The sequence below is a fragment of the Halanaerobium congolense genome (assembly GCF_004366375.1).
GTDB lineage: Bacteria > Bacillota > Halanaerobiia > Halanaerobiales > Halanaerobiaceae > Halanaerobium > Halanaerobium congolense.
Genome location: NZ_SOEF01000016.1, coordinates 1 through 57,671 on the forward strand (window position 1 = coordinate 1; position 57,671 = coordinate 57,671).

Below are 57,671 nucleotides of genomic sequence, written 5' to 3' on the forward strand. Positions count from 1 at the left end.
TTTTTGGATGATTTTTTGATTTATTTTTGCTCATAATATTTTTATCTTTCTACAAAGTTATCCACATTCCTGCAAAAGCATAGTTTCCTATATAACAAAAAAACCTCGGCCGGCTTCAAAAAAATTTAATTCCAAAGCTAGCCGAGGATATAATCAATAAATATTTAATTTTTGATTATCTTCGTCTGAAAACAACTAATAAATTTATCATAATATTTAAATCAAATTTAAAACTTTAACATTTTGGCATTGATTGCTACAATCACTGTACTCATCGACATCAGTACTGCACCTACTGCTGGAGAAATCATAATTCCAACACCTGCCAGCACACCGGCTGCCAGTGGGATTGCAAAAGCATTATAACCTGTAGCCCAGAATAAATTCTGAATCATCTTCTTAAATGTTAAACTGCCAAATTCGATCAACTTGAGTACATCAAGCGGATCACTTTCTACCAGAATAATATCTGCAGTTTCTGCAGCTACATCAGTACCGGAACCGATGGCAATCCCGATATCAGCTTTTGCCAGAGCTGGAGCATCATTTACTCCATCACCGGTCATCGCTACAAAATCACCTGCAGCCTGAAGTTCTTCAACTTTTTTCTGCTTCTCATCGGGTAGTACTTCGGCAAAATAATCAGTTAAACCAAGTTCATTACTTACATATTCTGCAGTTTTCTGATTATCTCCGGTCAACATAGTAACTTTTATTCCTCTATCTTTTAGTTTTTGTACTGCCTCATAAGAACTTTCTCTAATCTGATCTCCCAGTCTGATCATACCGATTAAGTTTCCAGCTTCTAAAATAAAGATTTCAGTAAATGGTCCTTCTTTTAAAGCACTATCTGGTATTTCAATCTCCATTTCTTTCAGGTAACCTGGAGAAACTGCTTTGAAATCTCTGCCGTCAATTTTTCCGATAACACCCTTACCTTTAATTATTTCAAAATCATCGACTTTAATTAGTTCTACTTCGTCTTCTTCTGCTCTTTTTACAATTCCAGCTGCAATTGGATGTTCTGATTCCTGTTCTAAAGAAGCTGCTTTTTGCAGAATATCCTGCTCATTATAATCATCTACAAATGTTTCTACTGTTTCAACTCCAAATTCTCCTTCAGTCAGAGTACCTGTTTTATCAAATAAAACAGTATCAATCTTGCGGGCATTCTCAAAAGCTGTACGGTTGCGGATTAAAAGCCCGTTTTTGGCAGATAAAGTGGTAGAAACCGCAACTACCAGTGGAATCGCCAGTCCAAGAGCATGAGGACAGGTGATAACCATCACTGTAGCCATTCTTTCAATTGCAAAAGCCAGATCTCCGGTGATATAAAACCAACTGCCGAAAGTCACTGTACCTGCTGTAATTGCAATAATAGTCAGCCAGAAGGCTGCTCGATCAGCAAAATTTTGAGTTTTTGATTTTGCTGCCTGAGATTCTTTTACCATTTCAATAACCTGAGACAGGTAACTGTCCTCCCCAGCTTTTTCAATTTTTATCTTGATCGAACTATCTCCATTAACCGAACCACCGATTACTTCTTCATCTTTTCCTCTTTCTACTGGTTCTGACTCACCTGTCAGCATTGATTCATCTATATAAGAATCTCCTTCATAAATTACACCATCAGCAGGAACTTTTTCTCCCGGTTTTACCAGAACTTGATCACCTTTTTTAAGCTCTTTTATTTTAATTTCTTTAACTTCTCCATCAACAATTTTATGGGCCTCATCTGGCATCAATTTTGCCAGTTCTTCTAAAGCATTAGATGCACCCATAACTGATCTCATCTCAATCCAGTGGCCTAAGAGCATAATTACAATTAGGGTTGCCAGTTCCCAGAAGAAAAATCTCCCTTCCAGACCAAAAACAACTGCTGAACTGTAAAAGTAGGCGACAGAAATTGCAAGAGCAATTAAAGTCATCATACCCGGATTTTTATCAGCTAACTCATTTTTAAGGCCTGATAAAAATGGCCAGCCACCATAGAAAAATATTATAGTGGAAAGTAAAAACAGCAGATATTTACTGCCTGCAAACTCAAGTGTATAACCAAAAAAGCTCTGAATCATAGGTGAGAGCACTAAAATTGGAACAGTAATCACTAAAGAAATCTTAAACCGTTTTTTAAAGTCTTCTAACATTTTCTGATGATCCATTTTAATACCTCCTCAATTTACTATACCCCTGTAATGTATCTTAAGAATAGTATAGCACTCAAGATTATTTAAGTCAAATTAAATATAATACATATACCCTTTTCCCTACTCCTTTCTCACTTCTTCTGTCCTCATTTTTAGGTCAGCCAGACTTATTTCCTCAAATGGCTGATTTAATAAAGCTCTAACTCCATATCTTCCCTGAGTTGAAATTTCCATTTTTATCAACACCTCATTATTATTTATTATATAAAGAGAGAATCAGACTTTTATGTAAACTTTTTTACTACTAAAATTTTACTACAGCAGAAAATCAAAAGCAAATTTGACTTGACAAAATAATATGAGCTGTAATAATTCAAGCAGTATATATGTTAATTGCTATAGACTTACCGGTCAGGTAATGCTCAAAAATAAAATAATTAAAAATGTTCAGCCTGTTTTAATTAAAGCTGCTAAAATTATGGAAGTTAACAAGATTTAACTTTTCTGGAAGGTGATTTTACCGGCAGCTGTCCCTCATTTAATAACTGGAATGCGTCTCTCCTAGGCTTTTTACTGAAGGGCTCTAATAACCGGAGAACTTATTGGAAGTGGTGATGGTCTAGGACAGATTTTAATGTGAGGTAGGGATATGAGTAATATAAGTCTGGTAATTACAGTTATTTTACTTATTGGATCAATCGGGTATCTGACAGACAATTTTTTATTTAAAAAGGCAGAAACAGTAGTTCTCAATCGCTGGCAACTAAATAGTAAATAAATCCTGATTAATATTTATTTAGCCGGTATTATATAATTAAATCGAGTAGGAAAGAATAATTAGTTTATTCTCCTCCTACTCGATTTGTATTATTTCTATATTTTATTTTACTGCAACAAGTGAAATTTCAACAGCAACACCTTTTGGTAAACTGCCTACTTCAACACATGCTCTTGCAGGTGGTTCTTCTTGAAAATATTCTGCATAAATATCATTTACTGCGGAAAAATCATTGATATTATCAAGGAAAATCTCCGATTTAACTACATCTTTAAATGTGCAGTCTGCTGCTGCTAAAACTGCTTTAAGATTTTCTAAGACTCTTTTAGCCTGCTTTTCAACTCCACCCTCTATGATTTCTTGAGTTTCTGGATCAATAGCAATCTGTCCAGATAAGTAAACTGTATTTCCTGTTTTAACCGCTTGTGAATAAGCACCTACTGCTGCTGGTGCCTGATCTGTATGAATTATTTCTTTTGCCACTTTATATTCTCCTCCTATTATTTATAGTTTATTTTTTTGAATTATTGAATACGTTTTATCAGATAATTATTTCTTTTTAATGTTTCCGTAATCTCTTTAACATGTTTTTCATTTTTAGTTTCTAAAGCAACCTGAACCTGAGCATGTTTTAAGGCAATATTTGGAGCTAATCTATCATGTGCAACCGAAATCACATTTGCTCCTGTTTTACTAATTACATCGAGTAAATCTCTTAAAGCACCAGGTTTATCAAAGAGCGAGGTTTCAAAACTAATCCTTCTTCCGGCTTTAATCATACCTCGATCAATAATTGTTGAAATCATATCTAAATCAATATTCCCACCACTTAAAACAATAGCAATTTTTTTACCTTGAATATTAATTTTATCATTCAAGACTGCTGCTAAAGTTGTAGCTCCTGCTCCCTCAACAATTAGCTTAGCTCTTTCCATAAGTAATGATATTGCATGTGCAATTTCTTCTTCTTCAACTGTTACAATATGATCAACATATTCAGAAATTATCTTATATGTTATCTCACCAGGACATTTTACTGCAATTCCATCAGCAATTGTATCAACCTTATCTAAATTAGCAAGGCATCCCTGCTTCATAGATTCAGCCATGCAGGCTGCATTTGCAGCTTCAACACCTATAACCTCTATATTAGGGTTAGATTCTTTTAGAGCAATTGCTACTCCAGAAAGTAATCCTCCTCCACCCACAGGGGTTATAACAACATCCACATCTGGTAAATCTTCTAATATTTCAAGACCGATGGTACCCTGACCGGCAATTACATCCAGATCATTAAATGCAGGCACAATTGTAGCTCCATGTTCTTCAGCAAATCTTTCTTCTTCTGCATGGGCTTCATCATAGCTCTCTCCACTTAAAATTACGTCTGCACCATAACCTTGAGTTGCATTTATTTTGCCAATCGGTGCGCCTTCAGGCATGACAATGGTAGATTTTATACCCATCTGGGTTGCCGCTAAAGCAACACCCTGAGCATGGTTTCCTGCTGAAGCAGCAACTACACCATTTTTCCTTTCATCTTCAGTTAAATTACTTATTTTATTATATGCACCACGAATTTTAAAGGAGCCAGTCCTTTGTAAATTTTCCAGTTTTAAATAAACTTCATTACCACTCATTTTGCTAAATGTTCTTGACCAGTCTAAATCGGTTTTTATAGCAGTGTTTTCAATCTTTTTACGAGCTTTTTTTATATCATCCAAAGTAACTACAGCCATAATTTTCCTCCTTATTAATTATCATAAATTGTTGATAAACTTATGATTGAAGCTTTTAATAAACGGGTTTCTCATCCTACTATTTATTTTTTTCTACCTCTTTTAAATAGTTGTAAATAGTATAACGAGAAACGTTTAATTTTTCAGCTGCATGATCTACAGCACCTTTAATCATAAATGCTCCTTTTTGATCTAAATATTTAATGACTTCTATTTTGTCATCTTTCTCCATATAAGGAATTGGCTTCTCTACTTCTCGAATTGCATTGTTTAGCATTGTTTCCATTACATCATGTATGTCATCAGCAAAAATTTCAGTTTGAGTTTCTGAGCTTTCAGAACTGGACTTTTTATTATCTAAAGAACAGAAGTTTTTGATAGTATTTTCTACCATATATAGATCAGTAATATTGTAATTTACGCAGAGACACCCTAATACCTGACCTTCATCATCTGTTACAAACATGGTAGAAGATTTCAAAATTCTTCCATCTTTTAACTCATTTTTATAATTCAAGACGTCATTAGGATTATTTTTATTTCTTAATCTTTTTAAAGCCACATCTGTAATAGGGCCTCCAATTTCTCTTTCAGTTAATTCACCAGCAATAAAAATAATTGAGCTTTCCGGCTGACTTAAATCATGAAGTACTACCTCGGCCTCTTTACCCAGAAACCTAAATATACCTTCTGCAACTGATTTCATATTTTCTAGATATGGATGTAATTTTCGCTTTTCATCTACTAAAATTCTCATTGATTAGCCTCCACTGTTATGCAGCTTCTTCTTTAATAGCTCCACTTTGCTTTCCAATTGCATCAACTATGATAGCAATTGCTCCATCACCTGTTACATTAGTATCAGTACCAAAACTATCCTGGGCAAGATATAGTCCAATCATTAAAGCAGTTGCACCTTCGCCAAATCCTAAGATAGATGTTAATAAACCTAAAGCTGCCATAACTGCTCCACCTGGAACTCCTGGTGCTGCAATCATTGTTACACCAAGCATTAAAATGAAATGTAGAAAAAGACCAAACTCAGGTGTTCCACCCTGGATTAATACTACGGCAATAGCACAAGTTGTTAAAGTAATTGTACTACCAGCAAGGTGAACAGTCGCACATAAAGGAATTACGAAGTCAAGAATTTTTTCTGTAATATTATTTTTTCTAGCACTTTTTAGTGTTACAGGAATTGTTGCCGCACTTGACATGGTACCAATAGCAGTAGTATAAGCAGGAATCATATTTTTAAGACTTTTAAATGGATTTTTACCGGACACACTACCAGCAATAGTATAAAGGATTACTAAATATCCAAGATGCATAGCAATAATTAAAGCAAATACTCTTCCAAATACATTTAATGTTTCAAATGCTGTTCCGGAAAAAGCCATATTTGCAAAAACACCAGCAATATGGAGTGGTAAGAATGGAATAATAACATTTTCAATAACAAGTACAATAATATCTCTAAATTCTGTCATAAATCCATACAGATTCTGTTGATCACCATTATGTCTAATATGGTTAATACCCATACCAATTACAAATGCTGTAACAAGTGCTGTCATAACTCCAAGTAGTGGTGGAATTTCAAGAGTTAAGAACGGTTCTAATCCACCTTCTTCTGGATTTGCTACATTAGCTGCCTTTACAATAGCAGGTACAATTCTACTTGCAATTAAATAAGCAGCTGTTCCAGCTGTAATTGTAGAAACATAAGCAATTAAAACAGTAGATCCTAAAAGTCTACCGGCTTTATTACCAAGTTCTGCAATACCAGGAATAATAAAAGCAAGAATTACAAATGGGACTATGTAATTTAAAAACTCGCCAAAAATATGTGTAAATGTATAAAGTAATCTTGAAACTGTTTCAGGAAGAAACATTCCAATTAAAATACCAGAAATAATACCCAATAATAGCCGTGGAACTAATCCTATTTTTTTTAACATTTAATAACACTCCCTAGATTTTTGTTTTTTAATTTTTGTAAATCTTTATTAAGTAATAGATTTAATAATTTCCCTGTTCTGCTGATTTTATCATTTTTTTAATAATAAACTTATGTACTTATGATTTTAATTTTCACACCCCCTAATTTTTTTGATTAATCAGCTTTTCCCGACCTTATATAGCTTATATTTTTGCAATAAAAATTATCACAAAAATTTATTATACAATATTAATATTAAGATTTGATTAAATAATCCACATTTATATTTTAAAACTATTTCAACATTTTGTCAAGCTATTATTAAAAATTTTTAATAAATACATAAAATAATATTCAAACATTATAAAGATGTCTGGTTATCTAAAAATGATATGGAAAAGCCGATGAGTTTATTTGACATTCACAAAAAGTTAGCTTTAAGCTTTCAAGAATCATCGTTCGTGAGTTTGCGAACGAGCGGGGAGTATGTAAATATATGAACTTTATTAATCAGAATAATTTACAGAGCACACAACCCAAAAGAGAGCAGCTGAAAATAGCTGCTCTTAATAATTTGAATCTTGGTTATTAAGCTAATTTATTTTATAATTATTTTTTTAATTTAATGCCTTTAGATGTTATATCAATAATTTGCTCCTTATATAAACCACCAATAGCCTTTTTAAAACTTCCCTTACTAATTTCTAAGCTTTTTTTAATTTTTTCTGGTGAACTATCATCATTTAATGGTAGAGAACCATTCTTTTCTTTAAGTTTAGCCAGAATTTTTTCTTTTGCATCTTCTATTCTCCCATAACCAATTTTACGTAAACTTACATCAATTTTATTATCTTCTCTAATTTTTTTGATATAACCATCTAATTGATCTCCAATAGTTATATCTTTATAAATATCATTTTCATAAACTAAACCAAAATATTTATCATTGATAATTACTGTTGCCCCCAAATTGGTAAACTTATAAACTAAAATATTAACTTTGTCACCTTCTCTAAACTCTACTTTTTCCGGTGCTTCTTCAATTCCTGTTGTATCAATATCACTACTTCTCATTATCTCACCAATACCTTTCTTAAATTAAAATCAATACTCAATCTCAGAGTAATCTAATCATAAAAACATTGTACCATAATTTAACTTTATTTAAAATGCTAGTCTATCTTTTAAATTTCACCATTTCTTATTTTTTTAATTAAGTTTTTAACTTTTTCATCAATAATTTCTCTTGTTTCTCTAAAGACTGCCATAGGCTGACCAGCAGGATCATCTAAACCCCAATCTTCTCTAAATTTACAGGGAATATATGGACACTCAACTCCACAACCCATAGTAATTAAAACATCTAATTCTGAAGGTATTTCCTCTAATAATTTCGGGTACTGATCACTAATATCAATTTCCTTTTCCTTCATTGCTTTTACAGCATTAGGTTTAACTTCTGGAGAAGGATCAGTCCCAGCACTATAGACATCAAGCATATCTCCTGCATATTTTCGTGCAAAACCTTCTGCCATTTGACTGCGGCAGGAATTACCAACACAAACAAAAGCTACTTTATATTTCATTAATTATCTCTCCCTTTTTAATAAATTTATTTCTTTTAATTGTTAATTCCCAAAATCTAAAATTAATTTCTTTATAATTTTATTATTTTTAAGTCAAAAAATACAACTAATTTTAACAATAATTTTACATTAAAATCCAAAATTAAATTATAACAGAAATTTTTTTATCTGAAATTTCAAAACTGGCGTCACAGAATCCAACAGATTCACCGTCTAATTCTAACTTTACTTCCTCTGTTGTGATAATTTTAATTTCTTTAGCCTGGTGTGATTCGACTAAAGTATGTGAAAGATGATTTCCTTGATAACCCTTAATCATGTTTAATATTATCCCTAATTTAGAAAAGTCTTTAAGCAATACTAAATTTAAACTGCTGCCATATAAATCTGCTTCTGGTGCAACTTTAATTCCTCCCCCAAAATAATTACCATGGGCTATGACTGCAGTATTTGTTTTCCCCTGATAAATCAACTTGTTATCAGCTTCGATTTTCATCTCTTTATTTTGATAATTAAATAAAACTGAAAAAATTTTTATAAGATAATTTAAACTTCCCGAAATCATCTTATTATCTTCATTTAATTTTTTAGCAACTTCAGCTCCCATACCACAGTCAGCCACATTAAAAAAATATCTATTTTCTTTTTCCTGTTCTGAATTTGAAAATTCTGCTTCAATCACTTTGATCTTTCTGCTTTTTCCTCTTTTTATTAATTCTATAAATTTGCTAATTTCTTTAGGAAGATTTAAAGTCCTACTTAAATCTGATCCAGTTCCCTGGGCATAAATAATTAACTTTGCTTTAAGATTTTTAGTTTTTGCTAAAAGCATACCATTAACTATCTCATTAACAGTCCCATCTCCCCCCACTGCTAGCAAATAATCATAATCTTTTTCTACAGCTTCTTTTGCAATTTTAACAGCATCACCAGGTTTTGTGGTAAATTTTTCGGTAAAATTTGCAAATTCATCTTTAAAATATTTGTTAATTTTTGGCCATCTTTTAGCAGTTTTACCTCCAGATGAAACTGGATTGATTACTGCCATTATTTTTTTCCCCATAGTTTTCTCCTTAAATTATAAGATTAAGATTTTAGTAAGTTCTTTTGATAAAGCTAAGTATTTTTGTTATGATTATTTTAATTATAATTGTTGTAGTTAACAAATTCAAGTTTTAAATAACTAAGAGGCAAAATGAAAAAAGAAAATTCGAATTCAATAATTGAAAATAAAAAGAGAAGCCTTATTAAATTTGAATTAAGGCTCCTCGTCTATTTTTATCTATTTTATTCCAGATCTAGAGTAATTGTTACCGGACAGTGATCAGATCCCATTACATCAGTTAAAATATCTGCATTTTGCAGTTTATCTTCAAGTCCTTCCGAAATAAAGTGATAATCTATTCTCCAGCCTGCATCTCTCTCACGAGCTCGGGTTCTATAACTCCACCAAGAATAAGTTTCTTTATCTGGATGAAAATATCGATAGGTATCAATATAACCATGCTCTTCTAACTTATCAAGCCATTCTCTTTCAATCGGCATAAAACCAGATGTTTTAGTATTGGAATCCGGATCATGTAGATCAATTGGATGATGAGCAGTATTATAGTCACCACAGACAACAATTTCTTTTCCATTTTTTCTTAAATCTTCACAGTACTCTAAAGCAGCATCATAAAAATCTAATTTATAGTTCAATCTTTCTTTACTTCGCTTCCCATTAGGAAAATATATGTTTAGAAGATAAAAATCTTCATATTCTGCTGCTATAACTCTACCTTCCCGATCAAATCTTTTAATACCAAGACCATGCCAAACATCAAGTGGCTTTTTCTTAGTATATAATGCTACACCACTATATCCCTTTTTTTCACCAAAGGTAAAATAGGAATGATAGCCTTTAATCTCTCTCAACTTATCTTTTAACTGATGATCCTGAATTCTAATTTCCTGAAGCCCCAAAACATCTGGCTGCTCTTCTTCAATCCAATCTAAAAAACCTTTTCTTTTCACAGCTCTAATTCCATTAACATTCCATGAATAAATTCTCATCAACATCCATCCTTTCTCCAATTATCAATCACAATTCTTTCTATCTTAAATAAATTCTTTAATAAGTATTTTAAGATACTAACTACTAGATGTCTCTTTCATAAATTCTTTGAACTTCATCAAATTCAGCTAGTACCTCTTTATTTTTTTGAGTATATATTTTATTACCAATCATAATTACAATTACATTAACCAAAAATCCTGGCACTATCTCATATAAAGTACTGCCTAAACCACTTTCTTTCCAATAAATTAAAGTGATAGTTCCTAAAAGCATTCCCGTTAAAACAGATCGCCAGGATGTTTTTCTTGAAAATAAAGCAAATAAAACAACCGGACCAAAAGCAGCACCTAAACCTGCCCAAGCGTAAGATACAAGACCTAAAACACTATTATTAGGGTTTAAGGCGAGTATAAAGGCAATTACTGCAATTATAATCACAAAAGCTCTACCCGCCCACATTTTTTCGGATTCACTGGCTTCTCTGGATACAATTTTATTATAAAAATCTTCAGTTAAAGTTGAAGAAGAAACTAAAAGCTGTGAATCGATAGTGGACATAATTGCAGATAAAATAGCAGCTAATAAAATTCCGCCTATCCAGGGATTAAATATTTCTGCTATCATTTCTATAAAAACTTTTTCACTATCTGCTATATTGGGAAACATAGGTACTGCAATAATACCAACAAAAACTGCAGCAGTTAAAGAAATAGCTACCCAAATAACGGCAATTTTGCGAGCAGAGGCTACCTTTTTGATAGTATCAATCCCCATAAAACGAGCTAAAATATGAGGCTGACCAAAATAACCAAGCCCCCAGGCTGCTGCAGAAATAACAGCTGCAAATGTAAAACCTTCCGGCATTAATGATAAAGAAACACCGTTTTCTGCTGTCATTTCAATTATAGAACCCATTCCTCCGATCTCACCATAAGCGATTGTAGGAACTATAGTAATTGCAAAAAACATTAAAATCCCCTGGAAAAAATCTGTCCAGGATACAGCCATGAACCCTCCTAAAAAAGTATATGAAACAATTGCCAGGCCGCCAAATATAACAGCTAATTTATATTCTATATTAAATAATGATTCAAATAACTTACCTGAAGCCACCAGGCCTGAAGCAGAATAAATAGTAAAAAATAATAAAATTATTGCTGCAGAAATAATTCTCAGCAGACCTGTTGAATCTCCAAATCTTTTTTCAAAAAATGATGGCAAAGTCATTGAGTTAGTTTTTTCTGTATATACTCTTAAACGGGCAGCTACATATTTCCAGTTCAAAACTGTCCCGATAAAAAGACCAATAGCAATCCAAGCCTGACTTATTCCTCCCAGGTAAACAGCTCCTGGTAATCCCATCAAAAGCCATCCGCTCATATCACTGGCCTGCGCAGAGAGTGCAGTAACCCAGCTTCCCATTGCTCTACCACCAATTAGATAATCTTCTAAACTGGCAGTTTTCTTATAAAAATAAACTCCTATTCCCATCAAAAAAACTAAATAAACTGAAAAAGACGTTATTGTTGCTGACATTAATACTTCACTCCTATTTTCTTTTGAACAAAATGTCCTTCGGACAATCTGTAATATAGTAAGGTTAAATTTTGTTGATAGCGAAAATTATGAAACTATAAATATTATCCACAACAAACCATCAGGTATAATTTCCTGGCTAATAAAAAAATCAGCCTCAAAGCGGCTAATTAAATAATTATTATCTCCAGCTGTCTTTCCCAATTAGCGGTACAAATCTAACATACTCAAGTTCTTTTGCTTTGATTTTTCCATTAAATTTCTTAGTTATAACTTTCAAACGTTGAACCTTATTTCTTTCACCAACAGGGATAACTATTTTTCCACCAACTGACAGCTGGTCAATTAACTTTTGAGGAACATAGGGAGCAGCAGCTGAAACTAAAATTGAATCATATGGAGCAAATTCTTCCCAGCCTAAACTGCCATCTCCTAATTTAACTTTTATATTTTGATATCCTAATTTTTTTAATAACTCTTCAGCCTGTACAGCTAATTCTTCGATTCTTTCAATAGTGTATACCTCAGCTGCTATTTCTGCCAGTAAAGCTGCAGCATAACCTGAGCCTGTACCAATTTCTAAAACACTATCAGTTTTTTCTATCTCTAATGCTTCAAGCATTACCGCCACAATATAAGGCTGACTAATTGTTTGACCAGCAGCAATCAGCTGTGCACCATCTGCATAAGCATATTTTTTATTGTTTTCGGGAAGAAATTTTTCCCTTTTTACTTTTTTAAAAGCTTCTAAAACTAGCTCATCATCTATGCCTCTTTTAACTAACTGTTCTTCAACCATCTGCTTGCGAAGTTGTTCAAAATCAATTCCCATAAACTTTCACCTCCGCTTTTGACTTCCCACTTGTTAATCTGAAAGATCACTTAAGGATTTTTTGTCAATTTTACCGGTAGCATTTTTAGGCAGTTCATCTAAAAAATCTACCAATTTAGGCACTTTATAATTTGCAAAATACTTCATGCAGTATTTTTGAATTTCTCTTTCGGTAGCACTTTCACCATCTCTTAATACAATCACAGCCTTTGGTATTTCACCCCGAAGTTCATCCTTAGTTGCTACAACTGCAGCTTCTCTAATTTTCGGATGTTTGTAAAGTTGTTCTTCAATTTCCCGAGGATAAACATTCATTCCCCCAACATTTATCATATCTTTTTTACGATCAACTATATAGACATAACCATCTTCATCCATTTTACCTAAATCACCAGTATGCAGCCAGCCGCCGCGTAATGCTTTTTTTGTAGCTTCAGGCATTTTGTAATAACCTTTCATTACATTTTCTCCCTTTACTGTAATCTCACCAATTTCACCAATTGGTACTTCATTATCATTTTCATCAACAATTTTAACCTCTGTTTTTGGTATTGGAAGTCCTACTGATCCAGACTTTCTTGCTCCATCCACAGGATTTACATAAGCTACAGGTGAAGTTTCTGTAGGACCATTTCCTTCCAAAATTTTAACATTAAAAGTTTTTTCGAAATCTTCCATTGTCTGCTTCGGCATTGCTGCTCCACCAGATATACATAAATTAAGATGTGATAAATCGTAATTATCTTTATTTTTTACATTTAAAAGAGCAGAATACATAGTTGGAACTCCAGCAAAAAATGTCACATTTTGCTCCTGGATTATTTTTAATACAGTTTCAGGTAAAAACTTATCGATAATAACAATTTCCGCACCTAAAAATAACGGCATTAAAATACAGACAGTTTCAGCAAAAGCATGAAACATCGGCAGTACACAAATATATCGGTCACTGTCATCTACTTTTAAATATTCAATTGTTTTTTGAGTATCAAAAATTAAATTGTGATGGGTCAACATTGCTCCTTTTGGTTGGCCTGTAGTGCCTGAAGTATATAAACAGGCTGCTGTATATTCCTGATCTATATTTTTTAGTTTAGGTAGACTTGTTTTTTTGTTTTTAAATTCTGACAGGAGTAAATAATTGTCTGATTTTTCTCCATCAACTAGAATTATATTTTCTAAATGATCTAAATCGCATTTTTGAATTAAAGGCAAAAACTTTTTGGAAGTAATTACAGCTTTAGCTTCAGAATTATTTAAAATATATTCTACTGCTGGTGTTTTAAAACTTATATTCAGAGGAACCATAGTAGCTCCCGATTTAATAACACCTACATAAGAAATTAAAAATTCAATGCTGTTTGACAGCATAATACTTACCATATCTGATGTCTTTATACCTAAGTCAATTAAACCATGTGCTAGCTGATTACTTTCCTTCTCAAGCTGAATGTAAGTAATTTTTTGATCATCTAATACGGCTGCCAGCTTTTCTTGTTTTTCATTTGCAGTTTTAGAAATTATATCGCCTAATAACAATTAAATTACCTCCTAATATTTTAAGTCTTTGCTTGATTCTATTTTTAATTAATAAATAATTAAATTACCAGGTAACATGAAACCCTCTGCTGTCAATGTGTAAAAAAGGACCTCTTACACCATTGCCCTTATAGCTGCTTAGTCCACCCTGCAGCTGAGAAAACTTTTCATTTTGATCAAATTTAACAGCTAATTCAAAAAGTATATTTGAGTCATAAATATTTGATTTTCCATCTTCGTTTAAGTCATCCATCCACTGATTCCCAGTGTTATCAATATAAATATCTGCCGCATCTCCAAATAAATGGCGGCTGAAATTAGTGTTATTACCTAATTTTTTATTAAAATATGGACTGCGGTAAACACTTACAATACCAAAGGTATCTGCCTTATAACCGGCTTTATTTACTTCCTCTAAAAAGTACTCTAGTTTTAAAAGCAGAGATTCCTGCAGTACTATGTATTGAGGAAATTTAGTACTCTGTCTAGTTACAAATTGCTCCATTGTAAAATGTGGTGTTAGATTAAGATTTAAAAGTGATTCTTCGATTTTTAAAAATCCAACTGGTTTTGAATAATATTTCTGTTTATCAGCTGTAATTTTTGGATAATAGCCAATTTTAAAACCATCTAAATATTGACCATTCTTTTTTTCAGCTGGATGAAGAACAAAAACATTTAAATTGATTTCTGATCCAGATCCTCTGCTTCCTTTTTTCTTTATTTTTACTGGATAATGACCGCTTTTAGCGGGAGCCTGCCATTTAAATGATTTTGTATTTTCAAATTTTTTACCACTTAGTTCAATTATATATTTTTGACCTCTATCTTTTTCAGCTATATAAATTTCAATTCCTTCCCGTGGCATAACAAAAATGCTAAATGTTTTTAAAGGAATTTCGAAATCATCATAGACTATTGAAAAATCTGCATGTTCTTTAGTAAAAGCAGCTGCATTAAGTGAAAAACTACTAATTAAAATTAAAACTACAAGTGTTGCTAAAGCTAATTTTTTTTCCATTATTTATAATTTTACTCCTTAAAATTAGTATTTAAACTATTAATATATATTTTATTCTATCAAAGATTCAAATTTAAAATCAAAGCACAAATCTACTTAAAAATATTCTTCAATTATTTTTTGATCTCTTTTATAAATATCTTCTCTGAAATTTAACCTTCCAAAAGAATCTATCCAGGCAGTATTGTACTGGAGATAAATTTTAATCGGGTTTTTCAGATAAACAGTTTTTTCCTTGTCATTTTCCATTTCTTCTTCTATATTTTCTCGGTTCCACTTTTCCTGATCATTTAATAAATATTCAGCTAAATCTATTGGCTTTTCTATTCTAATACAGCCAGAACTAAAGCCTCTTTCGTTTTCAGAAAATAAATAACGACCTGGAGTGTCATGTAAATAAATACTAAATTTATTCGGAAACATAAATTTTATTCTTCCTAAAGCATTATTATCACCTGGGTTTTGCCGCAGTAGATAATTAAAATTATCTTCATCAATTTTTGGCCAGTTAACTTCTGCCGGATCAATTTCTTCTAATTTGTTATTACCTGTATACTGAAATAAAGAATAATTGTTTTCTTTAAGATAACTATAATCTTCTTTAATTAAAGGCAGTTTATCTTCTACAGCAATCGATTTAGGTACATACCAGTAGGGATTTATTACAAGATATTTTATAGTATCACTAAAAACAGGTGTGCTTCGCTGTTCTTTACCAACAATTGTTTTCATCTGCATAATAACCTGATTATCTTCATACAATTTCAAATTGTAATCTGCAATATTTACATAAATATAGCGGCTTCCTAAATTCTCAGGCAGCCAGCGCCAGCGCTCCATATTAATAATTAATTGCTTTATTCTATACTCTAATGGTATATTTAGTGCTGTAAAAGTTTTCTTACCAACAACCCCATCACTTTTCAAACCATTATCAAGTTGAAATTGCTGCACTGCCCATTTTACATTCTGATTAAATTGGTCTTTATATTTTAACCCTTCTATATTTAAATAGTTCCTTGCATCTAAATTTTTAATTAACTGTGAAACTCTAATCCCTGCTGCACCAATTCCCAGAGATTCTCCTAGTTCAATTTTGGGCCAAGCTTCTATTTTACCAGAATCTCTATAATAAGCTAATTTCTCTTTTAATTGCTCATAATTATCTGTTTTTGGTAGTTGATTATTTATAGCTTTAGATATTTCAATTTTTTCGTTTGTTAAATAGCTAAGAAGTTTTTGAGCCTCCAAACTTTCAGCCTGATAATTGTAATCATCAATTATAATTTCAGCATCAATTTTTCCATTTAAATAATCGGAGGCAAGACTTAAATAAGCATTAGTTAATAAAATATCCATCAATGCCCTTTTATCAAGGTGTTCCTCAGAAAATAAAGAATCTTCATTAATACAGCTTTCAATTATAGCTAAATGATAATCAGAAGGATTTAAGCCTTCAAAATAGCTATTTTTTATCTCTTTAATTAAAGATTTGGGATCATTTTTTAATTTTTCTTCTCCAAACCAAATTGATCGGTGATGTCTTTGATCATAAAATTCAATTAGCTCCTGATAAAAGCCGACATTTTCACCTTCAGGAAAATGACCTTCATATTCCTCAATTACAAGCAAATGATTTCTAATTGACATAGCTAGCTCACTTTGAGCTGCTGCATTTAAATTAAAAATTAAAACCATAAATAAAAAAACTAATAATATTTTTTTCAAATTTTTCCACCTGCTCCTTTATTTAATAAATCTCTTCTATTTTATTTAATAGATTTTCTAAAAGAGAAGCTAATTCGACTGCTGAATCCTCCATCCCAGCCAGAGCCTGCTTCATAAAATCCTGTCTCTGTTTTAATAAATCTTTCATTATTTTGTTACCGTCATCAGTAATTTCCAACAAAACAACTCTTCTGTCATTAGCATCTCGTCTTCTTTTAACAAGACCAGCCTCATAAAGATAATCAACAATTACTGTGACAGTACTATTTGCCATATGTAATTCTTCATGGATATCTCCCATGCTTACTGGCTCAGATTCTAAAATTACTCTTAAAACATGAAACCTACCTAATGTTAAATTGTAACATTTTAAATGATCTTTAGTATATTCATTTAAATATTTAGCTATATTCCTTATTTTTGCTTCTATTTTATTATTTATTTCATTTCCCATATCAATAACCTCACCTATTATCTAGTTTTGAAAAATCAATCCAATAGTTACTGATATTATATAATAATTTAGCTCTAAAAACAAGAATTTCAGTTAACCCCAAAACTTATTTTACACTAACAGTGAACCTCACCATCCAAATAAAACATTTGGATGCAGTTTTCTTGCCACCTTACATAAAAAAGAGCTTCCATTAGGAAGCCCTTAGTCTCATGTTTTATTTATTTTTCAATTCATCAATTTGTTTTTTTGCTATTTCCAATTCATTAGCAAGAATATTAGCTAAATTTTCTAATCTAGTTATTTCGCGCTCTTTACTTTCTTCACTATTAAATTCCTCTGTATCATCTGCAGCAGCAGGCACATATGCACCCCCTCTACCGCGAGCTGCGAAAAAAGATCTCCTCCCATAACTCATTCCTCTGCCTCTACCATAACCCCGACCGAATCCTAGACCACGACCATTACCATTTCTAAAACCTCTACCAGCACCCTGAGGGGCTGCATCAGCTGTAAAACCGGGCTGATCATTACCTGCACAATAACCTAGTGCTCTTCCAGTCATTGGACCTGCACCTTCTGGACCTCTTTTATCTCCTCTTGGCATAATCACTCACTCCTTATTATTATTGTTAATGAACATATGCTCTTTATCTTGTGTCTTTATTATAACTCTATTTTGAACATATGTCAAGAATTAGACAAAAAAATTTCTTTTTTTACCAGGCACTTAATTAAGTGCCTGGTATTAAATTGTTTTTTTATCTATAAAGATAGCTTAATGTTTGTGACTGCCATGATCGTGATTGTGATGATGATCATGATTTTGATCGCCGTGAGAACAAGCATTTGCTGATATATTTAAATCACCATTAAGATAATCAAGCACAGCAGATTTTGCTTCACCTGAGGCACCACAAACTACCTCGATATTATTTTTTTCAAAAATTGCTATTGCTTTCTGTCCCATACCTGATGCAATAACCAGATTGGCTCCAGCTTCATTTAAAAGCTTTGGTAAAAGACCAGGCTGATGGCCCGGATTTTCCAGACTATTTTCTTCCACAATATTATTGTTTTCAACACTGAAAATCTTAAAATAAGGTGCATGTCCGAAATGTGCAGATACATTTTCTCCCTGAACTGGTACAGCTATTTTTTTCATATTATTATACCTCCAACTTTTTTATCAATTTTGATTTAACGCTAATCATTCTTTTTCTTAAATCTTGATTATTATCAACAAAAATTTCTCCTCTTTTTAAAGATTCAACAATTACTCTGCTGTAAGGAAGCTTAGTAAAAAGTTCAATGTTTTCCTGTTTACAATAAGTTTCGATTTGATCACTAATTTCTTCATTTAAGTCATATTTATTAATTACAAGACCAGCAGGAATATTAAAATGATGAACTACTTCAATAACTCTTTTTAGGTCAGAAAAACCTGATTTTGTTGGTTCAGTAACCAAAATTGCCATATCTGAGCCAGTTAAAGAGGCAATGACAGGACAACCAATACCTGGTGATCCATCAATTAATATCCAATCTTTATTTTTTTTCTTAGCAACTTCAGATGCTTTTTTCTTAACCTCACTGACTAATTTGCCAGAATTATCAGCTCCAGGAATTAAACGGGCATGAATCATGTCTCCAAACTTGCTCTCAGCTTCATATAAACTGCCTGTTTCAATGGCTTCCATTCTTAAAGCTTTAGTTGGACAAACTTCTACACAAACACCACAGCCTTCACATTTTAAATTTTTAATTTGAAAATCATCAGCTGTAATAGCATTAAACCTACAGTTATCATAACATAAACCACAGTCAATACATCTAGCTTGATTTTTTACCGCTAACTTAGCGCCTTTATGAATAATCTCATTTTTATTGACAGGATTTAATAAAAGATGCAGATTTGGTGCATCAACATCACAATCACCAACCACCAAATCTTCTAATAAAGAGGCCAGATTAGCTGTAAAGGTTGTTTTTCCCGTTCCACCTTTACCGCTAATTACTGTTATTTCTTTCATATTTACCGGCCTCCTCAAGAATTTTTTGATATAATCCTTTGAATTTTGATTCCCATCCCTCAATTTGATTAACAAAAGGAATTCCATTAGAATATAATTCTGCAATTTTTCGAGAAAAAGGTATTTTAAGCAAAACTTTTATTTCTTTTTGCTGACAGTATTTTTCAATTAAATAATCTGAATCAGCTTCGGCTCTATTAATAATCACTGCAAAAGGCTGATCAATCTGCTTAAGCATCTCAACAACCATCTTTAAATCGTGCAAACCAAAAGCAGATGGCTCAGTTACAACTACGGTGAAATTCGTATCTGTAATTGCTTCAATTGTAGGGCAGGTTGTACCTGGTGGTGAATCAATTATAGTCTTTTTACTGTGATCAATTTTTGATTTCAATTTCTCAATTACTGGTACAGCTTTTTCTTCCCCTGTATTTAATTCACCCTGCCAGAAATCAAGATTATCAAGCTGATGATGTCGTATTTTACCCAGTTCCTTTTCTTTCTCAGTAATAGCATTTTCAGGACAAACTATTTTACAGCCTCCACAGCTGTGACAAACTTCCTCAAAAACTAAAACATTATCCAGCATCATTGCAAGTGCATTATATTCACAAAAGTCAACACATTTTCGGCAGGCAGTACATAAATCATCATTAACTTCTGGAATTAAACGCATAACTGATTCTACTTCTCTTTTTTCTATTTCTGGTGAAATAAAAATATAGTCATTAGGTTCTTCGACATCTGCATCAAGCAGCTGAACATTCTCCAGAGCAAGTGCTAGATTAACAGCAAGAGTTGTTTTACCAGTTCCTCCCTTTCCACTAAGGATTGAAAGTGAAATTTCCTTATTCACTTTAATGATGTCCTCCAGGGCCAGCTTCAGCCTCAGCTAATTTACCTGCCTGATAATCATTATATGCTTCTTGAATTAATTTTTGATCAGTTAAATCTAAAATTTTTATTCCAGCTGCTGTTAGAGCTTTATATGCTTTGGGTCCAAAGTGATAAGCAGCAACAATATCTGCTTCGTTATCAGCACATAACTGTGCTGCGCCAACTCCAGCTCCACTGCTTTGATCAGCAGCACTATTATCAATAAATTCAATTTCATCATTTGCAGTGTCTACTAAAGCAAAATAATTAGCTCTACCAAAATTTTCGTGAATTTCTGTCTCAAAACTACCAATCTCAACTGCAGGAATAACTATTTTCATTTTAATAACCCCCAATTTTTTATTAGTACTTCCATTGGTACCTTCCATTGGTACCTGGTACAAATAAGATTATTTGTACCAGGTACCAATGATGTTTTAATCATGTTTTCACTACTTATTAACGTCCATATTTAACTTTAGTGGTTCAATTTCTTCGTCAAAACCGGCTTCTCTTTCAGCAATAATTTTAGCAATTTTAATAAACTCCTGTGAAATTTCAGAATCTGGTTTATCAAAAACAATTGGATTACCTGAATCACTGCGGCGTCGAACTTCAGAAATTAAAGGTAACTGACCTAATAATTCAGTTCCCATAAAGTCTGCTAAATCTTTTCCACCATCTTTACCAAAAATATAATCCTTATGACCGCATTCTTCACATCTATAATAGGCCATATTCTCTACAACACCCAAAATTTCATGGTCCATTTTTTCAGCCATAGCACCAATTCTACCAGCTACCTTAGTTGCAGTTACCTGTGGGGTTGTAACAACTAAAGTTTCAGCATGAGGAACTTTCTGCATAATATTTAAAGGCATGTCTCCTGTTCCGGGAGGTAAATCAATTAACATATAGTCTAATTTTCCCCAGCGGATGTCTTTAAAAAACTGCTCTAAAGCTCCAGTTAATAATGGTGCTCTCCAAATAACCGGTTCATTTTCACCAACAAAAGAACCCATCGAAATAGCTTTAATTCCTCTGACTTCTGGTGGAATGATTTCTTTTTCACTCACTGCTTTCGGTTTATCAACAACACCTAAAATCCTAGGTACACTAAAACCTCTTACATCAGCATCAATAATCCCAACTTTATATCCTAATTTGGCTAATGCCGTAGCTAGATTTACAGTAACAGTAGATTTACCTACCCCACCCTTACCGCTAGCAACTGCAATTATTCCTTTATTGATTGAACCATGTTCTAAGATAACCTTCTTATCTTTAACTTCATACATTAAATAATCACCTCATTATATATTATGGTCATTTGTTCATTTAACTGTTTTAACTATAACACTTTTTTATTTTCAATTCAAGTACTCAAATCACTAAACAAAAAATTATTTTAGCTATATATTTTCATTTTACTCTCATTTAAGATAAAATATTAAATAAGCTATAAATTCATAATTTTTACTATTAAAATTATGATTTAATTTTATAAATATTAAATAAACTGATTAAGAATATTTTATTTAAAGGGTGTAATTAAATGAGAAGAGAAAGATTCATAAGTTATAAAGAAAGTTTGGATTTAAAAAACAGCATTTATATTGATGCAAGAACAAAAGAAGAATATTTAGAGGCAACTATTCCTGGTGCCGTTAATATAGAGTTGTTAAACTACAATGAAAGAAAAATCATTGGGACAATTTATAAACAGGAAAGTCCCAAAAAGGCAAAATTAAAAGGTGTTGAGTTAGTGTCGCCAAAAATTCCTGATTTGATTGCAGAAGTTAATCAGCTTAACCAAAAATATGATAATTTAATTATTTTTTGCTCGCGAGGCGGATTAAGGAGTAAAAGTCTGGCTGAGTTTTCAGATTTAGCAGGGATTGAAGTTTATAGATTGGAAAGTGGTTATAAAGGCTACAGACATTATATTATAGATAAATTGGAAAACTACAAATTTAAGGGTAAAATTTCAGTTCTACACGGCAATACTGGAGTTGGTAAAACTTATATTTTAAAAGAGATGGAAAAACTAGGTGCAAATATTATTGATTTAGAGCAGATAGCAAATCACAGAGGATCAGCTTTCGGAAGCATTGGTCTTGCCAAACCATATAATCAAAAATATTTTGAGTCACTGCTCTGGCAGGAATTAGAATCTAAAGATAAGAAAAATGAAATAATATTTGTTGAAGCTGAAAGCAGAAGAGTGGGGCATTCGGTCATTCCAGATTTTTTTAATCAAGCAATGAAAGCTGGCGACAATTTATTAATAACTGCTTCAATGGAAAAAAGGATAGAAAATATTTATCTAGAATATATAAAAGATATAAAAAACAATCAAGAAAATTTTATTGAAAGAGTTATAGAATCATTAACAGCAATCAAAAAATATATTATAAAAAAAGCGGGGAAAGATTCTTATTTTAAACTTTTAGAATTAGCAAAAAAAGCAGAATTCAAAGAACTAACCAAAATATTATTAGAAGAATATTATGACCCCATGTATGAACATTCCCAGAATAAAATTAATACCTATAGGGCTGAAATTAACGCAGAAAATATCAAGAATGCTGCCCAAAAGATTATAAATCTTTATTAACTTTAAACCTGATATTCTATTTCAGACTAATTTTTCCTGCTTGAATTAAATTATAGTTTCCATTTTTTAATAAATTAAACAGCTCAGTCATTGTCAATGGTAATTTTTCTAAAACTATGCCACCTAAGACCAGTTTTTCATATTTATTAAAATACGAGTCAGAAAACACCTCTGATTTTTACCATTTATCATAATGAACTATCTCATTACTTAAACGATCTGTTTCCCTTTTTTCCTCAGCTGGATAACCAATAGAGATTAAAGATACAGTTTTTATGTTTTCAGGAACGCCTAAAGTTTCACTCACTACTTTTTCACGTTTTTCGTTGGGATAAGCACCAATCCAGACCGCTCCCAAATCTAAAGCAACAGCCTCCAATAAAATATTCTGGGTAGCCGCTGCACAATCCTGCACCCAGAATCCTTCATGTCTTTGCTTATTTAAGTCTCCACAAACTGCTACTGCCAAAGGAGCATCTTTCAACATTTTTGCATAAGGATGTACCTCAGCTAAATGATTTAGTATGTTTCGGTCTCTAATCACTACAAAATGCCAGGGTTGTTCATTACCTGCTGAAGGTGCTGCGACAGCTGCCTTCAGCAATTTTTCTATTTTTTCTTTTTCAACTTTTTTATCTTTATATTTTCTAATACTTCTGCGTTTAAATATCTCTTTCATTACCTATCATCTCCTTCCAGTAACATTATATAATCTTTTATTAAAAGAAGTCAAAAAACCTCTGGTAATATTACCAGAGGTTTTTAAATCAATTTATTAAATTAAGTCAAACTATATTCTCTTTTGACTTTTTCTTGCAATTGTAACTGCAAATACAACCAATAATGCTACAACTACCCAACCAAAAACAATAAGTTCACTTACTGGATAACCACCATAAGCAGCAGACAATTCAGAGAATGTATTTTGAACAAATCCGATACCAATAAAGATTGGTGCAACAAATTTAATTAATACTTTCCAACCATTACCCATATGCAGATCAGAACTTTCATTCATATTATCTTTTATTGTATCTAAGTCAAATGCATAGCTTAATACAAGCATTTCTACTAAACCTACAAGTAACAAACCAAAGATATTTACAAAGTGATCAACAATATCTAAAATAGCTAAACCACCCTGAGTAACCATTGGAACACCAAGTGCAAAACCAGCAATTGACACTAAAGTAACAGCCTTTTTACGGCTTAAACTAAAGTTATCAATTAGTGATGAAACCACTGACTCAATTAATGAAATACTTGATGATAGTCCAGCAATAGTTAATGATAAGAAAAAGGCAAAACCAAATAGTTGTGGTGCTCCTGGAAGTAGGTTAATGGCCTTTGGAAAAGCAATAAAAGCAAGTCCAATACCAGATGTTGCAACATCAGCTATTCCTACACCCTGCTGCTGTGCCATATATCCCAATACTCCAAATACACCAAAACCAACAACTATACTAAATACACTGTTTGCTACCCCAGCAATGATACCATTTTTTACTACATCCGATTTCTTCGGCAGATAACTAGAATATGCTATCATAATCCCAAAACCTAAACTTAGGGTAAAGAATATCTGTCCATAAGCTCCAACCCAGATATTAAAATCTAATATCTTAGAAAAATCTGGTGTGATAAAAGCTTTAACACCTTGCATTGCACCTGGAAGTGTTACACCTCTAATTACAATCACTAAGACCATTAATGCTAAAAGCGGCATAAAAATTTTACTGGCTTTCTCAATTCCCTTTTCTACTCCACCAGCAATAATGAAATAGTTTATCAGCCAAACAGCTAATAAAGAAAAGAAAATTTGCCACTGAATTCCCCCAAGAGTAAATGCACTACCACTAAATCCTAAGAACTCTCCAAAGAAAAAGCCTTCAGGATCTGCAGTCCAACCCAAAGAAAATGATTCAAAAACAAATAATAAACTCCAAGCAATAATTACAATATAATAGACAGTTACTACAAAAGCTACTAATACTGACCACCAGCCAATCCACTCAAACTTTTCTTTGACTTTTCTAAAAGAACTAGGAGCAGAATTTCTGGTAAAAAATCCAAATCCCATTTCAAGCAATAACAGAGGTAAACCAGCAGTTAAAAGAGCAAATATATATGGGAATAAAAATGCTCCACCACCATTTTCATATGCCTGATAGGAAAAACGCCAAATATTACCTAATCCTACAGCTGAACCAATTGTTGCTAAAATGAATCCAAGCCTACTTCCCCATTGATCACGATTCTCTTCCATTTTACTTTCCTCCTTATCTTCTTTCTACTCATTTTATTTTAACCTGATCTATCTGGCTCAGCTCAGCTAAAAATTAAAATACTTAAAATACCAAAATCTAAACTAATTATCACAATCTTAAATTTACTGCTTGATATTTTTTTACTGCTTACAATATAAGATTGTATCCTTATCTCAACTATTCTAATCAGGTTGAATGTATTATAACAAATAAATTCAACAATTTCCAGCTTTTAATACAAAAATCAAATAAATGTATTTGAATTTACTAATATATTCAGGTTAAACACTGAAATTTAGCAATTGATGCCTGGAGCTGAATATGATAAAATTAAAAAGTAAATATAAAATTAAAAGAAACAAGCAAATTTATATTTAAATTAGTGATAAAATTCAATATCACTAACTATATTATACGGGGGGATTAATTATGGAAAGAGAAAATTGGACTTCCAGATTAGGTTTTATTCTTGCCGCTTCTGGGTCCGCAATTGGTTTAGGTAATATTTGGCGTTTTCCTTTTGTAACTGGTACAAATGGAGGCGCAATTTTTATTTTAATTTATTTAGCTGCAATTTTATTTATTGGTTATCCTATTTTAGTATCTGAAATGTCTTTAGGGAGAAAAACTGCTAAAAATCCTATTGGAGCTTTTAAAAGTCTGGCTCCTAACACATCTTGGTATCTTGTTGGAGCTTTAGGAGTTTTATCTGGCTTTGTTATTTTAAGCTATTATTCTGTTGTAGCAGGTTGGGGGATGTCTTATATTTTCAAATCTTTAACATTTAATGTTGACAGCAACTTTCCTCAAATTTTTAGTTCCCATATTAGTAGTTTAACCGAACCGATTTTATGGCACGGAGTTTTTATGTTCCTGACTATTGCCGTAATTGGTGCTGGTATAGTTAATGGAATTCAAAAAATAGTTAAAATTTTAATGCCAATTTTATTTGGGATTATATTCTTACTGATCATCCGCTCTGTAACACTTGAGGGTTCTGCTGCTGGACTAATTTTTTATTTAAAACCAGATTTTTCAGCAATTAGTTTCCAGACTTTTACTGATGCTATTTCACAGGCATTTTTCACCTTAAGTTTAGGAATGGGAGCAATTATCACTTATGGTAGTTATTTGAGTGATAAGGAAAGTATTAATGAAAGTGCTGCCTATGTTTTGGTTTTTGATACAGCCGTTGCATTGCTGGCAGGATTTGCTATTTTCCCTGCAGTTTTTGCCTTTGGACTTGATCCAGCTTCTGGACCTGGACTAACCTTCATTACCTTACCAGCTGTTTTTACTCAAATGCCATTTGGGACATTTTTTTCTTTGATATTTTTTCTGCTGCTGACAATTGCTGCTCTAACGTCTTCAATTTCTATGTTGGAAGTTGTGGTTGCATTTTTAGTTGATGAACATAATTGGAATAGAAAAAAAGCCTCTTATTTAATAGGTTTTCTCATCTTTTTAGTTGGTATTCCTCCATTATTGGGATATAGTTCTTTTTCTAATTTTAGCTTTTTAGGAATGAATGTACTTGATACCTATGATTGGTTTTCCAATTCGATTTTCTTACCAACAGGTGGCATTTTAACATCTATTTTTGTCGGCCACATTTGGGGAAGCAGTAATGCCATTAAAGAAGCCAATAAAAATAGCCGCTTTCATATTGGCAGTATTTATTCTTTATTATTAAAATATATAGTTCCAGCAGCTGTATTATTTATTATGCTTTTTACAATTTATCAAACAATCTAATTAATTTTTATGAAAGTAAAATCTATAGGAGGTTCAATTTTGCAGATGACTGAAGAAATATGTGTTCATTATGATCGTTGCGGGGGTTGTTCAACTCAAAAAATCCTTTATCCGAAACAGCTAAAAGACAAAAAAGAAATGTTAATAGAAGTTTTTAATGAAAAAAAAGTAAAGACTGATGATTTTGAAGGTATTTTAGCAAGTCCAGAAATTTATGAATATCGAAATAATATGGAGTTCAGTTTTGGCGATTTAAAAAAAGATGGAAAACTGCAGTTAGGAATGCATCCTCGCGGCAGAAGATTTGACGTGATAACTGTAGATCAATGCCAACTTGTTGACCAGGATTTTAGAAAAATTTTGAGTACTATTTTGAAATATTGTCGGAAAAATCAATTCAAGAAATATCATATTAAATTAAGAGAAGGTTTTTTACGAAACCTAGTTATTCGCAAAGGAATTAATACCGGGGAAGTTATTGCTAATCTAATTACAACAAGCCAGGTTGACCATGACTTTACTCCTTTAGCTAATCAATTAAAAAACTTGAGCCTAAAAGGAGAACTAGTAGGATTTATCCAAACAATTAATGATGATTTTTCAGATCAGGTAAGCTGTGATGAAATGAAAATTTATCACGGCAGAAATTATTTTTATGATCAGCTTTTAGATTATAAATTTAAAATAGATTCTCTCTCATTTTTCCAAACTAACACTAAGGGAGCGGAATTGTTGTATTCTGAAGCTAAAAAATATATAGGTAGTGCCAAAAACAAGATAGTTTATGATCTCTATTGTGGTGCAGGTACTATTTCACAAAGTATTGCTAATAATGCTGATCAAATATATGGAATTGAAATTGATAAAGAAGCTGCTGAAAGAGCAGCTGAAAATGCTGAGCTAAATAATGTAAAAAACACAAAATATATAGCTGGAGACGTGTTAGAGGAAATCCAAAATATTGACGAAAAAGCTAATTTAATAATTATAGATCCACCTCGTCCAGGAATTAACCCTAAAGCTCTAGCAAAAATAGCTTCTGTCAACGCAAATGAGATTCTATATATTTCCTGTAATCCTAAAAGTTTAGCCAGAGATTTAAAAGAACTCAAAATCCACAATTATCAATTAGAAAAATTCAAGGCTATTGACATGTTTCCTCATACTAAACATTTAGAGGTTATAACATTATTAAAAAAAGTTTGATATTCAAATCAAAATTGCTCAAAATATAGTTAGTATATAAAATAATCTTTAAACAACTTACTAAGAGTTAAAAGCTAGCCCTGTATTTATTTAAAAACAACTGCAGGGCTAGTTCATTAATTTTTTATTATTTAATCTCACATAAAAATAGTATTAACACCCAAAATTAGTAAAATTGCTCCACCTATATAATTAGAATACTTTTCTACTAAAGCAATATGTTTAATATAATTAATAATGATAAAAGCAAATACAGTCATAAGAGAGGCTACTAAACCAATTATTATAGAATCTTGAAAAATTAATAATAATTTTAAATTAAAAAGCAGTGAAAAACCAGCTCCCAGTGCATCAATACTCACACTAACACCTAAAACAATAACACCCCATAAATTTAAATTTGTATAGATACACTCCTCTTCATTTTTATATCCCTCACGAATCAGAAAAATTCCCAGAATAAAAATTACAGCACCACTAAAATAATTAGAAATAGTAAAAAAATATTGATCAATAAAATTACCACCTAAGCCTCCAATTAAAGCAAATAAGAATTGAAAAAATCCAAAAGAAAAAATAACTTTAGATTTTTCTATTAAATTTGTTGGTTTACCGCACCCAACTGCCATTGTTACTCCTGCAGCATCTAAGCCCAGAGCAAAAGCAACTAATAAAATATTTATTTTAAACCCCTCCAGTATTACAATATTTATTTTTAATAATTAAGTATCTTTTTTTAGTTTTTTATTTAAAACTGCCAAGAATATCCCACTCAAGTTATGCATTGGATGGTAAGGTTCACTAGATTTATTAATATTATAAAATATATAGCTTTGATATGCAATGATATGCAGTCAAATATAAATGCTTTAAATAGTCAAAACTTTTATAACCAACTTAATGCATTAAGTTGGTTATAAAACTATTTAGTTATTTCACTTTACTAAAAATCTCTGCTATAATTAAAATATAAATTCCAGAGGAGGAATAATTATGGAACATAACAGTCTTGAAACTGCTAAAGCAGCTATTAAAATGTCTATTTCTAGCAGAAGTGAAGAAAAGGTATTAAAGAAAGAATTTGCAGCTAATGAAATAAATACTGCTGCTGTTGATTTTGGTGGTGAATTTAATAAATCAGTTCCTGAAATTATAGAAAGAGCAGTAATTGCAGCAAAACGCGAAAATATAATCGACAATTCTCATGTGGCCCAAGGAGCAGTTGCTGGAGCAGCACATGATGCCTTAGCTCAAATAATGCCCAGAACTATGGGGTTAAACGTTGGTGGAAAAATTGGAGTTGCTAGAAGTGGTGAACACATAGTTGTCGCTGTCTTTTTTGGTGTTGGTATGTTCAATTTAAATGAGGTAACTGTTGGCTTAAGCCATCGATCTTTATTGGATAATCAAAAAAGCTAACTTAATTTATAATCTTCAACTTCACTATTTTTACCTTATCCAAATAAAGTTGACAAAGGGATAATTATAATAGTATAATAAAGAAAATCGAATAACTGGTAGCATGGTAATACGGTAGGAGAAATTTGTAGGAAAGCTTAAGCTTTTGTTTAAACAAGGGATTTTTATATCTAATTTTAAACAAAAAAGCTTTAAGCATTTTAACACTCCAGCTGGAGTGTTTTTTTATTAGCTAGGAAATTATACCTGATGGTTTGTTGTGGATAATATTTATAGTTTCATAATTTCCGCTATCAACAAAATTTAACCTTACTATATTACAGATTGTCCGAAGGACATTTTGTTCTTATTCCCACTACCAGTTAGAAAGGGGAATAAAATAATGAAAAATAACTTTTTAGTTTTATTTATTTTAACGTTGGTGTTTATTTTGACTGCTGGTTTGACTGTTGGAGCTCAAGAATATAAAATAGGTATTTCACAATTTGTTGAGCATCCCGCTTTAGATTCAGCTAGAGAAGGTTTTATTCAGGGCTTAGTAGAAGCTGGTTTTAATGAAGAAAAAATTGAGTTTATTGAACAAAACGCACAGGCTGATTTTGCTACTGCTCAATCAATTGCTCAACAGTTTAGAAGTAATGATCTTGATCTGATCTTAGCGATTGCAACACCAAATGCTCAGGCAGCTGCAAATGTTATTACAGAAACTCCTGTCTTATTTACAGCTGTTACCGATCCAGTTGAAGCTGGAATTGTTGACAGCATGGAAAAACCAGGCGGTAATTTAACTGGAACCACAGATATGAATCCTGTGGCTCAGCAGATTGAATTGATTAAAGAATTCATTCCAGAAATCAAAGACTTAGGTGTTCTTTATAATCCAGGAGAGGTTAATTCTGTTGTTCAGGTAGATATCGTTAAAGAAACAGCTAAAGCAATGGGAATTAAATTACACGAAGCAACTGTAAGCAACAGCAGTGAAGTAAGTCTTGCAGCTTCTTCTTTAGTTGGAGATATAGATGCAGTTTATGTACCTACAGATAATATTATAGTTTCAGCTTTGCCCTCTGTCCTACAAATTACTAATCAAAATAAAATACCTGTATTCGCTTCAGAAAACGGTCAGGTTAGACAGGGAGCAGTTGCTACTTTAGGAATAGATTATAAGCTGCTTGGTATTCAAACTGGTAAAATGGCAGCAAGAGTCTTAAATGGGGCTGACCCTTCAGAAATGCCTGTGGAATCTTCAAAAGAATTAAAACTGTATCTTAATACAAAAGCTGCGGATAATTTAGATTTAGAAATTCCAGCAGCTGTTTTAGATAGAGCAAATGTTATTTATGAAGAAATAACCCAAGAGTAGATTTTTTAACAATTTAATAAAATATTTAGTTTAGAAATGGTGTGAGGTGTGTTATGAATCTAAGTTTTGCAATTACGTCGTTAGAACAGGGCCTTGCCTTTGGTATTATGGCATTAGGTGTCTTTATATCTTTTAGAATCCTCGATTTTGCTGATCTGACAGTCGACGGCAGTTTACCTTTAGGTGCTGCTGTTTCAGCAAGATTGTTAGTAGCAGGGGTTAATCCTTTTGTCACATTAGCTGCAGCGGTTGCAGCTGGAGGAATGGCAGGAGCAATTACCGGTTTTTTAAATACTAAATTAAAAATTGCTCCTCTTTTATCAGGAATATTGACAATGACTTCACTTTACTCAATTAATTTAAGAGTTATGGGTAGACCCAATATTCCACTTATCGGGAAGGGAACAATTTTCTCTTTTATTAGAGATTTAGGAGTTCCATATCCCTGGAATAATTTACTTTTATTAATTTTAGTAATAGTTGCTGTCAAATTAATCTTAGATGCTTTTTTAAACACTCAAATTGGATTTGCTCTAAGAGCTACTGGAGATAATCCACAAATGATAAGAAGTATGGGAATCAGCACAAATTCAATGAAAATGTTAGGATTAATTCTTTCTAATGCATTAGTCTCACTGTCAGGTGCACTTGTTGGACAATATCAAGGATTTGCAGATGTTAATATGGGGGTTGGTACAATTGTAGCTGGATTAGCTTCAGTAATTATTGGTGAAGTTGTCATCGGAGATAGTTCAATTATAATTGCCACTCTTGGTGTAATTATAGGTTCTATTCTTTACAGATTTAGTATTTCAATAGCATTAAATTTAGGGCTTGCTGCTTCAGATTTAAAATTACTGACAGCTATATTAGTTATAATTTTCTTATCAACTCCAAGAATAAAAAAAGCATTGAGGTGATAAATAAATGCTGAAAGTCAAAAATTTAGAAAAAATTTTTTATAAAGGTACTCCAAACGAGAATGTAGCCATTGATAAAATTGATTTAACAGTTAACGAAGGTGATTTCATCACAATAGTAGGTAGTAATGGAGCAGGTAAATCCACTCTTTTAAATTCTATCGCTGGAGTTTTTCCAGTTGAAAACGGAAGTGTTATTTTAGATAATGAAAATATTACAAAAAAATCTGAATATAAATGTGCTCAAAAAATAGGAAGAGTTTTTCAGAATCCTTTAGCGGGAACTTCGCCTGAAATGACTATTGAAGAAAATCTTTCGCTAGCAATTTCTAAATCTAGAAATCTCTCTTTAAGATGGGGACTAAGTAAACATAAAAGAGAAATAATGCGTAAACATCTTGAAAAAATTGATTTAGGCTTAGAAAAAAGATTAACTACCAAAGTTAAGCTTCTATCTGGAGGTCAGAGACAAGCTTTAACACTTTTAATGGCAACGGTTGCTAATCCTCGACTGCTGCTTTTAGATGAGCATACAGCAGCTTTAGACCCTGCCACAGCTATTAAAATTAAGAATCTTACAGTAGAATTAGTTAATGAGAATAATATAACAACTCTAATGATTACTCATAATATGGAAGATGCAATCAAAATGGGTAACCGTTTAATAATGATGGATGGTGGTCAAATCATTTATGATATAAAAGCAGAAGAAAAGAAAGATCTTACTATTGAAAAACTGCTTAAAATGTTTGAAATTAAGCATGGTGGCCAATTTAATAATGACCGCATGTTGTTATCTGTTTAATAAGCTACTAAAGCTCCCTATTTTTATAGGGAGCTTTTTCTATGCTTAATAATTATTATGAAATTCTATTCACAGCCAATTATTTATAATTTTATTTTTACTTCTGCAGCAGCATCCAAAAAATATTCTTTTTCAAAAACACTAAATTTTAGTGCTTCACTATTATCTGCAGCTGTTTTTAACTGAAACTCATTTTGATTTAATCTAATTTCAAATTTTTTATTCTGATAGTTCAGCTTGAATTGAATTTCTTCCCATTCCTGACAGAGAACTGGCTTAAATGAAAGACCTGCTTTATCAATTTTCATACCAGCAAAACCATTAATTATCAACTGCCAAATTCCTCCGGCAGCAGCTGTATGAATACCACCAATAAAAGTTCCTCCGCTAACTGCTTTATTGGTACTCATTAAATCAATAAAGGCTGATTTTTTAAAATAATCATAAGCTTCTTCTGCTCTTCCCAGTCTGGCAGCGACAACTGCATATTGGGAAGGACTTAAAGAAGAACCATGCTGGGTTCTAGGCTCATAATAATCATAATTGGCTGTAAGTACTTCCTCAGAAAAAATATCATGTAAAGTAAATAACTGAATTACATCAGCCTGTTTAATTACCTGAGTGAAAACAGCGACTCCATTCGGCCAGCCCCAATATTCAGCTTTATCAATTAATCTATCATTCAGTACTTTTGCTGTGGTATCTTCAAGCTCAAAATAACCATCAAACTGTTCAATTAAATTACTCCGATCTGGCTGTGGTAAATAAATTTTTTCTGATATCTCCTGCCAAGCTGTAATTTCAGATTCATTTAAGTTAATTTTATCTTTAATTTCCTCCAGCTTTTCGGGATATTCATTTTCCATTTTAAAATAAAAATAAAGTGCCTTTTTTAGAGCAAACTGTGTCTGATAATTAGTAAAGGCATTATTATCTACATTTTCATGATATTCATCCGGACCTAATAGTCGAATGATCTCATACTGATCTTTGAATTGATTATAGTGTACTCTGGAGTTTAGAAATCGTGCAACCTCAAATAAAATTTCTGAGCCATAGTTAACAACAAAATCTATATCTTCTGTTGCTAAATAATATTTCCAAATAGCATAGCTTATATCAGGAGAAACATGAATCTGCCAATCATTAAAATGATTTCTAATTTTACGACCACTAATTACATCTTTAAAGAAAAATGATGGACATAATTCCTTTCCACTTTTTCCAGATATCCAGGCATAAAATGCACCAGCATATCCTAAATCTTCAGCCTTTTGACGAGCTCCATCTAAAGTATGATATCTATATTTTAAAATATTTTTCGCTGTTTCTGTTTCTGTAAATAAAAACATAGGTAAATTAAATATTTCTTGATCCCAAAAAGCTGATCCTTGATATGCTTGACATGACAAACCACGCGCACCAATTGGTAGACGTTCACTATGAGCTGGGGTTGCAATAATATTATGATAAAGATTAAATCTGACTGCAAGCTGATCTAAAAGATTTCCTTTAATTTGGATATCCATCAGTTTCCATTTTTTATCCCAAACTGCTTGATGTTTTTCTTTTAGCTCATCATAACCTATTTTTAATGCTGACTCAGCATCATTTAAGGCAGCTTTTAGTGGACCATTTAGATCATTACTAGAATAGACAATCATGTTTCTTTCCATTTCTATTTTTTCTGATTCAGCTTCAGCCTTAATCAATAAATAAATCGACTTTTCTTCATTTTCAACTTTCAAATTTTTAATTTTACCTTTTTTAAATTCAAAGGATAAAGCTGTAACTAAGGTAATTTTACTCTCTACTGTATTTGCTTTTAAATATACAATATTTTTATTAGAATCATACTCCCCAGTAAAGTTTTCAAGATGACATCCATTTAAATCCCAGATGTCGCCATTGATTCCAATTTTTAGTTTTATTTCTTTTTTGTCTAAATTATTTATTTGATATTTATTTGCTATTAAATGTAGATTATCATAAGAAGCAAATCTTTCTGAAACTATTTCAAAATCACTTTCTAATTTAGACTGTGATATTCTTTTGAAAATTCCATATTTATAATTAAAATCCAATTCTGTAGTTATTCTATCTTCTTTAGGATAATCTCCAAAATCTTTCCCATTAACCGTAACTTTTGTTGTCAGTGCATTTGGTGAATTAGACAATTCTCTCCATTTACCATCTGCCATATCATAAGTATCAGTTATAACACAGGCCTGGTACTGTTCCTTACCCCATTCTTCTAAGGTTCCACGATAACCAAGATATCCGTTACCACATAATAAATTACTACCGTAATGAACTAACTGATCTTCTTTTAATTCTTTTATTTGTAAATTCCACCCATCTTTAATTTCAAAAAAATTATTATAATTCAAATTTATACCTCCCTCAAGTTAATCTAAAATTTACATAAAGAAATTAGGCCACCCAATTATAGTTTCACTATAATCCTGATGGCCTGATTTTCTCTATTATCTAATCAGTTTATTATTTTATATAGTTATATTTAATTTCAATTAGACTAATTAAACCTTAAATCTAAACTTATCCTTTTACAGCTCCAGCAGTCAATCCAGCTACAATACGTTTCTGGAATATTAAAACTAAAACTACAATTGGAATTGTAACCATAACTGCAGCTGCCATAATTTCTCCAAATGGTTCCTGACGGGCAAATTCCCCTGAGAAAAATTGAATAGCTACCGGTACAGTCCTAGAACTTGGATCAATTGATGTAAATGTTAAAGCAAAAAGGTATTCATTCCAGGCCTGAATAAATGAAAGTAGACCTGTTGTAACTAAAGCAGGTGCAGTAAGCGGCAGCAGTATCATATGGAAAGTCTGAAATGGAGTTGCACCATCCACCTGAGCTGACTGCATAATCTCATCTGGTAAATCTCTAAAGAAAGAGGTCAGGACCCAGGTTGTAAATGGCAGAGTAAATAATAGATATGTAAAAATCATACTTACCCTGGCACTTAAATTTAAAGCATTGATTACTGCATATAATCCGGATAAAACTGTGACCTGAGGAAACATTGTCATTGCTAAAATTGTGTATAATGCGGGCGTTTTACCTTTAAATCGCAGTTTTCCTAAGGCAAAAGCTGCAAATGATCCTGTTAAAAGAGCTAAGATTGTAGTTGAAGTTGCTACTATAGTACTGTTAATTAAACCTCTAACAAAACCACCATTAGAAAATATAGCTCTATAATTTCTAGTAAAAAATGAAATTTCACCTGTATCAGGGTCTCTAGGAATTAAAGTTGCTGGAGTCATGCTTAACTGTGCTTCTGACTTTAAAGAAGAAGAAATTGCCCAGTAAAATGGAAATAACAAGTATATAACAATTACTGCCAGCACAAGATAGAATAAGATCTTTTTAAATATTTTTTTCTGATCTCTTGTCATTCTGTATCAACTCCTAAGGATTTCATATAAAGGACAGCAAAACCAAAGATTATAATGAAAATTATAACTCCAATTGCTGATGCCATTCCCATCTGCCTGGCCTGAATTAATTGAAAATAGTTAAAACTGGCCATTGAATATCTTTTCTGTGACAGCATCACCTGGAACACATCAAATACTCTTAAAGCATCTAATGTTCTAAAAATCAAAGCAACTGCCAGTGATGGTTTCAATAATGGTAAAGTAATATTAAAAAACTGTCTAAATTTACTAGCTCCATCCATTTCTGCTGCTTCATATAATTCATTTGGAATCAGCTGTAACCCAGCAAGAATTAAAAGAGCCATGAATGGTGTAGTTTTCCAAACATCAACCGCTATAATTGCTGGAAGCTGTAAAGAATTATTACTTAAAAATGAATAACTGGTTTCAATTAAACCAAACCTGTCTCCTAACATATTAAATAAACCTGCCCTTGTTGGCTCAAACATCCATTCCCACATTCTGGCAGAAACAACTGTGATTACGGCCCAGGGAACTAACATTACAGCCCTCATAGCACCTCTACCTTTAAACTCACTATTAACAACCAATGCAACTATTAAACCAAGGACTGTCTCAAAAAACACCGAAAATAGTGTGAAGATTAACGTATTCCAGACAGATCTAATAAAATCTGGAGTCCGGGCACCCACCACATATCGATTACCAAAAAAACTGAACTCAAATGATGGTCGATATAAATAAGGGTCTCTTGGTAAAACTCTTATCGGTCTTTGAAATTGCTTTTCTCCGGTTCTCTCATCAACTACCTGCTCACCAGTTTCTTCATCAATTATAGGTTCTAATTCTTTAACAGAAACTGATAAAAGTGCTTTATAGTTATCTAAACCAACAAAACTAGTCTCTTTGCTTGAAGCAAATTCTTTATCAGTAAAACTGGTATAAAATACTTGACCCAGAGGATATAAAGCAATTATGATTAAAATTAAGAATGCTGGTATTAATAATTTAAAAGCCAATTTTTGTTCTTCTTTTGCCAGATTTGATGAATTACTATTTGACATTAAGTTTCCCCCCTTTTTTTCAGAGAATCTGGAGAGGTACAATCCTCTCCAGATTATTACTAATTTAAAAAAACTTTACTTATGGTTGTAATGGCTCACCAGTTTCAAATCCTGTAGTATCCATTAAGTTTAATTCTAAATACTCAACCGCTGTTTGAGCATCGCTTCCACCAGTTAGTACTGAATGAACTGCCTGGAAGAATAACTCTGATACCTTGTTATATTGGGGAGCAGTTACAGTAGAAGGACGAGCTACAGCATTTGTAAATACATCATAAAGGCTGCCAAAGAAAGGAACTGCCTCTAGTACATCTTCATCTTGATATAATGATTTAATTGTAGGATTGAAGGCTCCTTCAACAGCACGCATTTTTTGTACTTCTTCTCCAGCTAAGAACATAGCTAATTTAGCTGCTTCTTCAGGGTGATTACTATACTTACTAACTCCTAAGTTCCAGCCGCCTAAAGTTGCTGCTGATTTACCACTATCTCCAGCAGGCAAAGGTGAAACGTCAAAGTTTCCAGCAGTAGGCTTACCTTCTTGATTTCCTAAAGCATAAGCATAAGGCCAGTTACGCATAAATAATGCATTACCAGCTTCCCACATTGAACGAGCATCTTCTTCGCCCATACCTGTTACACCAGTTGGAGAAATAGTTCCGACCCAACCTGCAGCTTGCCTAATAATTTCAATTGCTTTATCATTATTAATTGTAATTTTTTGATCAGGACTAACTATCTGTCCACCACCATTAGAATAAGTCCATTCTAGAGCGTCACAGGTTAAACCTTCATAAGCATCTCCCTGCCAGACATAACCATAAAAATCTTGATTACCGGCTTCTCTTTCTTTTTCCATAATATATCTTGCTGTTTCCTCTAATTCATCCCAGGTTTCTGGTACTTCACGATCATATTTTTCCAAGAGATCTGTTCTGTAATATAAAAGACCTGCATCTGTAAACCAAGGCATAGCTACTAAACGACCATCAGTTGTTGTGTTGTTCTCAATGATTGCCTGGAAATGCTTATCAGCAACTTTTTCAGCACCATAGTCATAAAAATCAATAAAGTGCTCTGCTAAATCACCTGGCCAGATTACATCAATTTGATAAACATCTACTTCAGGGCTCTCAGCTTCTAAAAACTGTAAATAAAGACCTAATCTATCATTAGCTAAGTCAGGTGTCTCTAAAACTTCTACTGTTACATTAGGATTTCTTTCCATATACATTTCTGCAGCTTTAATAGTTAGTTCTTTCTCCTGACCAACAGCACCACCAGCAACAGTCAAAGAAATCTTTTCACCATGGCTATCAGCAAAAGCTAGACCACTAAAGGTAATAACAAAAACTAAGGCTAAAACTAAAAATAAATTTTTTTTCATTAATAATTCTCCTCCTCAAATTGATTGATAAATTTAAATATATTAAGAATATAATATAATCTTAACTATATATTATTGTTAATAATCACCTCCTGATTAGTAGTAAGTTCATTTAATTTATTTGTGCTTTCTCTAACCACAAGTTCATGTGGAATAAAGACTTTGTTATCTTCTATCTTACCTTCTTTAATAATTTTATTCAGAATTTCTATACTCTTTAAACCCAAATGATAACCCGATTGTTTAATAGTTGTTAAAGCAGGACTTGTATATTTCCCTAAGTCAATACCATCAAAACCAACTACTGAGATATCTTCAGGTATACTAATTCCCTGTTCTTTTAAATATCTAATTGCTCCTACTGCCATTTCATCATTAAATGCAAAAATTGCTGTTACATCTGGAAATTTATTTAGAATCTTTTGGGCTGCTGAATACCCACTCTCATATGTGAAATCACCTTCAATTATTCGAGCTGATTCATATTTTATATTGCTTAATCTTAAAGCAAGTTTTACTCCTCTTAACCTTTCTTGGCTTGCAAGCATGTCAAGGTCTGGTCCTTTAATAAAAGCAATATCTCTATGTCCGGCCTGACAAAGAAATTCTACCATATCATAAGCAGCCGCTACATTATCAACTGTAACACAGCTGATTTCTGGATCACTTATATAACCAGAAGCAAAAACAACTGGAATATTATAGTTTTTAACTATCGAAAGAAGATCATTATAATAATTAGTAGTTATTAAAATGATTCCATCAATTTTTTTCTGCTTCATGATGTTTAAATAATTCTGTTCTTTTTCAAACTCACCATCTGAATCTCCATAAATCAGAGCAAAACCCCGCTCTCTAGCTTCAGCCTCAATCCCCTTTAACAAATTTGCCAAAAAAGGCCTTTCCATCCCAGCACCAATGACTCCAATTAAATTGCTGGTATTGGTTCTTAATATTCGAGCAGAATCATTAATTTGATAGTCCAACTTTTCTACAGCTTTTTCTACTTTTTTTGCTGTCTCTTCTCTAACAAGTGAACTATCATTTAAAACACGAGAAACTGTGCTTAATGAAACTCCTGCTAATTTTGCTACATCTTTCATGGTTACATCCATAATTTTCTCTCCCAAATTATAATGAAATCCATTTCACTATTTATTATATTCAATACAAAATATATAATTCCTGCAAAAATCACAGATTTTTTTGATAATTTATTTTTTTAATTTTAGTGATATTACGGCCTAAATAGCCAAATTTTCGTTTTTATTTATAATATATTAATTGTAAAACTTAAGATTCTAAATATTAATTATTTTTTATTGTTGATTTTGCAAAAGTCTTCTGAAATAAATGAAATGGTTTTCATTCAACTTAAACTAATTAGAATTTTATTCAAAATAAAATAATTCCAGTTTGTCTTTTGTATGAATATTATCTAATATCTTTTGATTTGATAATTTTTCAGATATTAAAAAAAGATCAACACCTTTAAAAATAACAAGATATGGATTATCATGAAATAAAATTTCTTCCATAATAGTATAAGCTATATTTTGATTTTCCATATTTTTCGTTAATTTTATATAATCAATTAAATTATCAATTCTTCTATTTTCATAGTTAAAATAATTTTTTTCTGACTTAGAATAAAAATTATCAGCAATAAATTCAAATTTATTTTCATAACTATATGACATCATAAAAAGATCTCTTTGAGAATTGCTTTTTAATAATTCTAAATATTTACTCCAATTATAATTTTTTACTTCAAGCTTAACGTTAAATTTATTCAGTTTAGTTTTCAATAATTCACTAATTTGTAAGCTTAAATTAGAATTGTTGCTGATCATTTTTAGCTTTAAATTATCACTAAAATTCACTTCATTTTCTGAATTTGCTTCGGTTTTAGCAGATATTTTGTTTAAAAAATTAAAACCATCACTCATATTTTCATTATGAATATAATTATTTAGTTTGATAGCTTGATTAAATTTATCATTATTTAAACTCGACTTAATTTGATATTTAATTACTTTATATTTACTTTCTTTAATATCATTATCTCTGCAGTCAAAAGCAACAAAATATAAATTGTTATTTATAATTGTTTTAAGATTATAATTTTCATCTCTTTGATTATTATGATAATAATTAATTAATTGATCATAACTAAGCTGGTATAAATCAAATTCTTGATAATTTTTATTCAGATTTTTACTATTATCAAAATAATATTCAATTTGTTCTAAATAAGGTAATTTATTTTGTTGTTCTGTCTTTTTCCAGTAATTTTGATTTTTGGTTAATTTAATTCTATTATTGGCAAAGTTTTTAAATTTAAAAGGGCCGGTACCAATTGGATTTAAAGAAAATTTTTGACCTGATTCTAAAACTGCTTTTTTTGGTATTACTACAGCTGCTTCTTTAGCTAAATTATAAATAAATGGTGCATATGAATCTTTTAGACTAATTTGAAGCTGATAATCATCTATAACTTTAATCCCGGTTATTTCATTTGATTTCTGTTCTTGATAATCATCATATCCTACCACTTTTTTAAATATACCTGCATAAGGAGATTTATTTTTGGGATCAGCCAAATATTCAAACGACCACTTCCAATCAGCTGCAGTAACTTTTCTCTGCTCAATTTTTATCTCTTTTCCATTAAGCTTATAAGGGTGAAAATATACATTTTCTTTTAACTTAAATTTAAAAACAGTTGACTCAGCATTACTTTCCCAAAACTCAGTCAAATTATTACTTAATTCACCCTGACTATTTAAAATCAGTAATTTATCAAAAACCTGCTTATTTATGTTTTTTTCAGTTTGATTTGCTGAAAATATTGGATTTAAAGTTAATGGCCTTTTATTCATTTTAATTTTTAAATTCCCACCATAATTTTCTGCATTTACATTAAAGGTAATTGAAACAATAATAAATAAGATTAATAAATATATTTTTTTATTTGTCATTTAGATTCCTCCAGCTTAGATTACATATTTCTTTCCACCTTAATTATCTTATTCTCCAAAAATATAAAAATCCCTGTTTGGAATTTAAATATCCAAATCAGGGATTTAAAATTTAAACTTGATCTATATTTATTTATCTAATAAGTGACAGGCAGCAAAATGTCCATCTCCATACTCTTTAAACTCAGGTTCTTTTACAGAACAGGGTTCAAAAGCTTTTGGACAGCGGGGATGGAATCTACAGCCTGAAGGTGGATCTACCGGTGATGGTACATCTCCTTCTAAGACAATTCTATTCTTTTTCTTTTTAGGATCAGCCTCTGGAATTGCAGATAATAAAGACTGAGTATATGGGTGTTTAGGATTACTATATAACTCGTGCTTATCAGTTAATTCTACTATCTTACCTAAATACATAACTGCAACCCGGTCACTTATGTGCTTAACTACACTTAAATCATGAGCGATAAAAAGGTAAGTTAAACCATACTCTTTCTGTAAATCCTGAAGTAGGTTTACAACCTGTGCCTGGACTGAAACATCAAGAGCAGACACTGGCTCATCAGCTATAATTAACTTTGGATCTACTGCCAATGCTCTTGCTACACCAATACGCTGACGCTGTCCACCACTGAATTCATGTGGATAACGATGCATATATTCTGCACCAAGTCCTACATTTTCAAGTATTTCTCTTACTTTTTCATTACGCTCTTTTTTATTTTTAGCTAATTTATGAATATCAAGAGGCTCTCCAACAATATCAGCAACTGTCATCCTTGGATTTAGAGAAGCATAGGGATCCTGAAAAATAATCTGCATATCACGTCGTATTGCCCGCATTGCTTTTTTGTCGAGATCCATTACACTTTTTCCTTCAAATATTACTTCCCCAGCTGTTGCTTCTAAAAGTCTTAATATTGTTCTACCAGTTGTTGATTTACCACAACCAGATTCACCTACCAGACCCAGGGTTTCTCCTTCTTTTACTGCAAAAGAAATATCATCAACAGCTTTTACATGAGCAACAGTCTTTTTGAATATTCCAGCTTTAACCGGAAAATATTTTTTTAGATTCTTAACTTCGAGTAAATTTTCAGCCATTATTTCTGAACACCTCGATCCTCATAGATTCTTTCGCCACGTTTTTTAATCTCTTCTAAATCTTTATATCTCCAACAGCGAACCTTATGTCCTGCTGCAGCTTCTTCTAAAGGTGGTTCTTCATCATAACATTTACCTTCAGCTAACGGACAGCGGGTATTAAATTTACAGCCTTTTGGAAAATTAAGTGGAGAAGGTACACTACCAGGAATAGCTTCTAAACGATCAACATCTTTATCTAATTTGGGGATTGAATTCATTAATCCCCAAGTATATGGATGTTTAGGATCATCAAATAATGTATCAACATCTGTGTATTCCACTACCTTACCTGCATACATTACTGCTACCCGATCAGATACTTCAGCAATTACTCCCAAATCGTGAGTAATCATCATAATTGACATACCATAACTTTCTTTTAATGAATTCATTAATTCTAAAATTTGAGCCTGAATAGTTACATCAAGTGCTGTTGTCGGCTCATCAGCAATTAGAAGCTTGGGATCACAACTTAAAGCCATTGCAATCATTACACGCTGTCTCATACCACCAGATAATTGATGAGGGTATTCGTCTACACGCTGTTCTGGCAGTGGAATACCTACTTTTTTCAGCATATCTATTGCCTGTTTTCTAGCTTCTTTTCTATTTACATCTTTATGCAGCATAATTGCTTCAATAATTTGATCTCCAACAGTATAAACTGGATTTAGAGAAGTCATTGGCTCCTGAAAAATCATGGAAATATCATTTCCACGAATTTTACGCATTTCTTTCTCAGAAATTTTTGTTAAATCTTTTCCTTGAAAATTAATTTCACCAGCCTCAATTCGGCCTGGAGGAGATTCTACTAATCTCATAATTGACAAAGAAGTAACACTTTTACCACAGCCAGACTCACCTACAATACCCAAAGTCTCACCAGGATAAATTTCATAATCCACTCCATCTACAGCTTTTACTATTCCTTCTTCGGTATAAAAATATGTTTTTAAATTTTTAACTTCTACTAAAGCTTGTTTATTCAAGAAATTCACCTACCTTTTTGTTGTCTAAAAAATAACCATCTTAGTTAAGTTTCGGATCTAAAATATCACGGAAAGCGTCACCAATTAAATTCCATGATAAACAGAATAATGTAATTGCAACACCAGGAATAATAAGAGTATACCAGTAATTTAATGGGTTGCCTTCAACACCCAAGATCCAATTACGAGCAAAGGAAATCATCTGCCCCCAATCAGCATAACCTTCCGGTGTACCTACACCTAAAAAACTAAGAGTAGATGCTGTAATAACCATCGATCCCATTCTCATTGAAGCTTGAATAACCACCGGGAAAATAGTATTTAAAATTATATGTCTAAAAATAATTCTAAAATCATTAGCACCTAAGGCAAGTGCTGCCTGTACAAATTCATCTTCTTTGACCGATAAAACCTGTGAACGCATTAGTCTGGCAGTACTCATCCAGCTAAAGGTAATTAAGGCGATCATAACATTAGTCAAGCCCTGACCTAAAATTGTCACCAAAACAATAGTTGCTATTATAAAAGGAATTGACATAAAAATATCAGTAATCCGCATTAATATTTCATCAATCCAGCCCCCATAATAAGCGGCTATGGTTCCTAAAACTATTCCAATCGAAGTACTAATTCCAACAACAATTAATCCTATTCTAAAAGCAGTTCTCGTTCCCCACACAATCCCATAAAAAATATCATACTGACCTTCAGTAGTTCCAAAAATATATTCATCGCTTGGTGGTTGGGGTTCAATAGACCAACCAGCTCTTGGAATTAAATACGGATCATCTGGATCTCTAGGCGGTGCTATCCAGGGTGCAAAAACTGCAACTATAATAAAAAATAAAATTATTAAAATACCAAGTAATGATATTTTATTCTGTAACAACCTTTTAACAACTTCTTGCCATTCCACTAAACCATCACTCCAATCTAATTCTTGGGTCAATTACAGCATATGATACATCCACAAATAGGTTAATTAATATTAGAAGGAAACCAAAATATAAAGCTCCACCCAATACACCTGGATAATCAAGCTGCTGTGCTGCATTTGCCATAAACTGTCCTAATCCTCTTATATTAAAAATACTTTCTACGATAACAAGTCCACCTGCTAACCCTAATACCATCTGCCCGGCAACTGTGACTACCGGTATTAAAGCATTACGAACTGCATGTTTGTAAACTACAATATTATCTGCAAGCCCTTTAGCTCTAGCAGTACGAATATAATCTTTTTTTAATGTCTCCAACATATTCGAACGTGTTATTCTTAATATAAAAGCCCACCATAGTATCGATATAGTTATTACCGGAGCAATTAAATGCCTAATAGCATCTAAAACAATAGAAAAATTAAAGTTTAAAATTCCATCAAGAATATACATGCCTGTATAACTAACAAAATCTGCTGAGCGAACTATCTCTGTAGCCCAGTTTGATAATCTTCCTGGAGGCAGCCAGCCTAAAACACCATAGAAAATCATCAAAACAATTAATCCAAAAACAAATGATGGAAATGACCATCCAATTACTGCAAAAATCCTAATCGTATGGTCTAAGGCTTTGTTATGATGAACCGCCGAAAGCACCCCTAATATTATACCACCAAATATTACTGGAACTAAAGATAATAATGCCAGTTCTAAAGTGGCAGGAAATCTATCAGCTATAGCTTTTGTAACAGGAGCGCCGGCCGATTCTGACCAGCCGAAATCACCTTTTAACACACCACCAATCCAGCGTCCATATTGTTCATACCAGGGATCGTTTAATCCATATTTAGATACTAATTGATCGATATCTTCAGCTCCCTTTAACTGGGCTGGGTCATTGATATAAGTACTAAGTCTTTGATAAGGTCCTAACATCATAATCATAGAAAAAATTAACATACTTACTCCAAAGAGGATTATCGGTAATATAAGTAAGCGTCTTGCAATGTAAGCTATCATCCTCTATATTCATCCTTTCCAACTTTTAATTATCTAAACAATAATATATCTGGGGGTAAATATCCCCCCAGATATTTATTGAAAATATTTTTTATTAAATATATTCTACTTATCTAATGAATAGAAGTACTGACCTGGATCTCTAATTGGATCATAATACCATCCTTCAACCCAGTCTCTCATAACAACCTGAGCTGTTGGCTGATACAGGTAGAAATCAGTTGCATTTTCATAAGATATTTGCTGAATTTCACGATAAATTTCTTCACGTGCTTCAGGATCAGTTAGAGAAATTGCTTCTTCAATTAAAGGATCAATATTCTCTTTTGCAAATTCTGCATAATCTTCCCCTTTAAATCCACCATAAGTTCCTGTGCTGCTTACAAATGGAACTACAAAGTTGTGTGGATCAGCGTAATCAGCACCCCAGGCAATAAACCCTAGTGTGAATTTTTGTGCAATTAGCTTATCAAGATAAGATGCCCACTGAATTCCACGAACATTAATGTTAAACTTAGGATTAATTCTTTCAACATAGTACTTAAGCATGTCAGCAGCACTCTTACGAACATCGTTACCAGAGTTATAAAGAATTGTTATTTCAAAACCTTTTTCCCATAACTCACCATTAAATGCCTGCTTGAAGTGCTCTTCTGCTTTATCTAAGTTTAATTCATAAGTTGGAGAGTCTTCATCATATCCTAACAGCGGTTCTGGAATTGGACCTCTACCCTGCTGGCCATCTCCCTCTAACACATCATTAACAAATGCTTCATAATTCATGGAATATAAGAAGCCTTTTCTAACATCTATGTCACTAAAAAAGTTAGATGGCACACCATTTCCGTCAAGTTTACCACTATGAACATCTGGGTTACCTTCAGTAACTATATTATAGTTCATTAACCCAGCACCCATGTAAATATTAGGTAAACCAGTTATAACTTCTACTCCGTTCATGTTTTCGATCTGACTCATATACTGCTTATCTACATAAACAATATCAGCATCTCCACGCTGAAGCATTAGTTTTCTAGTTGACCATTCATCAATCATTTTAATAATTACTTTTTTGATTGAAGCTGGTTCACGCCAATAATTTTCATGTCTATCTAATACTATTTCTTCACCATTAACCCACTCTACAAATTTATAAGGACCGGTGCCATTCATAGCTCCAAATAATGGATCTTCTTCTTTAGTTGGGTTAGTATATTCAGCTATTGTTTCAGGCTGACCATCCCAATCTCCCTGCTCAATTGTCCATTCTTTATCAACAATTGCTCCCAGACCATTACCCTGAGCTATGATACTTAAAAAAGGTGGAAATGGTTGAGGCAGATGGAAAATTACACTATTTCCATTAATTTCAATAGCTTTTTCTAAATATGCATATACTTCAGCAGATTCCTCTGCAGTTAAGTCTTTAGCATTTTTTTCTTCTTCTAAAACTTCAAAAATAACGTCCGATAAAGAACTTTTTTGGAATAATGGTTCATAAATCATCCAAACTGGCCCACCATCACGATCCTGAATTAGAGCTCTTAAAAAGCTATATTTAACATCTTCTGGAGTCAATTTATTACCATTATGAAATACTACATCATTTCTAATTGGGAATTCATAGGTAGTGTTATTATCCCTAATTAATCCATTTTCTACAGTTGGAACCTCTGTAGCAAGATGTGGTAGAAATGTTGTTATATCACCTTGATCAAATTTAATTAAATTTTCATACACATTATCAATAATCTCTGCACTTGCAGAATCATATTGAAAGTGAGGATCAAGACTATCAATTGTCCCCATATTAACTTCTACAAAAGTACCAGGATTTTTAACTTCCTGAGCTCCTGCCATTGACGTCATTGTTATAAATAAAAATACAGTTAAGATAACTATTAATCTTTTTTGCATACTTGAAATTTCCTCCTAAATAATTGTTTAAAACAAAAAAAGTTAATCCCTAATCAATTCTTTATCTTATCCCTCCTTCTAGAAAATATGAATTTAGATAAGAATCCAAATTTCATAATAAGATTCTTTTGCTATTAAATTTTCACTAACTTAAATTATATAATTATTTAATGAAAAAATCAAATTTGGCAGGTTTAAGATCCTTTATCTTAATGTTAAATAAATTTTTTCTAATATAGAAATTCTAATCAGCCAATCTAAATAACGATAAGTTTATCGCTGGATAATTATAAAATTCAGGTTTATTTTCTTTATAATACTTTTTAGTTGAAATTACTCTCCTCACAAAATTATCTGTTTCTGCAAAAGGTAATTTTTCATTAATATTTCCCTGCCAGCCGTTATTAACCCAGATTCTAACATTATTTTCACCTGCATTATAGGCTGCAATTGTCTTAATCAAATCTCGATCAAACTTCTCATATAAATAAGAAAAATACCAGCAGCCAAATTTAATATTAATTTCAGGTTCATTCAAATCTGTTAATTGAAAATCATCATATCCAAGTTCTTCTGCTATCCAAATTGCTGTAGATGGCATTAACTGCATCAAACCAACTGCCCCTTTGGGAGATTGAGAATATTTATTAAATCTACTTTCCACATAAATTAAAGCTGCAAGCAGTTCTTCCTCAATCGCAAATTTCTCAGCATATTTTTGAATTTCTGCTTGATATTTTATTTCTTCAAAGTTTCGTCTAATTGTCCACAAATCAAAATCACCCACAGCAAAAACAAATACAACTATTAAAACTAAAACTATTATTTTCCTTGAATATTCTTTGAACAACTTGACTCCCCCCTGGCTAAGCTCTATTTTTTTCTGCGAGGGAGTGAATAATCATTTCTGCAGTTGTTAAATTTGTTGCTAAAGGAATTTCATGAACATCACAGAGTCTTAAAAGAGCACTCACATCTGGCTCATGTGGCTGAGCAGTTAAAGGATCTCTTAGAAAAATAACACCATCTAATCTATTTTTAGCAATTTCTGCACCAATCATTTGGTCTCCACCAATTGGACCGGACACCATCCTCTCAACATCAAGACCAGTTGCATCAATTAATCTCTGTCCGGTTGTGCCGGTTGCAATTAATCTCATATTTGCCAAAACTTCTCGGTGTCTTTTTGCAAATTTTATCATATCATCTTTTTTTTCATCATGAGCTATCAGAGCAATTCTAATCAAGGTCTCATCTTCTCCCTTCAATACTTTTTCCCACTGCTGATCTAACTTTTTTGTTAATTCTTTAACCGTTGAATCATTTTCTATAACTACATCAGCTCTAGCTGACTTTCTTTTGATAGACATTTGAGATTCTATTCTATTTAAAGCTGCCTCACGGTTCAAACCATTTCTTTTCTTCAATCTTTTTATCTGAGTTGATTTTGAACTAGAAATCACCCAAACTTGATCACAAAAACGCTCTAAACCAGCTTCATATAAAAGTGGTGCCATAAAAATTACAATTTTATCATTTTTTAAATATTCATGAGCTTCTTCTTTCATTTCATAAATAATTAACGGATGAAGAAGAGATTCTAATTTTTTTCTTTTAGCAGAATCTGAAAAAACCATTTCTCCCAATTTCTCTCGATCAAGTTCTCCATTCGCTTTTAATATATCTTTTCCAAATTCCTTGACGATCAGCTGCCAACCTTTTTCCTCTTTTTTAGTAATTTTATGAGAAATTTGATCAGCATCAATAATTTCTGCACCTTTTTTTTCTAAATAATCTGCAGCTGTTGATTTTCCGGTTGCAATCCCACCTGTTAAACCTATGATCATATTATCCCCCCTTCTATGTCTTTATTTTTGACACTTAGGACAAAAATAAGTTGAACGTCCACTGACTTTAATTTTATTAATTTTAGTCCCACATGAATAACATTCTTCTCCCTCTCGCTGATGAACCTTTAGTTCTTCTTGAAATGAGCCTTTTTCCCCAAATGCATTAACATAGTCACTAAAGCTTGTACCACCATAAATTATTCCTTTTTTTAAAATATGACGCATATTGTGGTATATTTTTTCTTTTTCATCTTCTGTCAAGGTATCCGCTGTTCTGTCAGGTCTAACTCCAGACAAAAATAGAATTTCATCTGCATAAATATTACCAATACCAGCTACAAAATGTTGATTTAAAAGCAGAGACTTCATTAAAGCCCTTCTATTTTTAAATAACTTTTTAAAATCGGTCAGAGTCAAATCCTCACTTAAAGGCTCAGGACCCAAATCTGAAAGTCCCCCCGCCTGTTCCGGATGATTTTTATCGATTAAATAAACTCGACCAAATTTACGGATGTTGTTAAACCTTATTTCTTGACCATCATTAAGGCTAAAAATAACATGAGTATGTTTGTCTCTGAATTCTTCAACTTCTTTTACCAACAGTTTACCTGTCATCCTCAAATGAATAACCATATTTTTCTCGTTATTTAATTCAATAATTATATATTTGCCACGGCGGTTAATTGCCTCAATTTTAGATCCGATTAAAGATTCTTTAAATTCATCAATATTATTTTCAGGATAAGCTATCATATTTTTTTCTCTGATCTCAACTGCTGTTACTCTTCTATCTTTAATTAAAGGCCTTAACCCCTTAACTACTGTTTCAACTTCTGGCAGCTCAGGCATTTTCCTTCACCTCATAATCTTCTTTATCTCTCCAATTTTTTCCTATTTGAAGATCAACTAGTAAAGGCACATCAAGCTCTGCAGTATTTTCCATCTTTTCTTTGATTAATTTTGCTGCTTCATCTAAATCAGATTTATTTACTTCAAATACCAGCTCATCATGGACTTGTAGTAAAATATTTAAATCAAAATCAGTCTCTTTTAGGGCATCATAAACATCAAGCATTGATTTTTTCATTATATCTGCAGCTGTTCCCTGAATTGGTGTGTTAACAGCTGTTCTTTCAGCAAAAGAACGACGGTGATAATTGCTGCTGTTAATTTCTGGAATATAACGGCGGCGTCCAAACATAGTTTCTGCATAACCACATTCTTTAACTTTTTTTATAATCTGATCCATATACTCTTTTACACCAGAAAATCTTTCAAAGTATTTGTCGATATATGCCTGTGCTTCTTCAACTGGAATATCTAAATCCTGACTCAAGCCATAAGAACTCATTCCATAAGCAATACCAAAATTAATTACCTTGGCATGGCGTCTTAAATTTGGTGAAACTTCGTCTGGGCCAACTTCGAAAACTTCTGCTGCAGTTTCAGTATGAATATCAGCTCCAGAATTAAATGCTTCTTGTAATTTCTCATCACCACTAAGATGAGCAAACACTCTAAGCTCGATTTGGGAATAGTCAACAGCCAATAAAAGCATATCTTCACTGGAAGGAATAAAAGCTTTTCTTATTTCCCGTCCTTCTTCAGTTCTAATTGGTATGTTTTGTAAATTTGGATTCGTACTGCTTAGACGTCCAGTTGCTGTTACCATTTGATTAAAAGAAGTATGGATTTTGCCACTTTCGTCATTAATTAAAGGTGGTAGAGAATCAATATAAGTTGACTTTAGTTTTGCAAGTTCTCTATATTCTGAGATCAAAGGAATAATTTCATGTTTTCCTTCTAGCTTTTCTAGAACATTTGCATTTGTTGAATACCCGGTTTTAGTTCTTTTAATAACAGGTAAACCTAATTTTTCAAATAATATTTCTCCCAGCTGTTTGGGAGAATTTAGATTAAATTTTTCTCCGGCCAGAGCATGAACTTTATCTACTATAATATCCAATCTTTTGCCAAGACGCTCCGACAGTAAATTAAGCCATTCTTTATCAACTTTAACCCCATTAAATTCCATTCTAGCTAAAACCTTAATTAAGGGTAGTTCTATTTCTTGATATAATTTTAATAAATCATCTTTTTTTAATTTAGATATCAGTTTATCTTGTAATTCAAATAACCTGGACAGCATTACTGCCTTTTTATTATCTTCTGCTAACTGTTCAAAAGATATAGTTAATTCCTGACTAAAAACTTCTTCTAATTCTGGTAGTGAGGAAGATGGCTGCAGTAAATAAAAGGCAAGTAGTGGTTCAAATTTAATATTGATAAGCTCAATTTGATGATTTAATAAAGCTAAAGCTGTTTCTTTACCACTAATTATAAGCTTTTCGATTTTTTCTGATTCAAAAATTTCTTTAACTACTGCATCAATTTTGTGTGCTGGTTGATATGAATATATATTATTTTCATCTTTTATAGAAAATAATATGGTCTGAATTTCACCATCGATTGCTTTAGTTTTTTCTTTTAATTTTATCGAGATACCGATTTTTCCAACTTTAACTGCTTTTTCTTTAAATTCTTCTAAGCTTTCACTTAATTCCACTATCTCTAAATCATCAAAACTAAGCTCTTTTTTAAAATCAAAGCGGTCCAAAAGCGAAGTGAAACCAAGTTTTTTAAACTGCTCTGCTGCTTCTTGATCATCATAAAGATCAAGTCGACATTTATCAAAATCAATATCTACAGGAACATCCCGTTTAATTTTACCTAATTTATAACTCATTCTTGCCTGATCAGCATATTTATGAAGATTTTCTTTTCTTTTCTTACCAGAAACCTGATCAATATTGGCCAAAATTTCTTCCATAGATCCAAATTCTTTTAATAGTTTCAGGGCAGTCTTTTTGCCAATTCCAGGTACACCAGGAATATTATCAGAGCTGTCACCCATCAAACCCTTGCGGTCAATTAATTTTTCAGGAGTAAGTTCATATTTCTCCATTACCTTATCTAAATCAAATTTTACTAGATCAGATATTCCTTTGCGGGTATATAAAACATTGACATCTTCTGAAACTAACTGCAGCGCATCTCTATCTCCAGTTACTATATAAACTTTATAACCTTTTTCTTCCGCTTTTTTGGAAAGAGTTCCCAATAAATCATCAGCCTCATAACCTTCTTGAGCCAGCATCGGTATTTTCAATTTTTCTATTGTCTGCTGCAGCAGCGGTATTTGGGGAACCAGTTCTTCGGGCATTTTTTTTCTGTTTCCTTTGTAATCTTCATATTCTTCATGCCTAAAGGTCGGTGCTTTTTTATCAAAAGTTATAATCATTCGGTCTGGATTCCATTCATCATTAAGACTAAAAAGCATTCTGATAAATCCAAAGACTGCATTTGTATATTCTCCCTCATCATTTGTCAGTAGTGGTAAAGCATAAAATGCACGATGAGTTAAACTATGCCCGTCTAGTAGAAAAAGTGTTTTTTTCTCCTCGGTTTCTGTTTTTGACAAAATAAATCATCTCCCATGAAATTTATTCGTGTTATCTAAAATTAATTATATTTATTTTTCTTTTAGCGGTAATTTAACAATAAATTTCGTTCCTTCTTTTTCGCTGCTTTCAATCTCTATGGTGCCATTATAGCTATCGATAATTTGTTTAGCAATAGCTAAACCAAGACCAGAACCTTTGTTGCTTTTTCTGGATCTAGATTTATCAGCCTGATAAAAACGGTCAAATATAAAAGGTAAATCTGACTGGGAAATTCCTGGGCCATCATCTGCAATAGAGAAAAAAAAGTTTTCTTTATCCAGTCTACCCAATTTTATCTTAATCTTCCCATTTTTAGCTGTAAATTTAACAGCATTATCCAAGAAAATTCTAAAAAGCTGTTTAAATAAATTAGGGTCACCATAAAATTCTATTTCAGCATCATCTTCAAAAATTAAAGTTATATCTGACTCCATGACTTTAAATTCTTTTATTATTTCCTCAACTAAATTATTGAAATCAAAAAGATTTTCTTCTTTTTTTAGTTCACTATCATCACCACGAGCTAAAAGAAGTAAGTTTTCCATTAATTTTTTCATGTTATCAGTTTCTTTTTTTATCGCATCTATTGCCTCATCTCTTACATCTTCTTTCTCTTTACCCCAGCGATCAAGCAGATCAACATAACCTTTAATAACTGAAATAGGGGTTCTTAACTCATGTGAAGCGTCAGATACGAATTGTTTCTGTCTTTTAAAAGATTTTTCCAGTCTATCTAACATAGAATTAAATGTTAAGGCCAATTTTTTTAATTCATCATCAGGACCACTTACTTCAAGCCTTCGTCCTAAATCACTTGAACTAATTTTTCTTGCTGCCTCAGTCACTTTATTAATTGGGGAAAGCATCTTCCTAGTAGTAAAATACCCTAAAAAAACTGAAATTAATGCCCCAATTCCAGCAGCAAAAGTTAATACTATTATTAAAAAATCAAGAAAATTCTTTTCAAAAGTAATGTCCCTTACGACCTGCAGATAACCCCGAGAAAAAACAAATTTATTAACAGGTATTGTTTTTACAGCCATGATTTTATTTCCGGATCTGAATTCTTCTATCTCAAGACTAAATGGAATATCCATATTCTCTAAATACTTTGACTGGGCATTTACTTTTCCATCCTTGTCTAATACTCGAAAAAATATATTTTCTTCACTTCGACTTATCTGCTGTAATATATCTGTTTCAAAAAAATTAACAGGGTCTCCTATCCCGGAAAATTGAGATAAAACCAATTCACTAGTATTATTTATGCTTTTTTGAATATTATCATCTATAAAACTAGAAAGAAAAAAATAAATTGATAGATTAACTAAAAACAGGAGCATCATAAACATAAAAGCATAAAGTATAGTTATCTTCCAGGATATTTTGCTCTTTTTACTGAAAAAATCAAACATGTTTATCTGACCTCAATACATAGCCAACCCCTCTTACAGTATGTATTAATTTTTGTTCATATGGATCATCAATTTTACTGCGTAAATAACGGATATAGACATCAACTATATTTGTTTCTCCTGTATAATCATAACCCCAGACATTATTTAATAACTTATCCCTGGTTACAACTATACCTTCATTTCTAATCAAATATACTAAAAGATCATATTCCTTTTTGGTTAGTTCAATTTCTTCTCCAGCCCTTTTTACAATATGGGCATCCAGATTAACTTCTACATCAGCTGTTTTTAAAATATTATCTGATTCTACATTACCCTCATCTCTTCTCAAATGAGCTCTGATTCTAGCTAATAATTCTTCAATTTCAAACGGCTTAGTTAAATAATCATCAGCCCCGGTATCTAAACCTTCCACCTTATCTTCTAACTCAGATTTTGCAGTTAACATAATAATTGGTATATCTGAAAATTTTCTGATTCTTTTACAGACTTCTAAACCATTCTGGCCCGGAAGCATTATATCTAATAATAATAAATCAAATTTTTTTTCTTTTAAAATATTTATACCATCATATCCGTTGTCAAATTTTTTAACTTGATAACCTTCATGTTCAAGCTCTAATTCCACAAACCTTGCAATTTGTGAATCATCTTCTATCAATAATATTTTTTTATCCAATTTAGTCACCCCTCTCATTATATCAAGAATTTACTAAAAATTAAACATTAAAACCGGGCTTTTAAAAGCCCGGTTTTATAAAACTGTATTTTTATTTAAAGATCATTTGGTTTATCTCCAATTCGACCGAATATCATCCTACTTTGTCCGTTTCTTATAACTTTAAACATTATTTTGTCTCCAACTTCTTTATTTTTAATTAATTCACTTACATCAGAAGTAGATTTAACGGTTTTTTGATCAATCTCTTTAATTATATCATATGCTTTAAGTCCCGCCTTTTCAGCTGGACTATCTTTATAAACTTCAATAATTACTACACCTTTTTGATCATTTAAATTAAAATATTCCTGTACTTCTTTTGTTATTTCACTAAAAGCAATTCCAAGCCAAGGTCTAGTAACTTTTCCAGTGTTTTGAAGTTCAGTAACAATACCCTTTATCTCATTAATTGGTATTGCAAAACCAATTCCTTGACCTGCTCTTGACACAGCGGTATTGATACCAATAACCGCTCCTTTGTTATTAAGCAGGGGCCCACCGCTGTTTCCAGGATTTATTGCTGCATCAAGCTGTATCAAATTTTGATAGGTCCTAACCTGTCTATTCTCTGTTGGAATCTGAATTGGTCGCCCGAGAGCACTAATAACTCCTACTGTAACAGTGTGTTCAAAGCCTAACGGATTTCCAATTGCAATTGCCCAATCTCCAGGTCTAATTTTATCAGAATTACCCATTTTTAAAGGACTAAGTTTTTGATCTATTTTTTCAGTATTTATTTTTAAAATTGCCAAATCAAGGCTGAAATCTGACCAGGAAACTTCCGCTGAAACTGCTTCTTCAACACCATTAATTGAAACTTCTATTTTATCCGCACCATCAATAACATGTTGATTAGTAACTATATATCCATCTTTGGAAACTATAAAACCAGAACCAAAGCCCTTTCTTTCTCGAGGCTGCTGTTCTGGCATTTGAAACTGATCCCCAAAAAAGAATCTGAAATATGGATCATTAAACATCTCTGGCATCTGCTGACCGCCGGAGGTCTTTACTGTAGAAGTAACTTTTACAACACCATTATCAACTTTTTCGGCAATATCTGCAAAATGATTTGTTTGATAAATATTCTGAGATGAATTTTTCTGAGCAAATACTGTAGGAACTATAGTCATCATTAAAGAAATCACAATTAAAACTAATAATGTTTTTTTAAATAAATTTTTATTTTTCTTCACCTTTAACACCCTCTTTTTAGATTTTTATTAAGTTTAAATTACTCAAAACAATTATTATTCCCCATTGCAATGGGGAATAATTTAAATATCTCAAGGAGGAAATTTTTCTCTATTTTGAGTTACGGCTTTTATAAAAGCTCAAAAATAACTGCAGTATTAACCAAAATTATTTAATTACAATATATCTTATTTCAGGCTACATTTAAAATATAACAGAAAAAAATTAAAGAATAATTAAGCAAAAATTAAATTTAGATTAAATTACTTTTTTGCTTGATTTTTAACTTTATTCATCTCTTTTTCAATTTCTTCTTGATCTCCCAAATAATATTTATTTTGAACATTCATTTTTTCATCAAACTCATAAACTAGTGGTCTTCCAGTCGGAATATTAAGTGAAGAAATATCTTCATCAGAAATATTATCTAAATGTTTTACAAGTGCTCTTAAACTATTACCATGAGCAGATACTATTATTTTTTTCCCCTTTTCCATCTGAGGTACAATTTCATTTTCCCAATAAGGCATTACTCTTTCAATGGTCATTTTTAAACTTTCGCCAGTTGGAAGTTCTTCCTCGGTTAATTCAGCATATTTTTCCTCATTACCTGGATAACGTTCATCAGCTTTATCTAAAGCAGGTGGTGGCGTATCAAAACTACGCCTCCAGATATGAACTTGTTCCGCCCCTTCTTTTTCAGCAGTTTCTGATTTGTTTAAGCCCTGTAAAGCTCCATAATGTCTTTCATTTAATTTCCAGGATTTGATTACTGGTATCCAATGCAAATCCATAATATCTAAAATAATATTCAAGGTTTTAGTAGCTCTTTTTAAATAGGAAGTATAAGCTAAATCAAAAGTAAATCCTTCTTCTTTGAGTAATTTTCCTGCTTCTTCTGCTTCTTTAAATCCCTGTTCACTTAAATCAACATCTGTCCAGCCGGTAAATTTATTAGCTAGATTCCATTCGCTTTCCCCATGTCTGACCAATACGATTTTCATCAAACCACCTCTTCATATTTTTTGATTTATGTTCATTTTCAAAATTTCTACTCTTTAATTATAACACTTTATATCTAAAATTATATTAATCAATTAACAAGTTTAAACATCCATAAATTCACTTTCAATTTGCCAGTCTGATGTAATTTCTGCTGCAAGAAGATTTTTATATTTCTCAAGCTGTTTGGAGTTTCTATAACTACCACTTTTGTAATCAATTATTTTGATTTTTTTCTGATCTCTATTTACCAGAAGTCTATCAATTCGATAATATTTTTCTTCTTTTTCAATATTCTCTTTTAATAAATATTCATTAAAAACCTGATAGTTTTCAGAAAATATTTCTGAATTAGTTGTCATAAAGCTTTCTGCTTTTTTGATTACAGCCTTAATTTTTTTCTCTCCCAGTAAGTTACCATATTTGCTTTTCAGCAGTTTTTCAGCAGATACTCTCTCCTCTTTAGTATTATACTTAATATTTTCTAGAT

Annotated in this window: 53 protein-coding genes (1 of these 53 running past the window's edge); 9 read left to right on the plus strand and 44 right to left on the minus strand. The window is 32.0% G+C overall.

Translation table 11 applies throughout. The annotated features are described in order from the left end of the window. Positions 1 to 227: 227 nt before the first annotated feature. Positions 228 to 2,162: a copper-translocating P-type ATPase gene (locus C7954_RS06900; RefSeq protein ID WP_073157768.1), complete on the minus strand. Its 1,935-nt coding sequence runs from the start codon at positions 2,160 to 2,162 to the stop codon at positions 228 to 230. 343 nt (positions 2,163 to 2,505) lie between these two features. On the opposite strand from C7954_RS06900, the gene C7954_RS13650 reads away from it, so the two are divergent. Continuing rightward, a complete protein-coding gene (locus C7954_RS13650) occupies positions 2,506 to 2,646 on the plus strand; it encodes a hypothetical protein (RefSeq protein ID WP_159429274.1) in 141 nt (46 codons plus the stop codon). Positions 2,647 to 2,796: 150 nt separating this feature from the next. After that, entirely contained in the window at positions 2,797 to 2,925 is a 129-nt protein-coding gene (locus C7954_RS14065; RefSeq protein WP_256208151.1) for a hypothetical protein, read from the plus strand. 102 nt (positions 2,926 to 3,027) lie between these two features. Here C7954_RS14065 and C7954_RS06905 read toward each other — a convergent pair whose 3' ends face one another. The 20 genes from C7954_RS06905 to C7954_RS07000 all read right to left on the minus strand — a co-directional run bounded on the left by C7954_RS06905 (position 3,028) and on the right by C7954_RS07000 (position 21,568). Continuing rightward, positions 3,028 to 3,408: a RidA family protein gene (locus C7954_RS06905; protein ID WP_073157770.1), complete on the minus strand. Its 381-nt coding sequence runs from the start codon at positions 3,406 to 3,408 to the stop codon at positions 3,028 to 3,030. A 41-nt stretch (positions 3,409 to 3,449) separates the two neighbouring features. After that, positions 3,450 to 4,664, minus strand: a complete 1,215-nt coding sequence (gene ilvA / locus C7954_RS06910) for a threonine ammonia-lyase (RefSeq protein WP_073157773.1) — start codon at positions 4,662 to 4,664, stop codon at positions 3,450 to 3,452. Positions 4,665 to 4,743: 79 nt separating this feature from the next. Then, a complete protein-coding gene (locus C7954_RS06915; protein WP_073157776.1) occupies positions 4,744 to 5,421 on the minus strand; it encodes a helix-turn-helix transcriptional regulator in 678 nt (225 codons plus the stop codon). Positions 5,422 to 5,437: 16 nt separating this feature from the next. Then, positions 5,438 to 6,625 (minus strand): dicarboxylate/amino acid:cation symporter, encoded by a 1,188-nt coding sequence (locus tag C7954_RS06920; RefSeq protein ID WP_134059257.1) that lies wholly within the window; start codon positions 6,623 to 6,625, stop codon positions 5,438 to 5,440. Between the two features lie 590 nt (positions 6,626 to 7,215). Continuing rightward, entirely contained in the window at positions 7,216 to 7,680 is a 465-nt protein-coding gene (locus tag C7954_RS06925; protein ID WP_073157779.1) for a S1 RNA-binding domain-containing protein, read from the minus strand. 110 nt (positions 7,681 to 7,790) lie between these two features. After that, complete coding sequence (locus C7954_RS06930) at positions 7,791 to 8,192, minus strand: arsenate reductase ArsC (RefSeq protein WP_073157782.1); 402 nt, start codon at positions 8,190 to 8,192, stop codon at positions 7,791 to 7,793. 142 nt (positions 8,193 to 8,334) lie between these two features. After that, positions 8,335 to 9,255, minus strand: coding sequence for a diacylglycerol/lipid kinase family protein (locus C7954_RS06935; protein ID WP_073157785.1), 921 nt, complete (start codon positions 9,253 to 9,255; stop codon positions 8,335 to 8,337). 224 nt (positions 9,256 to 9,479) lie between these two features. After that, on the minus strand, positions 9,480 to 10,247 hold the full coding sequence (locus C7954_RS06940; RefSeq protein WP_073157788.1) for an exodeoxyribonuclease III: 768 nt from the start codon (positions 10,245 to 10,247) through the stop codon (positions 9,480 to 9,482). 85 nt (positions 10,248 to 10,332) lie between these two features. Next, on the minus strand, positions 10,333 to 11,787 hold the full coding sequence (gene putP, locus C7954_RS06945; RefSeq protein WP_089655854.1) for a sodium/proline symporter PutP: 1,455 nt from the start codon (positions 11,785 to 11,787) through the stop codon (positions 10,333 to 10,335). Positions 11,788 to 11,968: 181 nt separating this feature from the next. Continuing rightward, positions 11,969 to 12,619 (minus strand): protein-L-isoaspartate(D-aspartate) O-methyltransferase, encoded by a 651-nt coding sequence (locus tag C7954_RS06950; RefSeq protein ID WP_073157794.1) that lies wholly within the window; start codon positions 12,617 to 12,619, stop codon positions 11,969 to 11,971. A 33-nt stretch (positions 12,620 to 12,652) separates the two neighbouring features. Continuing rightward, entirely contained in the window at positions 12,653 to 14,158 is a 1,506-nt protein-coding gene (locus tag C7954_RS06955) for a long-chain-fatty-acid--CoA ligase (protein ID WP_134059260.1), read from the minus strand. A gap of 64 nt (positions 14,159 to 14,222) precedes the next feature. Further along, the gene (locus tag C7954_RS06960; RefSeq protein WP_073157800.1) at positions 14,223 to 15,179 is read right to left on the minus strand and encodes a peptidase M15A; all 957 of its coding nucleotides are present in this window, start codon (positions 15,177 to 15,179) and stop codon (positions 14,223 to 14,225) included. Positions 15,180 to 15,275: 96 nt separating this feature from the next. Next, on the minus strand, positions 15,276 to 16,907 hold the full coding sequence (locus tag C7954_RS06965; protein ID WP_223174568.1) for a L,D-transpeptidase family protein: 1,632 nt from the start codon (positions 16,905 to 16,907) through the stop codon (positions 15,276 to 15,278). Between the two features lie 22 nt (positions 16,908 to 16,929). Further along, positions 16,930 to 17,361 (minus strand): MarR family winged helix-turn-helix transcriptional regulator, encoded by a 432-nt coding sequence (locus tag C7954_RS06970; protein WP_073157802.1) that lies wholly within the window; start codon positions 17,359 to 17,361, stop codon positions 16,930 to 16,932. Positions 17,362 to 17,578: 217 nt separating this feature from the next. Beyond that, complete coding sequence (locus C7954_RS13655; RefSeq protein WP_073157805.1) at positions 17,579 to 17,968, minus strand: DUF5320 domain-containing protein; 390 nt, start codon at positions 17,966 to 17,968, stop codon at positions 17,579 to 17,581. A 171-nt stretch (positions 17,969 to 18,139) separates the two neighbouring features. Further along, entirely contained in the window at positions 18,140 to 18,526 is a 387-nt protein-coding gene (locus C7954_RS06980) for a NifB/NifX family molybdenum-iron cluster-binding protein (RefSeq protein ID WP_073157808.1), read from the minus strand. A gap of 4 nt (positions 18,527 to 18,530) precedes the next feature. Then, positions 18,531 to 19,394 carry an ATP-binding protein gene (locus tag C7954_RS06985; RefSeq protein ID WP_073157811.1) on the minus strand — a complete coding sequence of 288 codons (864 nt, stop codon included), beginning with the start codon at positions 19,392 to 19,394 and terminating at the stop codon, positions 18,531 to 18,533. After that, positions 19,372 to 20,250 (minus strand): ATP-binding protein, encoded by an 879-nt coding sequence (locus C7954_RS06990; protein WP_081374534.1) that lies wholly within the window; start codon positions 20,248 to 20,250, stop codon positions 19,372 to 19,374. Before C7954_RS06990 ends, C7954_RS06985 begins: the two co-directional genes overlap by 23 nt. Before the next feature lies 1 nt (position 20,251). Next, on the minus strand, positions 20,252 to 20,611 hold the full coding sequence (locus C7954_RS06995; RefSeq protein ID WP_073157814.1) for a NifB/NifX family molybdenum-iron cluster-binding protein: 360 nt from the start codon (positions 20,609 to 20,611) through the stop codon (positions 20,252 to 20,254). Positions 20,612 to 20,722: 111 nt separating this feature from the next. Beyond that, positions 20,723 to 21,568 (minus strand): Mrp/NBP35 family ATP-binding protein, encoded by an 846-nt coding sequence (locus tag C7954_RS07000; protein WP_089655855.1) that lies wholly within the window; start codon positions 21,566 to 21,568, stop codon positions 20,723 to 20,725. Positions 21,569 to 21,825: 257 nt separating this feature from the next. On the opposite strand from C7954_RS07000, the gene mnmH reads away from it, so the two are divergent. Further along, positions 21,826 to 22,887 carry a tRNA 2-selenouridine(34) synthase MnmH gene (mnmH, locus tag C7954_RS07005; protein ID WP_089655856.1) on the plus strand — a complete coding sequence of 354 codons (1,062 nt, stop codon included), beginning with the start codon at positions 21,826 to 21,828 and terminating at the stop codon, positions 22,885 to 22,887. Between the two features lie 178 nt (positions 22,888 to 23,065). On the opposite strand, the gene C7954_RS07010 is transcribed toward mnmH, so the two are convergent. Both C7954_RS07010 and C7954_RS07015 read right to left on the minus strand, forming a co-directional pair. Continuing rightward, on the minus strand, positions 23,066 to 23,566 hold the full coding sequence (locus C7954_RS07010; RefSeq protein ID WP_073157822.1) for a nitroreductase family protein: 501 nt from the start codon (positions 23,564 to 23,566) through the stop codon (positions 23,066 to 23,068). Between the two features lie 111 nt (positions 23,567 to 23,677). After that, the gene (locus tag C7954_RS07015; RefSeq protein WP_089716903.1) at positions 23,678 to 25,153 is read right to left on the minus strand and encodes a sodium-dependent transporter; all 1,476 of its coding nucleotides are present in this window, start codon (positions 25,151 to 25,153) and stop codon (positions 23,678 to 23,680) included. Between the two features lie 430 nt (positions 25,154 to 25,583). Between C7954_RS07015 and C7954_RS07020 the strand changes: the two genes are divergently transcribed. Then, positions 25,584 to 26,909, plus strand: coding sequence for a sodium-dependent transporter (locus C7954_RS07020; protein WP_089716902.1), 1,326 nt, complete (start codon positions 25,584 to 25,586; stop codon positions 26,907 to 26,909). A gap of 45 nt (positions 26,910 to 26,954) precedes the next feature. Further along, on the plus strand, positions 26,955 to 28,115 hold the full coding sequence (gene rlmD, locus C7954_RS07025) for a 23S rRNA (uracil(1939)-C(5))-methyltransferase RlmD (RefSeq protein ID WP_243833656.1): 1,161 nt from the start codon (positions 26,955 to 26,957) through the stop codon (positions 28,113 to 28,115). Positions 28,116 to 28,252: 137 nt separating this feature from the next. Here rlmD and C7954_RS07030 read toward each other — a convergent pair whose 3' ends face one another. Then, positions 28,253 to 28,744 carry a manganese efflux pump MntP gene (locus C7954_RS07030; RefSeq protein WP_243833657.1) on the minus strand — a complete coding sequence of 164 codons (492 nt, stop codon included), beginning with the start codon at positions 28,742 to 28,744 and terminating at the stop codon, positions 28,253 to 28,255. A gap of 364 nt (positions 28,745 to 29,108) precedes the next feature. Between C7954_RS07030 and C7954_RS07035 the strand changes: the two genes are divergently transcribed. The 4 genes from C7954_RS07035 to C7954_RS07050 all read left to right on the plus strand — a co-directional run bounded on the left by C7954_RS07035 (position 29,109) and on the right by C7954_RS07050 (position 32,622). Beyond that, positions 29,109 to 29,534: a HutP family protein gene (locus tag C7954_RS07035; RefSeq protein ID WP_089716899.1), complete on the plus strand. Its 426-nt coding sequence runs from the start codon at positions 29,109 to 29,111 to the stop codon at positions 29,532 to 29,534. 382 nt (positions 29,535 to 29,916) lie between these two features. Next, the gene (locus tag C7954_RS07040) at positions 29,917 to 30,897 is read left to right on the plus strand and encodes an ABC transporter substrate-binding protein (RefSeq protein ID WP_134059266.1); all 981 of its coding nucleotides are present in this window, start codon (positions 29,917 to 29,919) and stop codon (positions 30,895 to 30,897) included. A gap of 53 nt (positions 30,898 to 30,950) precedes the next feature. Beyond that, on the plus strand, positions 30,951 to 31,817 hold the full coding sequence (locus C7954_RS07045; protein ID WP_089716898.1) for an ABC transporter permease: 867 nt from the start codon (positions 30,951 to 30,953) through the stop codon (positions 31,815 to 31,817). Positions 31,818 to 31,824: 7 nt separating this feature from the next. Beyond that, positions 31,825 to 32,622 carry an ABC transporter ATP-binding protein gene (locus tag C7954_RS07050; RefSeq protein ID WP_073157843.1) on the plus strand — a complete coding sequence of 266 codons (798 nt, stop codon included), beginning with the start codon at positions 31,825 to 31,827 and terminating at the stop codon, positions 32,620 to 32,622. Between the two features lie 83 nt (positions 32,623 to 32,705). Here C7954_RS07050 and C7954_RS07055 read toward each other — a convergent pair whose 3' ends face one another. The 20 genes from C7954_RS07055 to C7954_RS07150 all read right to left on the minus strand — a co-directional run. After that, complete coding sequence (locus tag C7954_RS07055) at positions 32,706 to 35,012, minus strand: glycosyl hydrolase family 65 domain-containing protein (RefSeq protein WP_134059269.1); 2,307 nt, start codon at positions 35,010 to 35,012, stop codon at positions 32,706 to 32,708. A gap of 169 nt (positions 35,013 to 35,181) precedes the next feature. After that, on the minus strand, positions 35,182 to 36,048 hold the full coding sequence (locus C7954_RS07060; RefSeq protein WP_073157849.1) for a carbohydrate ABC transporter permease: 867 nt from the start codon (positions 36,046 to 36,048) through the stop codon (positions 35,182 to 35,184). Continuing rightward, positions 36,045 to 37,115, minus strand: a complete 1,071-nt coding sequence (locus C7954_RS07065) for a carbohydrate ABC transporter permease (RefSeq protein ID WP_089716896.1) — start codon at positions 37,113 to 37,115, stop codon at positions 36,045 to 36,047. Before C7954_RS07065 ends, C7954_RS07060 begins: the two co-directional genes overlap by 4 nt. A gap of 79 nt (positions 37,116 to 37,194) precedes the next feature. After that, positions 37,195 to 38,502: an ABC transporter substrate-binding protein gene (locus C7954_RS07070; protein ID WP_134059271.1), complete on the minus strand. Its 1,308-nt coding sequence runs from the start codon at positions 38,500 to 38,502 to the stop codon at positions 37,195 to 37,197. A 65-nt stretch (positions 38,503 to 38,567) separates the two neighbouring features. Beyond that, positions 38,568 to 39,617, minus strand: a complete 1,050-nt coding sequence (locus C7954_RS07075) for a LacI family DNA-binding transcriptional regulator (protein WP_134059274.1) — start codon at positions 39,615 to 39,617, stop codon at positions 38,568 to 38,570. A 276-nt stretch (positions 39,618 to 39,893) separates the two neighbouring features. Beyond that, positions 39,894 to 41,483 carry an ABC transporter substrate-binding protein gene (locus tag C7954_RS07080; protein WP_073157861.1) on the minus strand — a complete coding sequence of 530 codons (1,590 nt, stop codon included), beginning with the start codon at positions 41,481 to 41,483 and terminating at the stop codon, positions 39,894 to 39,896. Between the two features lie 129 nt (positions 41,484 to 41,612). Then, complete coding sequence (locus C7954_RS07085; RefSeq protein ID WP_073157863.1) at positions 41,613 to 42,587, minus strand: ABC transporter ATP-binding protein; 975 nt, start codon at positions 42,585 to 42,587, stop codon at positions 41,613 to 41,615. Then, positions 42,587 to 43,618: an ABC transporter ATP-binding protein gene (locus tag C7954_RS07090; protein ID WP_073157866.1), complete on the minus strand. Its 1,032-nt coding sequence runs from the start codon at positions 43,616 to 43,618 to the stop codon at positions 42,587 to 42,589. Before C7954_RS07090 ends, C7954_RS07085 begins: the two co-directional genes overlap by 1 nt. A gap of 40 nt (positions 43,619 to 43,658) precedes the next feature. Then, a complete protein-coding gene (locus tag C7954_RS07095; RefSeq protein ID WP_073157869.1) occupies positions 43,659 to 44,534 on the minus strand; it encodes an ABC transporter permease in 876 nt (291 codons plus the stop codon). A gap of 7 nt (positions 44,535 to 44,541) precedes the next feature. Further along, positions 44,542 to 45,576, minus strand: a complete 1,035-nt coding sequence (locus tag C7954_RS07100) for an ABC transporter permease (protein ID WP_073157871.1) — start codon at positions 45,574 to 45,576, stop codon at positions 44,542 to 44,544. 105 nt (positions 45,577 to 45,681) lie between these two features. Further along, on the minus strand, positions 45,682 to 47,493 hold the full coding sequence (locus tag C7954_RS07105; protein WP_073157874.1) for an ABC transporter substrate-binding protein: 1,812 nt from the start codon (positions 47,491 to 47,493) through the stop codon (positions 45,682 to 45,684). Positions 47,494 to 47,737: 244 nt separating this feature from the next. Further along, on the minus strand, positions 47,738 to 48,343 hold the full coding sequence (locus tag C7954_RS07110) for a lytic transglycosylase domain-containing protein (RefSeq protein ID WP_073157876.1): 606 nt from the start codon (positions 48,341 to 48,343) through the stop codon (positions 47,738 to 47,740). A gap of 16 nt (positions 48,344 to 48,359) precedes the next feature. Next, a complete protein-coding gene (gene coaE / locus C7954_RS07115) occupies positions 48,360 to 49,340 on the minus strand; it encodes a dephospho-CoA kinase (RefSeq protein WP_089716894.1) in 981 nt (326 codons plus the stop codon). A gap of 21 nt (positions 49,341 to 49,361) precedes the next feature. After that, positions 49,362 to 50,192 carry a bifunctional DNA-formamidopyrimidine glycosylase/DNA-(apurinic or apyrimidinic site) lyase gene (gene mutM, locus C7954_RS07120; protein ID WP_089655863.1) on the minus strand — a complete coding sequence of 277 codons (831 nt, stop codon included), beginning with the start codon at positions 50,190 to 50,192 and terminating at the stop codon, positions 49,362 to 49,364. Then, positions 50,185 to 52,824 (minus strand): DNA polymerase I, encoded by a 2,640-nt coding sequence (gene polA / locus C7954_RS07125; protein ID WP_134059277.1) that lies wholly within the window; start codon positions 52,822 to 52,824, stop codon positions 50,185 to 50,187. Before polA ends, mutM begins: the two co-directional genes overlap by 8 nt. A 51-nt stretch (positions 52,825 to 52,875) precedes the next feature. Then, positions 52,876 to 54,198, minus strand: a complete 1,323-nt coding sequence (locus tag C7954_RS07130) for a sensor histidine kinase (RefSeq protein ID WP_243734167.1) — start codon at positions 54,196 to 54,198, stop codon at positions 52,876 to 52,878. 55 nt (positions 54,199 to 54,253) lie between these two features. Beyond that, positions 54,254 to 54,943 (minus strand): response regulator transcription factor, encoded by a 690-nt coding sequence (locus tag C7954_RS07135; RefSeq protein ID WP_134059280.1) that lies wholly within the window; start codon positions 54,941 to 54,943, stop codon positions 54,254 to 54,256. A gap of 95 nt (positions 54,944 to 55,038) precedes the next feature. Next, entirely contained in the window at positions 55,039 to 56,181 is a 1,143-nt protein-coding gene (locus C7954_RS07140; RefSeq protein ID WP_134059283.1) for a S1C family serine protease, read from the minus strand. 261 nt (positions 56,182 to 56,442) lie between these two features. Continuing rightward, positions 56,443 to 57,186: a 2,3-diphosphoglycerate-dependent phosphoglycerate mutase gene (gene gpmA / locus C7954_RS07145; RefSeq protein WP_176760044.1), complete on the minus strand. Its 744-nt coding sequence runs from the start codon at positions 57,184 to 57,186 to the stop codon at positions 56,443 to 56,445. A gap of 99 nt (positions 57,187 to 57,285) precedes the next feature. Continuing rightward, positions 57,286 to 57,671: the 3' end of a UvrD-helicase domain-containing protein gene (locus C7954_RS07150; protein WP_134059286.1), read on the minus strand. 2,803 nt of this gene lie beyond the right edge of the window; 386 of the gene's 3,189 nt are visible here — the last part of the coding sequence; the start codon falls outside the window, past its right edge — the gene reads right to left on this strand; the stop codon is at positions 57,286 to 57,288.

Coding starts and splice junctions, on each gene's coding strand:
- C7954_RS06900 (WP_073157768.1), bottom strand. CDS start 2,162: ATGGATCATCAGAAAATGTTAGAAGACTTTAAAAAACGGTTTAAGATT.
- C7954_RS13650 (WP_159429274.1), top strand. CDS start 2,506: ATGAGCTGTAATAATTCAAGCAGTATATATGTTAATTGCTATAGACTT.
- C7954_RS14065 (WP_256208151.1), top strand. CDS start 2,797: ATGAGTAATATAAGTCTGGTAATTACAGTTATTTTACTTATTGGATCA.
- ilvA (WP_073157773.1), bottom strand. CDS start 4,664: ATGGCTGTAGTTACTTTGGATGATATAAAAAAAGCTCGTAAAAAGATT.
- C7954_RS06915 (WP_073157776.1), bottom strand. CDS start 5,421: ATGAGAATTTTAGTAGATGAAAAGCGAAAATTACATCCATATCTAGAA.
- C7954_RS06920 (WP_134059257.1), bottom strand. CDS start 6,625: ATGTTAAAAAAAATAGGATTAGTTCCACGGCTATTATTGGGTATTATT.
- C7954_RS06925 (WP_073157779.1), bottom strand. CDS start 7,680: ATGAGAAGTAGTGATATTGATACAACAGGAATTGAAGAAGCACCGGAA.
- C7954_RS06930 (WP_073157782.1), bottom strand. CDS start 8,192: ATGAAATATAAAGTAGCTTTTGTTTGTGTTGGTAATTCCTGCCGCAGT.
- C7954_RS06935 (WP_073157785.1), bottom strand. CDS start 9,255: ATGGGGAAAAAAATAATGGCAGTAATCAATCCAGTTTCATCTGGAGGT.
- C7954_RS06940 (WP_073157788.1), bottom strand. CDS start 10,247: ATGAGAATTTATTCATGGAATGTTAATGGAATTAGAGCTGTGAAAAGA.
- putP (WP_089655854.1), bottom strand. CDS start 11,787: ATGTCAGCAACAATAACGTCTTTTTCAGTTTATTTAGTTTTTTTGATG.
- C7954_RS06950 (WP_073157794.1), bottom strand. CDS start 12,619: ATGGGAATTGATTTTGAACAACTTCGCAAGCAGATGGTTGAAGAACAG.
- C7954_RS06960 (WP_073157800.1), bottom strand. CDS start 15,179: ATGGAAAAAAAATTAGCTTTAGCAACACTTGTAGTTTTAATTTTAATT.
- C7954_RS06970 (WP_073157802.1), bottom strand. CDS start 17,361: ATGGGAAATGAAATAAATAATAAAATAGAAGCAAAAATAAGGAATATA.
- C7954_RS13655 (WP_073157805.1), bottom strand. CDS start 17,968: ATGCCAAGAGGAGATAAAAGAGGTCCAGAAGGTGCAGGTCCAATGACT.
- C7954_RS06980 (WP_073157808.1), bottom strand. CDS start 18,526: ATGAAAAAAATAGCTGTACCAGTTCAGGGAGAAAATGTATCTGCACAT.
- C7954_RS06985 (WP_073157811.1), bottom strand. CDS start 19,394: ATGAAAGAAATAACAGTAATTAGCGGTAAAGGTGGAACGGGAAAAACA.
- C7954_RS06995 (WP_073157814.1), bottom strand. CDS start 20,611: ATGAAAATAGTTATTCCTGCAGTTGAGATTGGTAGTTTTGAGACAGAA.
- C7954_RS07000 (WP_089655855.1), bottom strand. CDS start 21,568: ATGTATGAAGTTAAAGATAAGAAGGTTATCTTAGAACATGGTTCAATC.
- mnmH (WP_089655856.1), top strand. CDS start 21,826: ATGAGAAGAGAAAGATTCATAAGTTATAAAGAAAGTTTGGATTTAAAA.
- C7954_RS07010 (WP_073157822.1), bottom strand. CDS start 23,566: ATGAAAGAGATATTTAAACGCAGAAGTATTAGAAAATATAAAGATAAA.
- C7954_RS07015 (WP_089716903.1), bottom strand. CDS start 25,153: ATGGAAGAGAATCGTGATCAATGGGGAAGTAGGCTTGGATTCATTTTA.
- C7954_RS07020 (WP_089716902.1), top strand. CDS start 25,584: ATGGAAAGAGAAAATTGGACTTCCAGATTAGGTTTTATTCTTGCCGCT.
- rlmD (WP_243833656.1), top strand. CDS start 26,955: ATGACTGAAGAAATATGTGTTCATTATGATCGTTGCGGGGGTTGTTCA.
- C7954_RS07030 (WP_243833657.1), bottom strand. CDS start 28,744: ATGGCAGTTGGGTGCGGTAAACCAACAAATTTAATAGAAAAATCTAAA.
- C7954_RS07035 (WP_089716899.1), top strand. CDS start 29,109: ATGGAACATAACAGTCTTGAAACTGCTAAAGCAGCTATTAAAATGTCT.
- C7954_RS07040 (WP_134059266.1), top strand. CDS start 29,917: ATGAAAAATAACTTTTTAGTTTTATTTATTTTAACGTTGGTGTTTATT.
- C7954_RS07045 (WP_089716898.1), top strand. CDS start 30,951: ATGAATCTAAGTTTTGCAATTACGTCGTTAGAACAGGGCCTTGCCTTT.
- C7954_RS07050 (WP_073157843.1), top strand. CDS start 31,825: ATGCTGAAAGTCAAAAATTTAGAAAAAATTTTTTATAAAGGTACTCCA.
- C7954_RS07060 (WP_073157849.1), bottom strand. CDS start 36,048: ATGACAAGAGATCAGAAAAAAATATTTAAAAAGATCTTATTCTATCTT.
- C7954_RS07065 (WP_089716896.1), bottom strand. CDS start 37,115: ATGTCAAATAGTAATTCATCAAATCTGGCAAAAGAAGAACAAAAATTG.
- C7954_RS07070 (WP_134059271.1), bottom strand. CDS start 38,502: ATGAAAAAAAATTTATTTTTAGTTTTAGCCTTAGTTTTTGTTATTACC.
- C7954_RS07075 (WP_134059274.1), bottom strand. CDS start 39,617: ATGGATGTAACCATGAAAGATGTAGCAAAATTAGCAGGAGTTTCATTA.
- C7954_RS07080 (WP_073157861.1), bottom strand. CDS start 41,483: ATGACAAATAAAAAAATATATTTATTAATCTTATTTATTATTGTTTCA.
- C7954_RS07085 (WP_073157863.1), bottom strand. CDS start 42,587: ATGGCTGAAAATTTACTCGAAGTTAAGAATCTAAAAAAATATTTTCCG.
- C7954_RS07100 (WP_073157871.1), bottom strand. CDS start 45,576: ATGATAGCTTACATTGCAAGACGCTTACTTATATTACCGATAATCCTC.
- C7954_RS07105 (WP_073157874.1), bottom strand. CDS start 47,493: ATGCAAAAAAGATTAATAGTTATCTTAACTGTATTTTTATTTATAACA.
- coaE (WP_089716894.1), bottom strand. CDS start 49,340: ATGATCATAGGTTTAACAGGTGGGATTGCAACCGGAAAATCAACAGCT.
- mutM (WP_089655863.1), bottom strand. CDS start 50,192: ATGCCTGAGCTGCCAGAAGTTGAAACAGTAGTTAAGGGGTTAAGGCCT.
- C7954_RS07130 (WP_243734167.1), bottom strand. CDS start 54,198: ATGTTTATGATGCTCCTGTTTTTAGTTAATCTATCAATTTATTTTTTT.